The organism is Pedosphaera parvula Ellin514 (assembly GCF_000172555.1).
Taxonomy (GTDB): domain Bacteria; phylum Verrucomicrobiota; class Verrucomicrobiia; order Limisphaerales; family Pedosphaeraceae; genus Pedosphaera.
In genome coordinates this window covers 1-52,174 of record NZ_ABOX02000054.1, presented here as the reverse complement: position 1 = coordinate 52,174, position 52,174 = coordinate 1, and the positions used below count along the sequence as shown (strand labels likewise).

The window sequence follows — 52,174 nt, the reverse complement described above, 5'->3', positions numbered from 1 at the left end:
ATCCTGGATTTGTCCCGGGCTGACTCCGCGAATTTTATACGCCAATGGCAGTCCAGCATCCCCAGTTATCGTTTCAACTTTCAGCCCCATGGGATCGGTCGATTGATTCGCCAAATAAATCCAGGTTTCTCCAGTAGTACCAAAAACAACGGCCTGGCCACCGCCGAGCCTCGCCATGAGCGGTCCTTGATAATCCGAGCCACCATTGCAGTACACCCAATAAGCTTCGCCGGATTTCATGGTGGTGCGAAGCGGGTCGATGACCAGTGTCCACTGATCATTTACCAACCGATAAATCTTGTAGGGCTTGTGTGCGCTTGAGCCTGTAAAAAACTTGTCGAAAGTTGGAGGTGATTGATCGTCCAGGCAAAAACCAACCAAATTGAAAGAGTCGCTTTTCCACTTGGTCCGCTGGAAGCTTACCGTCCCCTGTATGGTCCAGGTAAAATCCTGCCCAGCATAAACCAGGTAAGCCCGGTTACCATGAATGGCAGCGAGGCTGGAAAGAAATGAATCAGGCCGGCCAGGAGCATACCAGGCGCCCCATCCATCTTTTTTCCATTTGATGGCACCGGGATTCTGAATGAATTCCACCGATGAATTGCCCCCGAAATAAGTCGTCACGATGGAAATCGGGGTGCCGCTGAAAACTGCTGCCGCATTGGTATTTAAAGGAGTGACCTGAAGAAAAACTGCATTCCAGCCTTTGTGAAGATTGATCGTCTGGGTGCGAACCAAGTCCGCCTTTACTGGTCCAACCATCGCCAGGGCGAGAATGAACACCGCTAACGTTGTCCAAAAAGTATACCTGCTGATTTTGTTCATAACAAAGCGCACTCTAAATACCGAAACCCAAACGAAAACGTCATTTGCCCAAGGCGCTCGCCTGGAGCAAAGCAGACAATGGCTGCTATTCTGAGTTTTCTAACCAGAGTTCAAAAGCCGTCCCAGCGTGAAGAAAAGTCTCGCGTCTACGGGACGTGACGCAAAAATTACCAACAACGCACCCGCCAAGAAAAATTTTGTCGTTAGGCTAGACGAAAAACGTTGGGTGTCAACATTATTGCCACCCGATCTTTTTCTCACTTTTCCAGCTGCCCAAAGAAATTTTTACGACTGACAAACTTGCAAGAACTCATTGCCTGACAGCGCAAAAGTCCCTTCCCCGTATCATCGTTTGCATATAAGCACGCAAACTGACGTGCCGCACAGACACATAATCTTAACAATCACATTTAAGCACAGGCACTTAGATGGAGTAAGTTAAGTCTGTTAACTAAAAACAATCTCCGAAGCCCGCTATTGATGTACTAGCTCATGCGGCTTGATCAACTTAAATCTCGCTTCCTTGCGCAACGAAGACCGTGGTTCATGCATCTCGGGATCGAGCAGCTAACAAACTTTAACGCTACATGTTGGAAAACTAGAGCCAAGACCCGCCAGTCGAGGTGAATTTCAATGCTTTCCACTCCTCACAGCATCATGTGAAATTGGGAAAGATTACTTTGAGGGATTCTTCATGGCCGGGAAATCAAGCCCAACTGATCCCCTTCCACCCAGCCTGCACCTCCTGTGGTTCGCACGAAAATAAACTTTCCACGCTGCTTTTCCAAGCGCGCACCCTCGCCGCCATGCAATCTGACTAAAACCTGCCCTTCACTGGTGGGAGTCAGTCGCAAGGGTGCTTCCTGGGAGAGAACAATTCCAAGCCTGGTTCGCGTATGCACGCCGATGATGCCGGGAATGGTGAGCAAAAAGAGGGCTAAAGCTGCGACTGCGAGTCCTTGATGCCAATCGGCCCGGCGCCAACGAAGTGCTCCCGGAAGCACCATCAGTGCCACAGCCAACCAAAAACTCACAAACGCAATCCAAATCCAGAGGTCCGGCGGCAGCCAGCTTGAACAGACTTCATACCAGGTCAGTTCTGGCGCATCCAATTGTGCCTCCCGGCGCGCAAACAGCAGGTTCTCGCGCGTCTGTTTGCTGAAAGGAGACAACCATTGCGCCTGCTCCCAGGCAAGAATTGCAGCGCCACCATGTCCGGCTTTCCATTCGGCGTTTCCAAGATTGTGCAATGCCCCGAAGGAAGGGGAAACCGTCGTGGCTTGACGAAAAAATTCCGCACTTTGGTCGAACTCACCACCAGCATATGCCTGCACTCCCTGCTTGAACAGCGCTTCGGTTGTTACCGGGTTTCCCGCAAACAGATTACTAACGCACAGCATGAGGAGCATGAACACGCAGCAAAAAACAGGTGACCATTCAAGCTTCTTGAACATTCTCATAAGCGCTCCCCGAGTTGTTCCAATAATTTTTCCAACTCTGATTGCTGCGCCAGCAAGCCGGTGACCTCGCGGGTCGTGCCACCAAAGAGGATCCCGTCGGCGGCCGCGAAAAAGTGTCTTACCAACTGACCGCTCTCACCTTCCCTTTGAGCCCTGGGCAAAACGTCCAGTACATCCGTGCACACCAAAGACTCCGGCCGGGCCGGCACATGGGGGGCACAGGCTTCGCGCAACGCGTTTATGCCGCTCAGCACAAAGCCATTGGTGTCTCCGCGTGCCGCAGCCCGGCGCGCTGCTTGAAGCTGCTTGCGAAGCCCGCGACGAGCTTTTCGCTTCAGAACCACCCCAGGGTTTTGTTCCAAATAACGTCGGCGCCTGTCCCAGGCCCAAAGCCCTCCTATTCCCGCGGCAGGCAATGCCTGCAACCCAAGAAACCACCACCTTTGCTGCAAAGGAGCCAGACTGGCTGCTCTCCCGGGCCTGGCGATAAGACCAGCCATCACAGGCGGTTTGTCCTCTTCAGCCAAATCCTGAGATTTGGAAGCATTGTCGGCTTCGCGTTCTTTGAGTGCCAGATCACCGCCGGGCGCGGGCTTTACTCGGATGGCTACAGTCGGGATGGTAAGATCGATGTAAATTTTCTTCCTGGGCTCAAAGTAGCTGAAAGGAATGGCGGTTGTGGCATCCACCTTATCTGAAAGCGGAACGAGGGTGTAGGTAAAACTGACAAACCCGCGTTGTTGCACAATGGCGGGTGGGAGTGAGTTATCGGCGACTGGCGGGAAACCCTCCCACTGTTTAAGCAAAGGCACTTGAGGAGGGCTTAAACGACCGAGATTACCGTCCCCGTGGAGATTGACAGTCATGGTAACCGGCTCACCCGCCCGCACTTCATCCTTCGAAAGTCTAGGTGGCTCCAATTGGTAATTACCTACTGCGCCGGTGAAGCCGGGCAGCTTGCCTTCTTCCGGCAACGCTTTCACGTTGAGCTTCACCGGATCGGAATCAACCAACAAACTGGTGCTTTGGAAGACCGGCGTCTGTCCAGGAACAATTCGGCTGGATACGCTATGCGCCTGACCAACAATCTCCTGTTCACCTTCACGCAGAGGCGTCACCATCACTTCCTGGATCAATGCCAGGATGTTGGTTCCGTTGCGTTGAATCGGTTCGCGACGCATGCCCAGCGAAAATGGTTCGGAGAAAATGAATTCACCCTTGATTTTAGCCTGGGCCAGACCGCCTACATTTCCATCACCGGTATCAGGCAGAACAAGGGATATTCTCAAAGCCTGGCCGACATAAACATCCTCCTTGGGTACTTGCAGGAACAGATGAGGCGGCTCGTAAGCGGCGATGCTTCCGGCGGACATTACTGTGAGCTTCGCTTCCGGCACTTTTACAGGCTTGCTGTAAGCGGTGATCTCGAAGGATGGAATCGTGAAAGTGCCAGTATTGGTAACGCTTAGGTGATATAAAATCGTAGTCTGCGGACGCAGCTTCAGGCCGCCCACGTTGTTATAAGATTGCCCCCGTCCCCCCTGATGCAATTCAAGTCCGGGAGGAACAGGCAGTTGATCAGGCACTTTTACTGATTCATCCAAAGCCGTCAGGACGACGCGATAAATAACCTTTCCTCCCACGGTTGCCACAGGAGGATCGAACTCAGCCTTGGCTTCTACTGGTGAGTCCATGTCGAAGGAAGCAGCCGAGGAAACGAGGCTGTCAAAAACATCAGGTCCACCCGGCGACGGCTGCAGATTACCCTGGACAACACGGAATGGACGCACGGTGGCTACGCGCGGACGGATTGAATTTGTAATTTGTCCGAAGCTGGAAATCCCGGTAAAGGACAGGCTGATGCCAAGGACTGTGCTTAAGGTTTTGCGCAACATCATTCGAGTTTTCACCAATCCTTGCGTTTACGGTCTTCCTTCTTCTCCCCGGTTTCCTTCATCCCCAGGGGAAGCTTGCGGTTTCCGTCCAGTTTCAACATGCCGAGCAACCGCTCCGCTTCTTCAGGTGTCAGCTGCCTTTCCTTGCCATCCTTTGACGGCCCCTCTTCCATTCCAGCTTTTGGTTCCTTGGGTTTCTTGTCATCTTCATCGTCATCATCTTCATCACCACCAGGACCTCCGGGCGGAGCCATCTCCTGTGGGAGTTTGCCTTTAAGCTTTTTCATTTTGTCACGCAGTTCCTGCTTCTGTTTATCCATCTGCCCCTGATTCTGCATCATCATTTGTTGAGTATCCACCAGCTTGGCGATACTCCGGTCCACCAACTCTGCATTCGTCTGCGCGTCCTTATCTGCAGAATTCATTTCGGCGGTACTTTTAAAATCTCCAGAGGCACGCTGCCACTTCGTCAGCACGCTGCCGTACGTCTGCATGGCGCGCTTTACCGCATCCGTGGCGCCTTTCAATTCCTTGCGCGCGCCGCGTCCCCGTTGATAGGCAGCGACCATCGCCTTGACATCGTCACTCACCAGGGCTTCATCCAAAGCTTTGATCGCCCCGCTTCCAGTATCCAAAGCCTGACTTGACCGAGGCCCTGCTGAACTCCCCTCCGGAGACTTCTTTAACTCTTCCAAACCCGTCTTGAATCGCACATGCCCCAAATTATAAAGAGCCGGACCTTGGACCTTTTCATTCTGACTGGCCACTGCGCTTTGCAGATAACTTTCGGCTTCACGCAACTTTCCATCGCGCAGCTTCTCCGTGCCGTTGTTATAAAGCTGGCGCGCTGTTTCCTGAGTATCTGAATCTCCGCCGCCAGTGGAAGCAGCCATGGTGGACAGTGCGAAAACCGCAATGATGAGCAGCGAGGCAAAGCTTGAACCCTGGATCCCCCGGCCTCTCCCTGTCTTTTGGTTGTGCTCGTTTGTCAGCATATATGTCATGGCGCGATATTGGAAACCTTGCGTCGCGTCCCAAGCAGGGATTCCACCACCAACAAGAGTATAACAGCCGCCACAAAAACATGGAACCGGTCCATTCCCATTTTTTTCTGTCGAGCCGCGATATTCGATTCGCTCGCACCTTCGAGCGCCCGCCGAATCCTGCCAAGTCCTTCTCCCAGCGGTCCAAGTGGTTGATAACTCCCATGTGTCATCTGGGCAATGGCGGTCAAGGTGGCTTCATCCAAGTGGCTCTCAACGACATTTCCCTGCTCGTCCTTAACATAGTCCAGCATGCCGCGTTCGTTCATAACTTTTATCGGGCTGCCGGCAGCCGTTCCCACACCGATGGTGTAAACCACGATTCCCTTTTCCGCGAGCGCTTGCGCCGTTTTGATGCCGGCTTTTTCCAAATCCTCACCATCGGTAATTAGGACCAGGATTTTATGGCGATCATTTTTTTCCATGGCTCGATAGGCTTCATCCAGCGCGCGACCGATATCCGTTCCACCGACCGGGATGGTTTGCTCATCGATGGCCAGCAAGGCATCGCGAAAAGCATCGTAGTCGAAAGTCAATGGACATTGCAAAAAGGCTTGTCCGGCAAAGGCGACCAGGCCCACACGACCTCGTCCATGCTGCTGAACAAAATCAAGAATGGCGTACTTGGAGCGCGACAAGCGGCTGGGCTGGACATCGGCTGCCAACATGCTCTTGGAACAATCGAGCAGGAACATGACATCTTCGCCCAACGCTTTTGACACCTCCGTAGTTTCACCCCACTGCGGCCGGGCCATGGCTATCCCGATTCCCGCAACGGCCACGACCAGAAGCAGGTTCTTCATCAATCGCCGGATGGGATTATGAGATTGCAACAGTCCTAAAATCAGTTCAGGAGCTGCGAATAATTTTAGTTGCCGGCTCCGGGCCCACGCCGCGTAGCGATGCAACAGGACCAGGCACAACGGCCCTAAAACAGCCAGCCAAAGCCAGCCTCGTTCTGCAAAATGTGGATGTCTGAAATCCATGCTAGTTTATCAAGGCACTCGCCTAAAACGGGTATTGGACAAAATCAATTCCAGCGCGAGCAACGCACCGGCGCCAATCAATGGCCACTGAAATAAAGGGGTGAAGGTGGTGAAACGCCGGAGCTTGACCTCGGTTTTTTCGAGTCGATCAATCTCGTTGTAAATGTTCTCCAGGTCACGGCGATTGGTGGCGCGATAAAACTTCCCGTGCGCCAACCGGGACATCTGGCCAAGCACAGAGTAGTTGGCAGGTTGGAGCATGATGGTTGGAATCAGTTCTCCACCGGGACCGTGTTTGAACTTTCCGGTGTCCACATCGAAGGCCGGCAGGTGGCTCGGCTCTTCAATTCCCAATCCAATGGTATAGATTTTCGCTCCGATGGCAGCCGCGAGTTGAGCGGCCGGAACCGGCTCGATCTCACCCTGATTATTATCTCCATCCGTCAGCAGAATAATGATGCGGCTTTTGCTGTCCTTGGACATCTGCAGCCTCTTGGTAGCTGCTGCCGTGGCGTCCCCGATGGCAGTCCCCAGTTCGCGGATAATACCTATATGCAACCGATGCAGGTTTTCAACGAGCCAATCGTGATTCAAGGTCAAGGGACTGGCCAGGTAAGGCACACCGGAGAAGACTATCAAACCAATGCGGTCATTGGGGCGCTTGTTGACGAAGTCCTCCAAAACCGCACTGGCGATGCCGAAGCGCGTACCCGTCTCATCATGCCCTCCCATATCCAGCACCATCATCGACCATGATAAATCGAACACCAGCATAATGTCCACGCCACTGGCCTGGGTTTCAGTGCGGTCATGCGCGAACCGTGGCCCGGCAAGTGCCACAACGAGCAAAGCCACCGTCATAATGCGCAGGAAGGCGAGCAGGCGTCCCGCTGCGGAACGAGCCGCACCACCCGCAGCCCGGGCAATTTCGGCACTTGAAAAACGCAGGGCGGAAAGCTTGCCTACGCGTCCGCGCAGAAAGGCATACACCGGCAGCAACGCCAGTAATGCCAGGAACCACGGATATTGAAATTGAAAATGGGAATTCATTTCGCCGGAGCGCTTACCGTTAACGGTGCGGTTTGGGACCGAATCTGCTTCAACTGGCTCTCAGTTTGATCGATTAATCCGGAGGCAGAAGTGATGATATCATTGTCGCTGCGAGAATGGGCGCCGGAAAACTTTTGCTCGTCGCATTCCCGGAGGAACCGGGCAAAATTTTGCTTCAAATCCTCGCCAAGGTCCGGTTGAGTTTGTAATGCCTTATTGATGTCCAAGGTCGTGTACTCACCAGGCGGCAAACATAACACCAGAACGAGGTAGTTTTTGATAATCTTAGAGACGCCAAAGGCATGCGCTTCACCCTTTGTTTGTCCCCGAAGTGCTTCCAACTCGCGTTTCGCCATCATCGCTGGCGCAGGCAGGATAGGTGGCTTTTTCCCTTTTCGCAACATGGCCCATGTCAGCGCCACTCCAAACAGAACGATCAAGCCCGCCGCCACCACCCAGCCAAACTGCTCCCAGAAACCTGGAGCCAACTCCCCTTTCGGCGGTCTTAAGGCGGTCAGGTCCTGTTGTGCAGACAGGGCATTGGGAGCAAATAGTGCAAAAACAGCGAACAGAATACATCCGCCGAATCGTGACTGTTTGCAGAAGAGACTCATCCCCTCCTCCTGCCGCGACGTGTTTCAAAGAATCTTTGCAGTATCTGCGCGTAGGGTTCTCCACTGCTGAATCGCAGTGTCTCCACCCCGGCCTGCGTCAATGCACGGTCCAAGTCGGATAACCTCGCTGCATTCTGCTCCGCGTAGGTTTGCCGGACACCGGCTCGTGCTGAATCCATTTCCAGAAGTTCCCCTGTCTCAGCATCTTCAATCGTCAATAAGCCAGCGTTGGGAATATGGCTCTCGCGTGGATCGTGCAAATGCACACAGATCAAGTCATGCCGCGCATTCGTCATCCCAATCTGCTGCACCATGTCCCGGCCATTTTTTGTGCCGACGGTGCCAGCACCAAAGCTGTGTAGAAAATCGGTGAGGAGGAAAACGATTGAGCGACGCCGAACGGCGTGGTTCAGAAAAGTCAGAGCCTGGGGAATGCTCGTTTTCCGGTTCTTTGGTTCGAAGAACAGCATTTCCTTGGTTAACCTGAGAATATGACTGCGTCCTTTGCGAGGGGGCAGGAACAATTCCACCTGGTCCGAAAAGAGCAACAATCCAACCTTATCGCTGCTTCGAGCGGCCGAGAATGCCAGGGTGGCAGCAATTTCCGTGGCGAACTCACGTTTGCTGCGCAGGTTGGAACCGAACGCTTCGGAAGCGGAAATATCCATGGCCAGGATGACACCCAGTTCGCGTTCCTCCCGAAATCGCTTCACGAATGGGCGGCCCATGCGATTGGTAACATTCCAATCAATGTCCCGCACATCATCACCCGGCATGTATTCACGCAGTTCCTCAAAATCCATGCCCCGACCTTTGAAATGACTCAGGTACGCACCGACCATCATGTCATTAACCAGCCGGTTGGTCCGGATTTCCACCCGGCGCACAGCTTCGAAGATTTCCTGAATGGTCATGGGCTACTGCAACTACTATGGCTGCAAGAGGTCATGTTGGACCGCAGTGAGGTTTTCAAGGCACGGGAATGGTATTGAGAATTTTTTTAATGATATCATCCGTTTTCACGGCCTGGGCTTCAGCTTCATACGTCAAAATAATTCTGTGCCGCAACACATCGGGAGCGATATTCTTTACGTCCTCCGGTGTCACGTAGGACCTGCCTTGCAACAGAGCCCATGCCTTGGCGGCGACGGTCAGAAAGATCGTCGCGCGTGGTGAAGCGCCAAATTGAATCAAATGCTTCACGTCCAGTTTGTATTTTTCCGGCGTGCGGGTGGCAAACACAAGATGGACTATATAATCGCGGATTTTTTCGTCCACATGAACGCCATCCACCAACTTACGGGTCTTGATGATTTCGTCCAACGAAATGACGGGCGTAATTTTGAAATCGGGCGAGGTAAACGCCATCTTGTCCAAAATCTTGCGTTCTTCTTCGAACGTAGGATAGCCGATCACCACCTTGAACATGAAGCGATCCACCTGCGCTTCGGGCAAGGGATACGTTCCCTCCTGATCGATGGGGTTCTCCGTAGCCAACACGAGGAAGGGCGATGGCAAGGGCATGGTTTCCCCGCCGAGGGTCACTTGTCGCTCCTGCATGGCCTCGAGCAAGGCCGACTGCACCTTGGCTGGGGCGCGGTTGATTTCGTCCGCCAGCACCAGATTGGCGAAGACAGGTCCGCGCGTGGCGTGGTACTTACCGTCCTGCGGACTGTAAATCAAAGTGCCAATGATATCGGCAGGCAGCAGGTCCGGGGTAAATTGGATACGATGGAACTGGGCCTGGATGGCGGCAGCCAACGTTCTCACCGAGAGCGTCTTAGCCAAGCCCGGTACACCTTCCAGAAGCACATGTCCGTTGGCCAGGAGGCCAACGAGAAGTCTGTCCACCAAGTATTCCTGGCCCACGATTACGTGGCCAATTTCCTTGCGCAAAGTATTCACCCAAGCCGAAGCTCTTTGCACATCCTCATTTATTTCGTTTAACGTAGCGGCCATTACGGGACAGTATAGGCGGTTTTTTGGGGTCGTGGGTAGTAAAAATCTTATTCGGATAAGAATTCAATCGCGCAACACGTTCAAAATTTTTTCAAAATTATCAAAGGATTTGTCGCCGACACCTGTCTTACCCATTAAAGAATAACGCCGCATGGCCGTAATAGATGAAGAAAAAGTATGGATTGGCAAAAGCCGTCAAGGCGACCATGAGGCATTTGAAGCACTCATCAAGTGTTATCAAAAAATGATTCACGCGCTGACATACCGGATGACTGGTTCTCTCACCGATGGTGAGGATCTGGCCCAGGACACTTTTATCCAGGCGTTTCGGCAGATCCATACCTACCGCGGAGACTCAAAGTTCTCGTCCTGGCTTTACCGCATCGGCATCAATTTATGTCTAAACTGGCGAAAAAGTCAGCAACGTCAGCAAAAAGCGCACGAGGAGTACGGTCAGAATTTGGATACGGAAACCACTCCCGATGGCAAACGTGCGCAACAAGTCCAGGAAGCGCTAATGAAACTGCGTCCAAAGCAACGAGCGGCGATTGTGCTTACCACCTATGACGGTCTGAATCACGCCGAAGCCGCCCAGGTTTTGGGTTGCTCCGAAACCACGGTCTCATGGCGCATTTTTGCCGCCCGCACGAAACTGAAAAAACTGCTTTCCAAAGCTCACACTAAAGAGGTGTCGCATGAATGATAAAGAGCTGGATGAAATACTGAAGTCCGCGCAAGTGCCTCAGCGTGATGAAGCCTATTGGAACAGTTTTGCAAAAGGCATTACGGCCAGACTCCATTGGCACAAGCCATCCATGGATCAAAGTGTTCACGCCAGCCCCCGACGGAGGCTCCTGGCAGCCTGGGGATTTGCCCTTGCCACCACCTGTATCGTTCTTGGTTTTACAGTCGGGTTCTGGCGTGGAAAGGAGTCGGGGTTCAATACTCAACAACTGGCTGATGCGAGAAAATATTATCATGAGATTGAAGGACTTTTTCCAAATCAAGTTAAGGCCATAGTATTTGATCAAAAAGGGACGCACCTGGTTCTTTCAGAGAACCCGAATGTGCCCAACTCCCCGCCCCTGCTGGTAAAAATTTGCGGACCGGAGGGTTGCAAGGGTTTCATCACCTTCAGCGGCCAAACCGTTCAAGCGAACGGTGAAACCTACCAGGTTTTGGCCACTCCCGAGGGCCAGGTGATGCTGGTTGGAAAAAGCTCATTCTGGGCTGGTAATGATAATGCCAATCTGGCGCAATCCCTGAAAATCGAAGCTAAACCTTTGGAAGCAGCCCTTTGAACCAAATGAACCTAATTTTTCGCCATGGAGATGGGAGTGCCAGCCTGCCGTTGGATGGAGATAACAGTCCATCCATCGGCAGGCCTTGGCTAACCAGCCAGTCCAATGTGACTCGACTCCACGGCACGGTTCCACTCCTGAGTGTGAAAGTTCAAAGGAATTACGGAACTCAATTATCCTATTGGTCAGAGAATTGGGCGGGAGGCAAACTTGCATCTACCATCAGGTGCCGATTGATGACACAAACATGAACTGGTTACGAAAATGGATTTTGTTGCTGCCATTCTGTGCGGCTCAGCCTCTCCTGGCACAACTGGAGGTTGTTCATTCTCGCGAGGTACAGTCTGTTTTTTCCGGTCCGGCCCGCTCGATCGAAGTGATCTTTCGCAATCCGGGAACCAGTGGCACAAACGTCTCCGTGCGCACCCGGATGTATCAGGTCAGTTCATCCACGGCAGCTCCTTTTGGAAAATCGGATCCCTGGAAGACCTTGCAGGTCCTTTCCAGTCAAACTGTGCTTGAATCAGGCACCTTCAATTTCCCGGAGGTGAAAAGCATGACTCGCTTTCTTATACAGTGGATTGATGACGCTGCCGGGGTCATCGGTAAAACGGAAGTTTTCGTCTTCCCCACCAATCTACTTACCGAACTGCATCCGCTGGCCAAAGGGCTTCCGGTGGGAGTTTATGATCCTGAAAACCATCTCAAACCGCTGCTCAAAGCTTACGCTCTCGATGTGGAAGACCTCGCGGATACCAAGGCGGAAAAGTTCTCGGGAAATCTGGCGATTGTTTGGTCACCCATTCACTTGAGCAGCAAATCTTCAGAGCTGAAACGCAAAGTTGCGATTCTGGCAAAAGCGGATAAAGCCGTAGTCTGGATTGTTCCTGATCAGGAACCAGGCGCCATGACAGAACCGCGGATGCTTCCCGTACAGGCAGTGAACGGCACTGTTGTAATCGTGCAATCCTCCCTTGTTTCTGATTTCCAATTAAACCCTCAATCACAATTGAATCTGCTCCGCGCAGTGGGATTGGCCACCATGCCGGAGCAACTTCATTTCTCCGAAAACAACCGATGAAAAGGTTTATCCACCATATGAAACTATCACTATCAACAATCGTAAGCCTGTTTTTGTTGCTCTGCGCCACCGCACGCGCGGCGGACCCGGATGTATTGACTGTGGCCATCTTCGATTTTGAATCGAAAGATGAAGCCGTGCACGATCTGGGTCCCAAAATCGCCACCCTGGTAAATGCCAATCTCTCCGCCGAACCGCAGATCATCACGGTTGAGCGGGCGGAACTGGAAAAGGTCCTGGGCGAACAGGAACTGGGACTTTCGGGAACCGTTTCCGCTGACACCGCTGCCAAGGTAGGACATCTTACCGGAGCGAAAGTGTTGGTTACCGGGCGTGTTTTCAAAGCGGACAAAGAATTGATCATGGTTGCCAAGATCATTGGCACGGAGACCAGCCGTGTTTATGGCGAACTGGTCAAGGGGACGGCGTCTGCCTCAATCTCCGATCTTTCCGCCGAGCTGGCAAAAAAAATTGGCAAAACCGTCTCGGAGAAAGGCGCAACGTTGGTTGCCAAATTCGAAAGCCCTGAGGAGAAAATTGATAAGCTTGTGAAATCGCTCAAAGAGGGCAAACGTCCCTCGGTATCGCTTAAGATTGCGGAACGCCACTTCGGTGGTGCTGTGATTGACCCCGCCGCAGAAACCGAACTTGCCATGATCCTGCAAAAGGCTGGATTTACTGTCCTGGATGACAAATCCACTGACAAGCCTGACATCGAAATCACCGGGGAAGCTTTCAGTGTTTATGGCATGCGCAAAGGCAATCTGATTTCGTGCCGTTCCCGTGTGGAAATCAAAGCTCAACAGCGGGAGGGTGGAAAGATCTTGACTCAGGATCGTCAAACCAGCGTGGCCGTGGATATTGCCGAGCAGACAGCGGCCAAAACCGCCCTGCAAAATGCCGCCCTGGAATTGGCTGAACGCCTGCTGCCGAAACTAACTGCGAAATAATCAATCCCCGGCATTGCATCCTGCATGTTAGCGAGTGGAAAAACCGGAGGCAGCCAGCGTGGTTTGCTCGAACTGATGTTGCCGATTATTCACTGTTGTCGAAATCCCGCCTTCATTCAGATTTTGGTTTTCTGCTGCGTGTTTAGCGGCGGAATTGCACAAGCTGACTTTCCGGGAAAATCGACCGATTCAAGTTCAATCAGGGTGGCGATGATGGATTTCAGCACGGATGATAACTCCTACCGGAATGCACAGGCTGCTGCAGATTTCGCAAGCATGTTGCAAACACGCCTTCAAGATGAGCCCGGAATTGAGTGGGTTGAGCGCACTCAACTGGAACTTGCCGGCCGCGAACTGGGGTTGGCTGAACTTGGGAACCTTGGTGAAACCGCTCCCGTCCGCCGCGGCAAGTGGGCCAAGGCAGAATGGCTGTTAACCGGTGAATTCTCCCACGACGATCAGAACCGGCGTACCTTGTCCTTTGAGGTGACTGATCTCCAGCACGCGGACACCTTGGTCACACAAACGTTGATACTTCCGGAAGCAGCCGGGGAGAATGCCTCGCCACAATCCCGCCAACTGGAAGCCGCTGCTGAAACCGTGCATCAAATTTTGGCCCTGTCGCGCTCGAAAGCGAAGGAAGCCTCCCATCAAGTCCTGGTCGCCCCACTCTTTTTTGCAGATCTTAGCACTTACGAACGGGGCACTGAAATTCTGCAGCGCGAGTTTTTTCAGGCTCTGCAGCAAGCGACGAAAACCAATTCGCAAATCCGGATCGTACGCTTTCCAAAGGCTTATCAATCCATGGATGAAGCAGAAATGGTTTTGGAAGGTTTTGCCGAAGCGGATCTCAATGCATGGCGACATTCTGCAGACCTCTACGTGTGGGGGTCCTATACCACTTCGAATATGCAGGAGTTGAAGGGAGCCAATCCGAAGTTGATGGTCACAGTCAATGTCTGGGACGGCGTTTTGCCGTTCAAAACATTCAAACAGGAAGTTGTTTTATCGAAGCAATGGACTGCTTCGCCCGAGCAGATCACCAGTCTTCTGCATAAAGCCACCCAACAAATCCTGTCGCAGGCTGGAAAGCACGGTCACCAAACGGACACGAGTCAGATGCGGCACGCCATCACGGAAGAAATTCTTAAAACCTACACCAGCCTTGAATCACAGGGACATCCAACGATGGGGCTGCATAACAAGGAAACTTTCATACAGGCTGTGCATATGCTGGAAACGGCCTGCTTTTTTGAACCAGGCAATTCCAAAGCCCACGCCCTGAGGATCAGTTGCCGCTGGGGATTTTGGGTGGATTTTGGATTTACAGTCAAAAGCGAGTTTTGGTCGAAGTGGCGAAGGAGCGTTGCCTGGGGCAAATATGTTGATCAATTTGGCTTGGGTGAAACCGTCACGTTGCCATTCCCGTACGGGTCACAGGGTATTTCCGCTCCATATCTTTCTTCGCTCGACGAGGTTTTGCGGATGTGGGCGACCCATAACAAAGCCCAAGCTTATGGTTTCCCGGCGGACATCCCCCCTGCCCTTGAAAAGGAATGGAAACAACAAATTGACGCAGAGCACTGGAAGAGGCTCTGCCGGGTTGCAGATTATTTCAAAACCAACTACGCCATCACCAATAATATTGATAAAAACCCGGCCTTCAAAATCTCTCCCTTGCGCATGGTGTTGGGAAGAATATTTGAGCAAGAGGATCATGTACCGGAACGATTACGATTGATCGAAGGGGTGTGGCCGCTTTGCATTGAGTTTTCCAAACATCTGGAAAGAACGCGGATTCTGCCAACGAACGAGGAACAAACCTTGAGAAAATGGTACACTCAGGTCGGCAAGCCCACGGAAGCAGACAAACTGCTGTCCTCACTTTTTGCTTTCCAAACATCAACGCCACCCTCACGGCCAGTGCAGAGGGATACCCGCCCGGCAGTACATCTACCAGCTCCGGCAATGGTGCAAAAGCCCTCTGCAACCGGGAACGACTGGTTGCGGCAGGTGCGCCCGATGTTTAACTTAAATCCGCCTCGTTTGCTTCCAACAGTTCTCAATCCTACTCTGCAGAGCATTTCCTTCCCCGAGCACGAGCAACTGCAAGTCATTAGACAACTGCTCTTCCACCAGGAAAAATTATGGATTCTGGCCGAAAGTGAAGCATCGGCCCAATCCAGTTCAGAAAAGCCCGAGATCTCGGCGGAGATGCACCGCAAAATGGGGAAACTGTGGTGTTACGATGTTGTCAAAAGCACACTGAGTCGCTGTGCCGACAGTTCCCTGCCGGAAAATATCCAATCGATGGCTCCGGGCGAGAATGGAATCTGGCTGGGAGGTTCCTCGCTTGGTTTCTATGGTTTAAATAATACAGGTGCGCGTTCCGTTGGATTGGCAGATGGGTTTAATCTGCACGAGACTGATGGTTTAACCGCTGCTTCCGATGGCGCAATATACGTAACCGGTGATTTCAAACTCCTGAGGTTGAAGACGCCGCACTCCAGATGGGAAAGCCTTCCTCTGCCACCAGCATCGTTTTCCCGTTCCAATGACCGTCATCCTTTCCTGGCAGCCAATGGAGAATGGTTATGCCTAAGCTCAGGTTCCACCCTGATTTACGATTTGACGCGAGGAAGTTGGAAAAACTTAAATGAGCTTCCCAACCTCCGATGCATGACTCCCGACGCTTCCGCTTTTTGGATGGGCACGGCTGAAAGTTTGGACCGCCTCACATTGGACAACTCTCATCTGGAGCATTGGAAAACACCGACCTCCGAACCGGGGATTTCCCTGCAGGAATCCCAGTTTTATTTCGCGAACACAAAAGACATTCCGGAAAGAAAAGTGGAGGAGGCAAGGCACAAAATATTTCAAGGATTGAAGAGCCTGCAGTCAAAGAGAAACAAACTGCATGGGAGTTCCTCGGAGCCATCTACATCGTCAAACGATCCCTTGCATCTGGATGCGCGCCTGCCGGACGGTGTCAGCGCCTTGGCGAATGACGGAGACTTCCTCTGGGTGGCCATCCGCAGTTATCCTTATTATGTCATGTTATTGCATAAACCCAGCCTCGCCTGGATAAGCTGCTTCAAGCTGGACCGCGAGGTTTCGAGTTTGGCGGTTTCCCGTGAATTTCTATGGGTGGGGACGCCTTATTCAGACTCGCCTCTTCAGCAGGTCAAAAAGCAAGACCTTCTTGCGGTCCCCAAGGAAAATTGGTTGAGCCTTGGGATTACACCCGGCGAACGAAACGAGTTGATTGAAAAAATGCCACTGCGAGCCAGGGCGCTCTTTGCCTTGTACGCGGGGAACGATTCCCAGGTGGCAGCCCTGCTAAAAAACAAGTCGGTCAGCGAGGCAAACCTGGAGGAATTATTCCTCCTGGCATTCAGCCACGACACCCTCGGTGTGAATGACCCGGAAACAGTGCGCGAGGCTTACGGGGAGATCATCAGGCGTTTTCCGGAAAGTCCATGGTCACAGTTTGCCGAAGAGGCAACGTTTGCCAACTATCAGGAGGCGAAACAAAAGGATCGGGAACGAACGCTGCTGGCAAAATATGATCGGAATAAAAACGGAATTCTTGATCCCAAGGAACGCGAGGCAATGGAAAAAGATCCCGATTATGTGAACGATGAAAGATCCTGGCACACGGATCAGCTTTCAGTCCAAATCAGGGAAATATTCAAGAGATCTGACCTCAATCATGATGGCAGGCTGGATGAGGAAGAGCTGAAGGTTCTGCGCCAACGAAGCTTGCTTTACGCAGAAGCTTCTCCAGAAATGATCAAGGGCAAAAAAATTGTATTTGCTCCGCTCATTTCCAGGGATTTCCCATCAGTCTCCCTTTTGCTCAAGCAATATGATGCGAATCACGACGGCTATCTGGATGAAAACGAGCTGAGAACATTCGCTGGTTCGTTCAAACAGGCAGAAACATTGCATCCCAAGTGAACTGATTATTCCTGAATGCCAAATCTGATGTTTTTAAAGCGCCATTTTCTCAAGTATGTGTTCTGCCCTCTGCTTTTGTTGGCGGGCAGTCTGTGCGCAGGCGCAGAGACGCCCCAACCTCACCTCGCGATACTGTCAGACCAGACATTCGGTCCAGCTGGCGATTTGCTTTCGGTGGAACTTTCGCATCAAACGAACATTGTGCTCCTGGAACGAAGTGAAATTGACAGGATTCTAAAGGAGCAGAACCTGGCGCTAAGCGAAACGAGCCTCAAGGATAATATTAAAGTGGGGCAAATTCTTGGCGCGGATGGATTGCTGACCTTGGGGTTGGTTCAAAGTGGTACAAACAGTCATTTGGCTGCCACGCTGATTGCGGTGAAACAAGGGGTGATTCTGGATGTGATGGAATCGCCCTGGCCAATAAAGGAGATCGGTGAGTGGCCCAGGCTGGTCAGGGCGCATTTTCAGGAATATCTCCCGAAACTGGGCGTACTGCCCAAGGATGCGTTGCCAATCTCAGTCCTAAATCTGCGGTCAGCGGCGAACTCGCAGGAAACCAAAAAACTGGAGCGTGAATTGACAGAACTGCTCTTAAACCGGCTCACACATGAGCGGGAATTATTTGTGCTTGAGCGTCGCAAATTGGACAAGCTCACCACAGAAAAGGAATTCAATAAGACTGAAGAATCGCCATTCTGGAATGGGAGTTATTTGCTGGAGGGAATCATTGATAAAAATGGTTATTCGAAGGAGGAAGCCACGATCAGCGCACGGTTGGTGCCTCCTGGTGGCGAAACGCCGGTGGAGATTGAAATCTTCGGGAAACGAAACCAGCCGGAGCAGATGATTGAGCAGTTGGCAAGGCGGATCATGGCATCGTTGAAGAAGAAAAGCTCAGCGCCGGAGTGGAAACCGGCAGCCGAGGCGATGCAATACTATGAGGAAGCGAAGTGGGCATTGAAATGGAACGTGAACCAGGAGGCACAAGCTGCGGCGGAATCGGCCTGGGCACTGGGCAAACGGGATATGGATTGCGCGCTGGTAAGGATAAATTCCTATCTGGCGGAGATTGTGCCTGATCCGGGTTACCAACGTGGGACGCTGAGTGGGTTTAAGGATGAACAAAGGATTATTTGGACTCTGGAACAAATTAAGACCAATGACAATGCCGCAGGATTGTTTTGGGAGCACCCAGTCGATAATGGTGATATCATTCGGTATCTCACCATCGCAAATTCACCTCAAGAAGGACAACTTGATGCTTCGATCCACATACTAAGTCTATATTACGAATTCGCTCAGACCACCTCACCGCAGGAACCCAGGATGGATTCAGCGTGGTATCGCTTGGGTGTCAATTCGCTGATCCGTGCATCACAGGTTTTACAGCACTATTATTTAATGCGCGAATCGCAAAAAGGGGTTAAAAATAAGCTCGCGGAACTTCGCAGGCTGGCGCGTGCTGTTTCGGAATACATTCTGAAATCACCTTCCGTGCGAGATGCATATTGGGTTGGAGAACGAGTTGCTACGCACGACGAACTGGCTCGCTTTTCGGCAGGTCAGAATATATTTCAATGCAAGCTGCTATGGGGCTCCGTATGGCAGGAAGCGCCAGAAGATTCAATTGCGCTCTACCGCGATTTGATGAGGAGCGATGTGTTTTGTTACATCCACAAAGATTTCTGGTTCCGGGGAATTGAATTCCCACGGTTGGCAGCGTGGAGACCAGAGGACAAGCAGAAGGTTCCACTGGTTTGGAATCAGTTCGTTCAAGGGATGGAGGCTTCGACTAATTTGATGCTGAGACTGGAGGCCAAAAGCCTTGAGCTGGCACGAACCGCTGATCCTCAGGAATCGGAGGTTGCCTTCACCAACCTATTCAAGCTGCTTTTCGATAATCGTGAAGCCATCGTCACTAATAATGTCGAAGTGTTATATCAAAACTGGGGACTGGGAGATCTGGTGGGCACCTGGCACCTGGGCTTAAAACCGGGCTTAGCTAAATTGGGCAAATTATATAATTCGGAATATGCGCCCAAACTTGCGGCCATGGATCAGGAATATTGGACGAGGAGTAGTGAGAGAAAGATACAACGCGAAAACCAGGTATTATTTGAACAACAGAAAGAAATCCTGAAGGGCACATCATACGAATTTTTTACCTTCGAGCATGCTTTCCAGTTCTTTCAGTACACACCCGCCCAAGCCTTGGAACTGAAACCATTATTAGCGAATTATAAGACAAATCTTTCAACGCAGACATCGAACCTGCCAGAAAGACAAAAGGCCCAATTAAGCAGTGCGATATTTCGAGTTGAAATAATTGAGAAGAGGGTGAATGAAATCCTGCGCACTTCCCAAAATCCAACTGCCAGGAAAGAGCCTGTCAATCAAACAAACGCCTTCCGTCTCAATTCCAAGGAAGCGCACGGGCCCGATTCCTCAGCCAAACCCTTGCTTGTGGAAAAATACTTTGAAATCCCTGAGAGGGATTTTCCGGCGGAAAAGATTGCTCACTTAAGAACACTTTCCCATGTTGTTCGCGAAGGAAAGTTGTTCGTCGATTTGCGCTATGATGAGAGACAACCGAATGCAGGGCCCTTGTTCCGCGCCGCCGTAGGCATTTGGAATCCACAAAACGAGGGGTGGCGGATAATTCCTTACCCTGCAAACGGTAATGCTGGTATTAATCAGCTTTCCGTTCCAATTGGCTTCATGGGCCAGGAGGAGCTGACCTCACAATTTGAGTTTTTCAACGGAGCGCTGTACATCAGCGATTGGGAGGGTATAAAGCGTTATGATTCGAGGACAATGGAGTGGGAGGATTTACACCTGCCCGAAGCAAGGCTTTGTCAGCTTTTTGCCATGGGCGGCCGCCTATATGCATCGAGTGACGATAGCATTTTTGAAATACTGGATCAAGGGCACAGCACACGACTGCTGGCCAGCATACGCAGAAGACCGGAGATAACATTATTGGATTCGCTGGAAAGCCTGGATAAGCCGGTTTTATTTCCGGGACCCGGCAAAACCGTTCGCACGTCCGTTAATGGCAGTATTTACAGCTGGGATGGACAGGCCTGGAACCGGAGTTTGAGCCTGAAGTTGAACAAAGGTCCGGAAGATTTCGCGGATGGGACGCTGCTGCGTTTTGTTCCTTTGAGTGGTGCGGCACAGATCTGGTTCCTGCCGCATGCTGAAACGAATGCAGTCTTTTGCTGGCAGGAGCGGGTAGGAAATCCATATTTGAGGCCAGCCACGACTGGGGAACCTCAAACCAATGTCGCTTCGGCACCGAAGCCGTTCTGGAAGCCAAAACCGGGCGTGCAAATAGCACAAGGCGCGTGCGTCGCCATAAACACCAATTTATATTTTTTCCAGGAGGATTGCGGCGTTACAAACCTCTCGGGACATATGACGGCGGTAGAAAGGAACGGCCATCATGGTTTCCTGTTTTGCCTGAATCCCGAAGTGCAGGACCCTTTGTCGATTCCCTTAAAGTTTGATACTGAGCACGGAGCGGTTCCGAGTTCCACTTTATTTAGAAGAGCGCCGCGGATGGGCCTTACCTTTCCCTGGATGGCTACGATTGCCGGCAAACTGGTAATTGGACATGGGAGTCTTCCTGGCATCTGGGTAATCCCTCAAACGCAAATCGATGCAGCCATTGCTCGCGACATGCAAGATAACCAGTCACGCCGTCGAGAGGCTGAGAAGAAGCCGGAGGATCTGCGGAAAGAGCTGATGGCTCGATACGATCATAATCATGACGGCACTCTTGATGCGGAAGAAAGTGAAGCGGCCGTATTGGATCCGGCCTGGTTGGAACTCAATTGGCCTTTAATCGATACCAACGGCAACGGGTTACTGGATGCGGAAGATAATCTGAATCTCTTTGATGCCAATGGTAATGACCAGGCGGAAGAGGCCGAGCTTTCCGCCATTGATAAAATTCAATCCGTTGTTGCAGCCAAACTCCTCGAACGTTGGGATCAGAACCGCGATGGGGTGTTGGATGAACAGGAACTGCGGGCGCTTGAGAGCGAAGACAGACGCACCCGCCCCAAAGCCCAATTTCATGTGAGTGTGTCTTTCTGTTTAGGTTTCGATGCTGATCGCGACCGATCGTTGGACCAAAAGGAACTTCAAGAAATGCTGGCTGTTTACACTCACAACAGCATTCTGACTGCGCGCCCCAGCTGGCCGGACATGCGCCCGCGCGTGCCGTTGTTTGCCTTCCAATGGAACGATCCCGGAACCCGGCAACTATACCAGAAAGTGGTGGAGCATCTTTGGCGGCAACAAAGAACTGCAGGTGTCGAAAAGATCAAATAGAGACCCAAACTAAGTCACAATTCATTTTCAAAATGCGAGAACATGTAAAAACGGTGGGTGGTTGCAGTGCCAATACTTATGAAGCGCAGGCTCGTTAATTATTTATTTTGCTGCCTTCTCTTGATTGGGTTTGGCCTGTCTGTTCGTGCGAATGAAAACCAGCCTCGCCTGGCCATACTTTCCGGTTCAGAATTCAGCCAGGCGGGCGACCTGCTTGCGGTGGAGCTTTCCGGGCAGACCAACGTTGTTCTCCTGGAACGAAATGAAATCGACAAAATTCTAAAGGAACAAAAGCTGGCGCAAAGCGGGATCAGCATCAAGGAAAGCATCGACGTGGGACACATTCTGGGGGCGGATGGGTTACTGACCTTGGGGTTGGTTCAAAGCGGCACAAACAGCCATTTGGCTGCCACGCTGATTGCGGTGAAACAAGGGGTGATTCTGGATGTGATGGAGTCCCCGTGGCCAATGAAGGATTCGGGTGAATGGGCAAAACTGGTCAGGGCACACTTCCAGCCGTTTCTGCCCAAACTGGGTGTGCTGACAAAGGATGCATTGCCGATCTCGGTTCTCAATCTCCGCTCTGCCGCCAGTTCGCCGGAGTCCAAACAATTCGAGCACCAATTAACCGAACTGCTCCTCAACCGCCTCACTCATGAGAAAGAATTGTTCGTCCTTGAACGTCGCAAACTGGACAAGCTGACCACGGAAAAGGAGTTTTCGAAAACGGAAGACTCCCCCTTCTGGAACGGGAGTTATTTGTTGGAAGGGATTGTGGATAAAAACGGTTATTCAAAGGAGGAAGCCACGATCAGCGCACGGTTGGTGCCTCCCGGCGGTGGAACGCCGGTGGAGATTGAGATCTCCGGGAAACGGAACCAGCCCGAGCAAATGATTGAGCAGTTGGCAAGGCAGATCATGGCATCCCTAAAGAAACAAAGCTCAGCGCCGGAATGGAAGCCGGCGGCGGAGGCGATACAATTCTATGAGGAAGCTAAATGGGCGTTGAAATGGCAAGTAAACAAGGAGGCACAGGCTGCGGCGGAAGCAGCTTGGGCTCTGGGCAAACGGGACTTGGACTGTGCCATGGTGCGAATTCAAGCACATTTGACAGACGCGCTTCCGGATCCGCATTTCGTGGAGAGTTCGCTTTCTGAAACCACCGCCACGGATGAGGAGGCTCGATCGACACTGGATGATGATAAGAGGACATATCATCCTGCTGCGATGATCTGGGAACGTGGTGGATTGGATGGCAAGTTCGTTCGCATACTGATGGTGTTGAATCAACCCGATCAGGAAAAGCTTGCCGGGGCCATTCACGTATTAGGCCTCTATCGCGAATTCAGCCAGAGCCTGCCAGCGGAAGAACCAAAAATGGACTCGGACTGGTATCGTTTGGGAGTCAGCACCCTGACGGGAGCATCGAAAGTGTTGCAGCATTTCTATCTCGTGCCAGAGGCACAGAAGGGGGTGGAAGATAAGCTCGCGGAACTGCGCCGCCTGGCGCGGGAGGTTTCAGATTACATTTTAAAATCGCCTTCAGTGCGGGACGCGTATTGGGTGGGAAACCAGTTCGCCACGCATGACACACTAGGCCGATTTTCGGAGGCGCCGAATATTTTTCAATGCAAGCTGCATTGGGGTCCCTTCTGGCAGGAAAAACCAGAAGATACCATAGCACTCTACCGCGGTTTAATGAGCAGCGAAGTGTTTTGCTACATCCACAAGGATCTTTGGTTCCGGGAGCTTGCAAGTCCACTGCTCCCCGCTTGGAATCAGCAAGACAAGGAAAGGGGACGACTGCTCTGGAGTCAGTTCAGGCAGGAGCTGGATAGTTCGACAAATTTGTTCCTCAAACTGGAGGCCAGTAGTCTGCAAGTGGCACAGGCAGCCAACGAGAAGGAACTGGCGAATTCATTTAACAGCCTGATCTCCCTCTTGTTTGACAATCACGATGCGATTGTCACAAACAATGTTGAATTGCTCTATCTTAACTGGAGACTCGGTGATCTGGTTGGTCGCAATGGCTTGGATCATTCAAGTGCAGTGAAGGAAAAATTAGAGCAGCAGCTTTATCATGAGTATTGGGCGAAGCTCGAGGCAATGGACAGCGAGTATTGGAACAATCTGCGTTTGCGCAAACAGCAACAGGAAAACGACGTTTTGTTCGAGAAGCAGAAGGAAATTCTGAAAGGCAACTCATATGAATTCTTCGCATTCAACCGCGCATTCAGTTTCTATCAATACTCACCCGCGCAAGCAGCGGAGCTGGAGCCGTTATGCGCCAGTTACAAATCAAATCTCCTGGCTCGAGCATCAAGCTTGACCGGTGTGGAAATGAGCAAATTACAAGGTGGCATTTCCCAAGTCACGATCGTTGAGGGCAGATTGGCGAGGATTCTTCATCCATCTTCTCAAACGGTGAAAAGCGCAAATACCAATGTGATCGTTGTCAGGCCCGTTGAGTTGAAAGCGCCGGAAATGTCTGCGCAGGCATTGTTGGTGGATAAGTTCTTTGCCATACCTGAAAAGCTGCTTCCTGGTGAAACCCCTTCCAACATCAAAGTTTTTTCCCATCGTGTGCGGGAAGGCAAATTATTACTTGATCTGCGCTATGATGAGACCGCGCATAATTCCTCGCCCATTTCCGATCGAGCTGCCATTGCCATTTTGGATCCAAAAAATGGAGCCTGGCAAATAATTCCGTATCCGCCCAGCGATGATCCATACGCAAGACCCACGGGGTTCAATGGCGCGAAGGACGAGAGCTTTTACTTTGAACTGTTCAAGTCGGCTGTGTACCTCAGCGCGGTGGGCGTAATGCGGTATGACCTGGAATCCAGGCATTGGGAGAAAGTCGAGATACCTGAGCCCAAGCTCTGTCAGCTGTATGCCATTGGGGATCATTTGTACGCAGCAAATGACGAGAGTATTTTCGAAATCCTGGATCGAGGGCATGGCACACGAATGCTGGCCAGCAACCGGCGACGTCCGGCGGTAACGGCGCTGGACTCCCTGAGTAGCCTCAATTCTCCCCTGCTCTTTCCAGGACCTGACCAGACCGTCCGGACCTGTATTGGGAACAAGCTCTATACCTGGAATGGAAAGGACTGGGAAGAAAGCATGAATCTAGCAGTGACCAGGCGTCCGGAAGTATTTGAGGAGGGCACCTTGTTACGCTCCAATCCCGTGAGAGGCGAGGCTCAGGTTTGGTTTCTGGCGCATACCGGAACCAATGCCAATCTTTATTGGGAAGAGCAAGTCTTTGAGCTTTACGGTGGCGGCATTCCAAGTACCGGGATGTTTAACAATAAACTGGCTACGAACAATTCGAAGCCCAAGCCCATTTGGAAACCAAACTCTCCCATGCAGACGGCAGGCGCGCCAGGTATTGCAACGCTAACAAACGTGCATTTTTTCCAGGAGGATTGTGCAGTTACCAATACGGCCAAGGAATGGTCGGCTGCTGAAAAGAACGGGCATCATGCGTTTCTCGTTTGCCTGGAAAGCGGGATGCCAAAGCCACTGTTCGTTCCTTTGAAATTCGATGTGGCTCGCGGTCCCGTTCCGAGCGCGAGTTTAGGCTCACAAAAGGGATTCTGGGGTCTTGGTTCTCCTTGGTTGGCTCATGCTGCGGATGGCCTGATGATCGGTTATCCTGGCACGCCCGGCGTTTGGCTCATTCCTGATGCACAACTTCAAGCGGCCATCAATCATGAAAGGGAACTTACGTTGCAGCAGGAGGCAGAGGAGGTTGCCAGAATAAAGCGTCTGCAACAGGAGTTGCTGTCTCAGTATGACCTGAACCACGACGGAAACTTGAATCCGGAAGAGAAGGAAGCGGCAGTGAAGGATCTACGCTGGCTGGAAGTGAACTGGCCTGCAATCGACACGAATAAAAATGGTTTCCTGGATGAGGAAGACAACCTCGCCCTATTCGATGCGAATGAAAATGGCCAAGTGGATGACTCGGAGTTGCAGGCAATGGACAAAGTTCAAACGCTGGTTGCAGCAGAACTGCTACGCCGATGGGATCAGGATCGCGATGGCGCGCTGAGCGAACAGGAATTGAGGACAGTCGTGATGGAGGAGAATCAACTGCACGCAACAGCCCGGACCTATTTTAATATGATGGCCTGGCTCAACTACGATAAAGACCATGACAGGAGATTGAACCAGCAAGAACTTGAAAGCTTGCTCATCTCCCTGACAAGACGCGCGATTGTGAATGCGCAGCCTCGTCCACGCGGATTTATGCCCACGCCCTTATACAATTGGAGTGACCCGGCCACTCTGGAAAAGTATAAAGGAATAATTGAGTATCTCTGGCAAAAGCAACGCGGCCAGACAGAGAAGATCGCGAAGCCATGAGCAAGGTTTGCCGCACCAGGTAAACAGAGATTTTAAAAGCAACTTCTATCCCTGCTCTCTTCAGAAATAAAACCTGACTTGCCTGGCTTGTCGTCCACTGCCCTGCCCTGTTATTGGGAGGTGCCGTTGAACTCAAATAATTTCCAAGGATTTCTGTCGGGAAATTGTCATGCCAAATTTACATTGCCGCAGAAATGGATTTGGAGACCTATTTCGGCGAGCATGGCGGCTTTGATGCGGCAGGCGCGATGGGCTTGCTTCTCGCTGGGAGCGTAGACGACCTGGATGTGATTTGATTTGTGACGGGCCATCATCTGGTCGCGGGTGATGCCATCGAACACGGCGTGCATGATGGGCCATTGCGGGGTGGTTTCGCGCCAGCGGCGGGCGGTTTCCTCCTCGGGCAGTTCGACAACGCTGGCGACGCCGAGGTCGCAATGGAGTTTGCCATCCATGACGAAGATGCGGCTCCAGACGATTTTGCCTGGTTTGCTGACACCTTTGAGACTGCCACCACCCAGGCGGAAGTACATGGGCGGCTGGCGTTCGCTGGAACTTCCTTTCCATCCGCCAACAAAATGCGCGGGCGGCGCCGCACCGGAAATTAAGAGCACCCAAACATAGTCGTTGATACCTTCACCAGTGAAGTGCTGGCCCCAGCGCAAATCGTGCAACGTGTTTTCAGGCGGAAGACCGAGTTCGCGCCAGAGTCGGTAGGTGACGAGGCCATCGAGACCGGCGCATTCATCGACTTCGTTGAAGTGGGGCAAGGCTTCGCGGGCGAAGAGGAGTCGGCCGGTGCGAGGACATTTTACCGGGGGACGTTCCACACTGTTGAGCGTGCCTTCCACGAGGTCGCTGGCGGGGGTAAGGTCTTTGAGACCTTGCTGATATTGTATGCCGATGGTGGAGCAGCCGAACTCATCGGCGAGGCGAACGGCGGCAATATACATTTTGCACTGTTGGAGGGTTTGCGATTCGGTGAGTTCAGTGGCCTCATCCCTGCCCCAGTGGAATTTCACTCCCTTCTTCAAATACCAGCGCACCACTTCGCGGGCTTCTGCGTCCGCGACTTGTTGCATGGCAGCATACAGGGAGGATTGGCTGAGTCGTTCCTTGAAGAGACCGGTGGGATGCAGCAGTTCGTCGGGGACGATTGCATTGAACATGCCCATGCAGCCTTCATCGAACACGCCCATGATGGCTTTTTGCGCCTTGAATTCGCGGCCCATACGGCGTCCGAGGCGTTCATCAGCAGCGGGAAGTTTGACGTGTTCCAAGTCGCGCACATGGCTTTGGTCGTGGGTAATGCTGCCTGTCTTGAGCCATTCGCGAAGGCCGTTCTTGAAATAATCGTCGGTAAAATCCTCGCTCCACAAACTGCTGTAGCGAATGCCGGCTTTGGTCATGGACCCGTTGAGATTGAGCAGGCCGACCAGACCGGGCCAGGTGCCGCTCCAATTGGCAACCGTGAGGATGGGTCCTTGATGAGTCAGGAGACCGTGCAGCAAATGATGGCTGTACTGCCAGACGCTCTCGGCAACGATTAAGGGAGCATTTGGGTCCAGCTTGCGAAATACTTCCATTCCCATTTTTTGAGAGTCGATAAAGCCGTGCTTTTTTGCACGGTCATACGGGTGGGCACGCATGACCGTCCAGCCTTCGGCTTTCAATGCACGGGTAAGGCTGGCTTCCATGTTAGCCTGCGCAGACCAGCATTGCTGATTGGCAGTGAGGCGAAGGTCGCCACTAGCCATGAGGTAAGCGTGCCTCGGGCTCAACCGTCTGATCGATTTCATAATCAAAGTTTAAAAGTATTTTTATGTGCCAATGCCTGGCTGTCCCACGAGCTTTTGAGCTGCTTATTTAGCAGTGGAGTCTGGTGGAGTCACTGCAGAATTGCAGAAATCCATTAAGTTTTTTTATCACGCCGGGTTGATGAGCCGTGTGACCAAGCCAAACCAGAATGCAATTTCACCACGGATTGACACGGACCAACACGGATTAAGAAGAGGTGAAACACACTTGAACCGGAATTGGAGAGAAGTCTTGCGGTGATGGCTGGGAAAAGCAGTGACAGGGTGCAAACCGACCTGATGTTTGGCTGCGTGGCTAATGAAACGATGCCTTCTCTGCTCCAGTCATGGTAGAGTTTGGGAACGGCGAATGCGGCGGTGGATTGGCGGACGGCTCTTCGGGAGCTTCAGGAATTTGCAAGGGCAGCCAAAGGGAGGTTTCGGCACCCGAGGTCAAACGCTGGCCAGCGAGGTAGCGAAAATGTTCCTGCAACTTCAAGCGGGCCCGGACGAAGCTGACCACTGGCCAGGCAAGGAACAAGGCGGCGCCGATGAAATACAGGACGAGCAGCAGCATGGGGCCGACGATGACATAAAAAGTTGTTTTAAAGGTGGCCTGGCTTTCATTTTTGGAGCAGAGCCCGAACCAAATCCCAGCCCAGGTGACCCCTTGAAAATCGAGCAGGAAGAAGAGAATGAACGCTGCCTCCACGAACAACACAGTGTCGCCAAAGCGATGCCCGAGCTCCCCGGTGGCCGCCTGGCCAAAAGCCTGGTAAAGCGCGGCATAGACACCGGTCACTTCAAAAGCGAGAAGCACCAGGATTGGTTTAAGAAAAGTCCGCTTGAGAGCAAGAACCTGACCTTGAAGGATGTCCTGCACTTTTATGGGGGTGGTTAAGAGGATTTCCAAAGTACTGTTGCGACGAGCCTCGGCATGGCAACGACAGGCTTGTGAAGCGACGAGCACTTTTACGGCGGCGTTGATGAGGATGAGCAAACCCACGAATCCAAACCCTGCCATGAACGACATGAATGTTTGGATCGGTGTGATTCGGACAGTATAGGTATTGCTTTGAGCCGTCGTCATGAGCTGAGGCTTTGTAAGGAGACTATAAAACAACGGGAAGGCGAAGATTAAGGCGATAATCAATCCTGCAAAAAAGACCAGTAACCAGACCAGGCGCGGCGTGCTGATATTGTGACTTGCAAGCCATGAGATGGGATTGTGGTCGAGCAGGAGGGCACGAATTTTTGCCCGTTGCTCAGAGTATTTGGGATTCGAGACCGAGGCGGACGAGGTTGCTTTAGGCGAAGTAGAAGCCGAGCCGAAGAGCTCACCCTCGCGAAAAAGTTTAATCGTCCTCGAGGCATCGGCGAGAAAGCACGCGATAAAGGCCTGGGTCAGCAACAAGGATTCCCAATAATAAAACGGATGGGCCGCGTAGCTGAAAATGGGGGCGGCAAAAAAAGCATATGCCGGGCTGAGCGGAGCGAAGTGACTGGCTTTGAACGGGACGGGTGCCAGCAAAAACAACATTACCAAAAAGAAGGTGCCACCCATGGCTGAACTGACAGAGTGGCTGCGGGAAGAAACCCAAACACCAACAGCCAGCGAAAAGAAAAGAACATTCACCAGGGCAAATCCCATGCGCCAGATTTCGCCCATCGTCATACCGCCGAGCAGAAGTGACCAGGAGAGAATCGGCAGAATGGCGAGGAGGCTGTAAATTGAGGCCAGGAGAGCGGCAGCCAGTTTTCCAAGCACGACATCATAGCCATTGAGGTCGGTAAGAAAGAGCAATCCGAGAGTGCCTTCGCGTTTCTCTCCACTCAATGAATCCGCGGTACTCCAAATACCTGAGAGCGCGCAGAGCACCAGCGCCAGGCAGGAGACTATAATATAGAGCGCTCTTCCCAATGAGACAGACGTGGTGACAAAGGGAAGCAACAAAATTTCAGCCAATACAATCACCGCGAGAAATGCCGCTACCAAAGCACGTTTGCGATAAGTGCCAGGTCGCCGTGCAACCACGCGCAATTCACGTTCCACTATGGGTAGAAAGGTCATTTAATCCTTGAGTATCCCTTCCAAGACTTCCGACAGATTAACATGGAGGATGGCCTTGGGGTAGAAAAATCGGGAGAACATTTGAAAAAGTCTCAGGATTATAGTTGGTCGCTTATTGAAGTAACCGTGGACGGCATAGTAACGTCCTTTTCAGCATGCCTGCCAAATTGAAAAAAATAGCCTTGCTCCTTTCGTTGTCCACCACCCTGCTCTGCGCATCAGAAAAGGCCGGAAGCATCAGTAATTTTGCAGGGAATGGGAAAAAGGGATTTTCGGGCGATGGCGCGGCAGCCAAGGGTGCGGAGTTGAATGGCCCGACTGGAATTGTGCGCGGCAGTGATGGTTCGCTCTATATTTGCGACACGGAGAATCATCGCATCCGCAAGGTGACAGCGGATGGCAACATCAGCACCGTGGCGGGAACGGGCGAACACGGTTGGAGTGGTGATGGAGGGCCAGCCACAGCGGCGAAGCTGAACGAGCCTTACGAAGTGCGGCTGGACCAGGCTGAAAATCTATTTTGGGTGGAGCGACTGAGCCACACGGTGAGGAAGTGCGATGCGAAGACAGGGATCGTGACGACAATCGCCGGAAATGGGACGGCGGGATTTTCCGGCGATGGCGGACCAGCGACTAAAGCACAGATGAACGAGCCGCATAGCATCGGGTTCGACAAGGCTGGGAATTTATATATTTGCGACGTGAGGAATCATCGCATCCGCAAAGTAGATATGAAGAGCGGGATGATCTCGACCTTTTGCGGAACGGGTGAAAGGAAACCGACGCCGGATGGGACGGCGATTGGAAATGCTCCGTTGAATGGACCGAGAGCCTTGGATTTTGGGCCGGATGGAAATCTTTGGGTGGCTTTGAGGGAAGGCAACGCGGTTTATAAAATCGATATGGAGAAAGGGAGGATTTTTCACGTCGCGGGAACTGGAAAAAATGGATTTACGGGTAATGGCGGCCCGGCGAAGGCGGCCACTTTCAAAGGGCCGAAGGGATTGAGCGTGGCGTCGAATGGGAATGTCTTTGTGGCGGATACTGAGAATCATGCAATACGGATGATTGAGGCAAAGAGCGGAAAGATTTTCCTGGTGACGGGCACGGGACTGCGGGGTGATGGGCCGGAGGGTGAGTTAGGGAAATGCCAACTGGCGAGGCCACACGGAGTTTTTGCGGACAAGGATGGGCGTATTTTATTGGTGATACCGAGAACAATCGGGTGCGGGTGATTCGGGCTGGAAGGTAAGGGCACGTAAGAATTGGGTTTGGGAAAACGTGCAAGTCGGTGGAATTGGATGGCGGACACTTGAGCGGATGGGCGCGCCGAAGTGGTTTGCATTTCCGCGTCTGAGGTCCTTCCAGACGGGACGTTTCGACGCGGGCACCAGGCGCGGTCCGAAGGCAGGGCATTTTCCGTTCCTGGCATTCCAAATGGGCTTGGGGATCGGTTCGAGGGATGGACGGGTGGCGAAATAGTGTTGACCAGCATTAGAACCAGTTGAAGTGGAAGCGGCGGCCAATGCGGAACAAGGCAGTCTTATACCTTCATGTGTATGGTTTTTTCTGTTGACGCATTTTCGACTTTTACCATACATTCGAGGTGCATGTTCAAAGGACTTTTAGCTACTGAGATTGGGCAGGTTTTGCTCCAAGAGCTTCCAATAAGCATTTTTGAGCCGACAAAAAATTCATTGGCTGTCATCAGCGGTCTGTTGAAGGGGCGGTTTCAGCCAATACGTGTGCATGAGTTCGGAAGGTATCGGAAGGTATCGGAAGGTATCGGAAGGTATCGGAAGGTATCGGAAGGTATCGGAAGGTATCGGAAGGTATCGGAAGGTATCGGAAGGTATCGGAAGGTTAAAAAAATATTTTGCATGCCGAATTGTCAGCGTAATGAAAACGAAAGTAGCAGCTTATCGGGTTGGCATTTGTTCCGCTGTGCGTTGGACGACGCGTGTGACCGGTGTTGGGAGTCAGCCCATCACCGTTTGGAGGGAACCGATGATGGGGAAGTCGCGCTATCTCGGCTTAACTCGCACTAACTCGGGTTAAAAAATATGAAAAAGGGCTTTCAGTTTCGAACATTCGGCTTTTGGAAGAAGCAGAAAAGAGTCCGTTTGGAGTTCCGTTCTAGGATTCATACGTGTATAGGGGTTCGGTCGGTAACGGTCGGTAATAGACGCCAATGGTCGGTAACGGTCGGTTAAAAAAAAATTTCTGGCGGATACCGATCGACGCGGAAGGCTTGAGCCGGATGAGAAAAAGAGTTGGATTTGCGTTTTTGCGACAATATGAGACCGTTGCAGTTCAGTTCGGATTCCAATAAGACGGAACATTACAAATTTAACATGATCAAGTTTTATTCATTGATGCAATGCGTGGCAATGGCCGCTGTCGCTTTGACCGTCAACACCGTGGTGAAGGCGGCTGATTTGAAGCCGAAAGTGCCCCGGTTCTCACCTGGATACATGGATCGCTCGGTCGATCCCGGGACAAATTTTTATCAGTATGCCTGTGGAACCTGGTTGAAGGAAAATCCCGTGCCGGCTGATAAATCGCGCTGGGGTGGCTTCATTGAGTTGCAGGAGAGGAATTGGGCGTTGCTCCACGAAATACTGGATTCAACCGCCAAGGCGAGCAACCAAAACAATTCTCCGGCGCAGAAGGTGGGTGATTTCTACAAATCGGCGATGGATACCAATCAACTGGAGGAACTGGGCTTCAGGCCATTGGAGCCTGATCTGAAGAAGATTGCAGAGTTGAAATCAAAAGCAGAGTTGTCGCCATTGCTCGCTGACTTTCATCAGCGGGGGGTGGAGGCGTTCTTCGGAGATTCGGTATCGCCGGACGCGAAGCAGAGTTCCATTTACGCATTTCATTTGCATCAAGGCGGGCTCGGTTTGCCGGACCGGGATTATTACCTGTCGGAAGGTTTTGCCAAACAGCGTGAAGCGTATGTCGAGCATATGACAAAGATGTTCGGGCTGGTTGGGGAAAAACCGGAGGAAGCAAAGGGACACGCGAAGACGGTGCTGGAACTGGAAACGGCGATGGCAAAGGCGAGCAAATCACGGGTGGATTTGCGTGATCCAATTGCCAACTATCACAAGGTGACGGTTTCCGATCTGGCAAAGGATTATCCAGACATGGAATTCAAAACCTTTCTGAAAGATTCCGGTCAGGAGAAGATGACCGACCTGATTGTGGGACAACCGGAGTTCTTTGCGGCATTAGACAAGCTGGTAACGGAGCGTTCGCTGGATGAATGGAAGGTTTATCTGCGATGGCATTTGATTCGCACGGCGGCACCGTTGTTGCACCATGCGGCGGAAGATGAGTCCTTCGCCTTCTACGGCACCGTATTGCGGGGACAACCGACCCAGGAACCACGCTGGCAACGTGCTGGAAGAGTCATCGATGGTGAAATCGGGGAAGCACTGGGACAGTTGTTTGTGGAAAAGCATTTTCCGTCGACTGCCCGCGCGCGCATGGCGGAGTTGGTGGAAAATTTGAAAGAGGTTTTTCGCGATGATTTGAAGACGGTGGATTGGATGACCGAGGCCACGCGGGCGAAGGCACTGGCGAAATTCGACCTGTTCACGCAGAAGATTGGACATCCTGACAAGTTCCGTGATTACTCCTCAGTGGAGATTCGACCGGATGATTTTTACGGCAACGTTCAGCGAGCCACGATATTTGAATCCAAGCGACAACTTGTGCGCGTGGGCAAGCCGGTTGACAAAACGGAGTGGCATATGACGCCGCCGACGGTCAATGCGTATTTCAATCCGTCGCAGAATGAGATTGTTTTTCCAGCGGGAATTTTGCAGCCGCCATTCTTTGACGTGGAGATGGATGATGCGGTGAACTATGGCGCAATCGGTGTGGTGATCGGCCATGAGATTACGCATGGTTACGATGATCAGGGACGGAAATACGATGGGCAGGGTAATTTGAACGATTGGTGGACGGAGGCGGACGCGAAGGCATTTGAGGCGCGCGCGCAGAAGGTTGTGGATCAATACAATGCTTACGAGGTGTTACCGGGCTTGCATGTCAATGGCAGGTTGACACTGGGCGAAAATATTGCCGATTTGGGCGGGACGAGAATTGCCTACAAGGCGCTGCAGAAGGCTTTGGCAAAAGACCCTTCGAAGCGGAAGACGATCGATGGCTTCACGCCGGAACAACGGTTCTTTTTGTCGCTGTCACAGATTTGGCGCATCAATTGCCGCGAAGCTGAAATGCGCCGGCTCATTACGGTGGATCCGCATAGCCCGGGGCAGTTTCGGGGAATCGGGCCGCATGTGAATGTGCAGGAGTTCTATGATGCATTTGGCATCAAAGAAGACGCGCCGATGTGGCGTCCGTTGGCACTGCGGGCAGTCATCTGGTAGTTAGCTTCTGAAGTTCGCAATTCATCCACTCCGGCAAATCCTTTTTGCTGGAGGGATGAGGCAGCATGAGTTATTGTCGGCGCACACACCATGAACCGCTATACAATTTTGTTTGCGAACGTGTTGGCTGCCTTTGCTACCTGCACCCTACCCGCTCAGCCCGTCGGCTCGATCGAAGTCAGGCGTGAGACAGTAGAAAAAGTTCCCCCCATCCAGATGTTGGCACCGGGATTTAGCGTGCGCGAGTTGCCGCTGAATCTGAAGAACATCAACAACCTGGTTTATGCGCCGGACGGACGGCTTTTCGCACTGGGATATAACGGGGTTGTTTATCAATTGAAAGATACGGATGGCGATGGGTTGGAAGATACAGCAACGCTTTTTTTTGCAAATAAGCCGGAGCAGATTCTTCCGAGCATCGGCATGTGTTGGGGACCGGGCGGGCTTTACATCGCGTCACGTGGACGGGTGATCCGGTTGAAAGACAAAGGGGACGGGACAGGTGAATTGGAAACAATCGCGAAGGATTGGGTTAAGCCAACCGGCATGGCGGGGTCGGGTCTGGACGCGATTGGAATAGCGGTGGATCAGCAAGGGAATGTTTTCTTCGGTCTTGGGTGCGATGATTGGCACGAGGCTTACCGGGTGAACAAGGAAACCGGCAAGTCGGATTATAACATTCACAGCGATCGTGGAACGGTTCAAAAACTTTCGTCGGACTTCAAGACGCACGAGGCCATCTGTACGGGTATACGGTTCACGATTTCGATGGCCTTCAACGCGAATGGAGATCTGTTTGCGACCGACCAGGAAGGGGCGACGTGGTTACCAAACGGAAATCCTTTTGATGAGCTTCTACACATCCAACCCGGAAGGCATTATGGATTTCCACCACGGCATCCGAAGTATTTGCCGAACGTGATTGATGAACCAAGCGTGTTTGATTATGCGCCGCAGCATCAGTCGACATGTGGTTTGCATTTCAATGAGCGGCTGGCAAATGGAAAAAACGTGTTTGGGCCATCGTGGTGGCAAGGCGATGCACTGGTTTCCGGTGAATCGCGCGGGAAGATTTGGCGGACGAAGCTGGTCAAGTCCGCAGCGGGTTACGTGGCGCAAACCGAGTTGATTGCATGTTTGAACATGCTGACCATCGATTCAATTCCTACGCCGCAAGGAGATTTGCTTGTCACGTGCCATTCGGGAAAGCCGGATTGGGGCACCGGGCCTGAAGGCGAAGGCAAGTTGTTCAAGATTTCGTATACTGATAAAATGGCGCCGCAACCGGTGTTCGCCTATGCTTCAAGTCCGACTGAAACACGCGTAATTTTTGATCGACCGCTGGACCCGGGGAAGTTGAAAAACCTGGCGAAACTGTCGAGCATTACAATGGGCCGATATGTAGGAGCGGGCGATCGGTTTGAATCATTTCAGCCGGGTTATCAAGCGGTGAAAGATCAAAATGAGGTTCCCCGTTTCAACCTGCCGGTTTTGACAGGAGGGCTGAGTTCCGATAATCGTTCTCTGGTACTTCTGACAGCTTCGCGCAAAGAGGCGGTGAACTATGGAGTTCAATTGCCTGAAGGCGAATCAGCGGAGCGCACGCACGATGGAAGTCGTCACGAGATGCCGCAACAATCGGCAATTGATGTACTGAGTGACCTCTCCGGCGTGGAGGTCGAGTGGCGGGCGGCATCAGGCAAAGAGAAGTGGTCAGGCTGGCTTCCGCATTTGGATTTGAGCGTGGCAAAAGGTTTTACCGAGGCGAGCGAGGAACATAAGCATTTGTTTGGACTTTTGAAGAGGCCGGGGAAATTGACACTTCGCAGTCAGTTGGATATGGGATTAATGCTACATCCAAAAACGCAGCCGGGCGCCAAACTGGATTACGAATATCCACCCGAAATGGTGACTGTAGTATTTAAAAGCGATGCCAAGTTGAAGTTGAAAAGTGGTGCCAATGTGAAAGTTCGCCGGATGAACGACAAGGAGTTGGAGATCACGACGATGCCGAAAGCGGATCAGTGGGTGCCCATCGAGATCAGCCTGATGACTGGGGAGTGCGAACCGAAAATTGATGTGAGCTGGTTTACGGCGGAAGATTCACGTCCACGTCCGCTTCAGTTGCGGCGCATGCTGATGCCTTGGGCCACGCCCCATGCGGAGGAATTGCAGCAGGTCACGGAACGAAGGATACCCGAGATTGTCGGGGGAGATTGGCAGCGCGGTAAAAAGGTTTTTTATGGGGAGCAGGCCGCCTGTTTCAAATGTCATCAGGTTGCCGGTGTAGGTGGCAAGATTGGACCTGATTTGTCGAATTTGCCGCAACGCGATTACGCGTCGGTTTATAAGGACATCACTGAACCGAGCGCGGCAATCAACCCGGATCATCTGGCTTACAATATTGAATTAAAAAGTGGCGAAGCGGTGACGGGAGTCATTTTGGAAGATACCGTGGATGGTTTGGTGATTGGGCAAGCCACAGGTCAGAGCATCACGGTTGCTAAAAATCAGATTGCCAGCAGAAAAGCATCGAGTATTTCACTGATGCCGGAAGGTTTGCTACAAGGGTTGAGCAACCAGCAACGGAAAGATCTGTTGACCTTTTTGCTCGTGGAAAGTGCGAAGCAGGCAAAGAATTAACCGTGGAGTTGAAATCAACACTCGATGAAAACCATCCTGTTTCTCTGGAGTTTATTGGTGGCTGCGCTGGTGACGGGTACGCTGCCGGCCGAGGAGGCCGCGGGCAAAATTAATGTGTTGGTCATCACCGGTGGACATGGATTTGAGGAGGAACCGTTCTTCCAGATTTTTAAGGAGAATTCTGAGATCACGTTTACCTCAGCGCAACACGGAAAGACGAATGCCTCTGCCTACGAACGCGACGACCTGCTTAACTATGATGTCGTGGTGTTGTATGACATGCCAAAGAACATCACTGAGGAGCAGAAGACGAAGTTCCTTTCGTTGTTCGAGAAGGGGGTTGGTTTAGTGGTGCTGCATCATGCCCTGGTTTCTTATCAACACTGGCCGGAGTATGAAAAAATTATTGGAGGCAGGTATCCGGAAGCGGATGGCAAGGGCGGCGCAGTGAGTGAGGAAGTTGGGTATCAACATGATGTGGAAGTGCCGGTGGTCGTGCTGGCGAAAGAGCATCCAGTCACAGCAGGAGTGAAGGATTTCATCATTCATGATGAAATTTATTGGGGATTTCGCACGGAACCGGATGTGGTGCCGCTGATCACAACGACACAACCGAAGAGCGGGAAGCCGCTCGCGTGGTATCGCACGCAAGGAAAATCGCGCGTGGTTTATTTACAATTGGGCCACGATCATTCGGCGTATGAGAATCAGAATTATCGCCGGTTGGTGGCGAATAGCATTCGTTGGGTGGGAAGGCAATGAGATACAGTGAACAGCAGCTTATTTTGGTAAAGTTGATGAAAAAGGCCATGCCATCGTATTCGACGAAACACATTTTGGATTGGTAAGGGAGGGATGATTTAGCTAAGTTGTCGCACCTTTGAGCCAGCTTGAACAAGTTACTGGTTTAAGGCAGGTGTGGAATTTGAGAACAGGAACTAATTGAACGCGATGGAACAGTCAGCTATTCCGGGTTTCCGGTTTGTCCCAAGAACGGGCGTGATTTACGTAATGCATGAGGCGGCGCAGCACGGTTTCAGCTATGATGATCCGGCATGGGCGAACCTCGGCCAGGGTTCACCTGAGACAGGTCCCCTCCCCGATGCGCCCGCGCGAGTTGAAAGCCTGACCATCCCAGCGACATCCCAGCAATACGGTCCGGTCGCGGGAAACAAGGATCTGCGCCAAGCCGTCGCCGATTTTTATAACATCACCTATCGGCGCGACAAAAAATCGAAGTATACACCTGACAATGTCAGCATCGCCAGTGGCGGACGTCTCGCACTAACCCGATTGGCGAGTGCCCTGGGCAACGTAAACATGGGGCATTTCATCCCGGATTATACGGCTTACGAGGAATTACTCAGCGTGTTCAAGGCCTTCACTGCGATTCCGATTTTGCTTGATGCTGAAGCGGGTTATAAAATTCCGCTGCCAGCATTGAAGAAGGAAATTCTTGGGCGCGGTTTGAGCGCGTTGTTGGTCAGCAATCCGTGCAATCCGACCGGCCAGTTGGTGGAAGATGGCGAGTTGCGGGCATGGTGCGCGCTCGCGCGGGAGTGCCATTGTTCCCTGATCATCGATGAATTCTACTCCCATTACATTTACGGTGCCGCCAAAGATGAGCCGGCCAAAATGGTTTCTGCCGCGGCCTACGTCGATGACGTTGAAGCTGACCCGGTGATCATCGTGGATGGTTTGACGAAAAATTGGCGTTACCCTGGCTGGCGCATCAGTTGGACGCTTGGTCCAAAAGCGGTGATTGAAACGATTGCGAGTGCCGGATCGTTTCTGGACGGCGGAGCCAACCATCCGTTTCAGAGCGTCGTCGCCAAGCTGCTGGATCCGCAACTTGCAATCCAGGAAACCGCCGCGATACAGAAACATTTTGCGGTAAAACGTGACTACGTCATGGGACGGCTGAAGAAAATGGGCATCACCATGGATGCTGAACCTGCAGGGGCATTTTATATCTGGGCGAACCTTTCACACCTGCCAAAGCCGCTCAATGACGGCATGAGTTTCTTTCGCGAAGGGTTGAAAGAGAAAGTTATCATTGTGCCGGGAGAATTTTTTGACGTGAATCCCGGCAATCGCCGTGTGCATGGTCGTTATGGAAATTATTGCCGGATCAGCTTCGGCCCGGAGATGAAGAAACTGGAGATTGGATTGGATGCACTGGATCGGGTAGTGAAAAAGTTCATTCGATAAATCAAGATCCCGGAAAAGCCGGTTTTCGTGGGCGAACTGTGCCGCCTCATGATCGCTACTTTGATTATTATGCTCCCAAAATTGTCCAACTCGAAAAACCAGCCAGCCCGGACCTCAGTTACTTTTCAGCCCCTTCCCTGAATGATTGAATCGCGTGCAGCATGACCTCGGTCGAACTTTTTAAATGCAGCTTGTCCTTTATGCGCGCACGAAAAGAGTTGATGGTGGCAATCGTTAGATTCATCTCTTCGGCAATTTGCCGCGTTCCCTTTCCCTGCCCCAGCATGCGAAACACTTCCAACTCCCGGTCACTGAGTATTTCCAGAGGTGACAGCGGCTCATCGGTCTTGCCTTTCATGAATTTCACGAGCATGGAACTTGCCATTCTCTCGCTGAGGTAAATGTCTCCCCCAAGTACTTTGTAAATTGCACCCCTGACCGTCTTGGCTGGCTCGTGTTTCATCACATAACCCATGGCGCCAGCGCGCAATGCACGTTCCGCATAGAGGGATTCATCGTGCATGGAAACCACCAGCACCGGAAGATCGTCGTGCTGATTTTTGATATTTTTTATCAGATCGATGCCGCTCGCATTTCCCAGCGAAATGTCGACCAACACCAGATTCGGTTTCAATGTATTGATGGCCTCCATCGCCTGGACGGCATCTGCCGCCTCGCCGCACACCACCAGAGAAGGATCGCGATCGATCATCTGCTGCAATCCCTCGCGGAACAATGGATGGTCATCAACGATGAGCACACGGCTTTTTTCTGTTGGTTGTTTGGTCATAACCGGCACGCCCAATTCTTATTTTTTGCGCTACTCCTGGATATTGTGCTGTTTTCCATTTTGCTGCAACTCTCGTGATACCGGGAAAAACAGACACGACACTTGCGTTCCCGAACCCGGCTTGCTCTTCAAGCTCAAGGTTGCTCCAATTACCCGTGCGCGATAATGCATAATTCGAATACCCATGCCCGGATGCGCCTTCTCCGGAATGGCCAACCCAACCCCGTCATCCTTCACTGTTAACTCATACCGTCCCCCTTTCACCGGCTCCAGAGTTATAAAAACATTTTGTGCCTTGGCATGTTTCGCCGCATTGGTGACGGCTTCTTGCGCAATGTAATAAAGGTGCAGCGCAATCCCGTTATCCACCGAGACCGGTGGCTCTTCGGAAACAAATCGGCAGGAAATCTTGAACAAATCCCCAGCGTTCGCTGCGAGTTCTTCCAAAGCTGAAACGAGTCCATTTTCCTCCAGCCTGACCGGGAACAAACCTCGCGCCACACTGCGCGTCTGATTGATCGCGGTGTTCAATAAACCACTGATCCGCTCAACCTGGGCTGATTCCGCCTCGCCCTTTTCCTGCAACTTCTCCGCCAGTGTCGAAGTCATGAAAGCAATGCCCGCCAGTTGTTGGCAAACCCCGTCATGCAGGTCGTGGCCGATTCTGCGTTGCTCGCGATTGCTGATCTCCAGAATTTCCCGCTCCAACCTCTTCCTCTCGGTAATATCCCGCGCCATCCCTTCCACCTCCACCTTCTTACCTTCCTGCTCAATCAGCCGGGTGCTGATCTCCAGTTTGATGCGCTGTCCGGAAGCGGATATGAAATCCCATTCTGCCGTCGGCGGGGCTTCACCTTTAATGACCTGCTCCATCCAGTTCGCAGCCGCGCCTTCCTGCTCCTCCGCTATATATTCCAACAGGGTCTTGCCCAAAATTTTCGATCGAGATCGTTGTAACAACTTTTCTCCAGTCGTATTAACGGAAGTGATCCGCCCCTTGAGGTCATGTGTATAGACCATGTCATTGGCATTCTCGAACAGATCTTCATAACGCTCTTTGAGCGTCGCTTCCGCCTGAAGTTTTTGCCGGATGATCTTCGTCTGCGCATTGACTCGACGCCTCAGGTTGGCCACCCAGGCAAAGGCCCCAAGCACTATGATCCCGAGCAGACCAACCATCCACAGCATTTTTCCCAACGTCCACCATGATGGACGTTGAAGCACGAAAATATCCCCCGGTGAACGCAGTAGAATACGAAACGATTTTGCGCGCCAATCCTCCCCAGCGCGCCAATCAGTGCCCGGTTCAATCAGGCAAACACCTGTAACCGTTACCTTGCTGCCATTTTGCAAGTAGGCAAAATCGGTTCCCCCTTCCTTCCGCGGCAGATACGCGTGAAAAATGAATCCTCCAGCCTGCAGCACCATGAACTGTTCCCGGCTATGCCGTGCTCTTTCAAGCAAGGTCGCCTCCATCTTTACCAACCGACAATCGTATGTTCCCTTCAACGCCTCGTTGGCGCTGATGAGCGGCGCTACGGGCAGCGGGTCAGCACCAATCTTCCGGTAAATCGCATCCTCCAACATCGGGGTATATTCACCCTTCGCGGGAAAACCCGAAACCTCCACCCGATCTCCCACCAACAACCGCCCCTGCTGCTGCGTCTGTACGTACAACCCCTCCTTGTCGTCCTGAATGTATAATGCGCTGTCCGGCTGACGATATACCACGGTCCCAATCACCTTCACCCGATGTCCAACCGTCCCTTGCGGATTGAATTGCAGCAGGCTGTCAATCGTCTGGGCCGGCAGGGAAAATGGATCTTCAGTCGCTGGTTTTTCTATGACGATATCCTCCGCGCTGGGTGCGACCACGCGAACATGGAACAACTGCCGCTGCCGATTGAACAAAGTCACGCACACCCCGCGCACCCTCACCGTGCTATCCACCAAATCCTGCAATGGAAGTTTCAAATCCTGAACGTTTGCCATCAATCGTCCGGAACCCGTGGCAATTTCAATCACTTGATGTTTGCTCTGCTCATCAATGGTAACAGCAGTTCGCACGATCCCATGAATCTCCACAAACTGGCTGTCCTCCTGCCCGCTCGCGAGTTGCTGAAAAGTCACCGGCTTCGCCACCGGCAGGGACGCTGTCCCGATCACTCGAATTTGTCTCGGCACCACGATCGGCGCATACTCGCCGGCACTGGTTTCTCCTTCGACCTCCACCAACTGCCCTGGACTCAGCGGCGGCCCTCCCGACAGTTCCAGAAAATAAATACCCGCCGTTTCATCCTGGAGAAAACGGGAGAAAAGACTCGGATCATACACCGTCACCACCCCCTTCAAATGAACCGGGTAATGCTTCGAAGCTTGCTCTGCCGAAAGTCGCCGAATCTCCTCCGCCGTCCGCAATTCCTTCAACGGCTGATCCTGAGCCAGACCGACGATTGCTGATAATAAGACTGTGAGTCCAATCAACACCGGACACGACCAGTCCTTTCCGGCAAGAAGGCCAACTCGATTGCGCCTGGTTTTCATGGTGAAGTCACTATGCATTTAACTTCAGTTTAGGCTTCGACTGCAAGGAATGGGTAAAGTGCAGGTCGAAAAACTTTCCCTCGTCATGGGCATATTTAGAAAGTAAATCCTGATCATTTCTCATTTCTTTCCATAACTTCTTACCCGGTCGGCATCCGTCAGAAATTTTTTAACCGTCCGTTACCGTCTATTGGCGTCCGATACCGACCAATACCGACCGAACCCCCATACACGTATTAAATTTTAACCGTCCATCACTGACCGATAACTTTCGCAGGTTGCCCGCCTCGTTATTCATTATCAACTGTCCATTTTCCATTCCTGAATCCATTCCCTAAATATTTTTTAACCGTTATGTACCGTTATCTGGCGTTATCTACCGTTATCAGGCGTTAGATTCTTCCATTCGAAAATCGAAATTCACCATTCGAAATTTCCTTGACCTTTCGATACCTTCCATTGGCTTCCGACATCCTCCGAACTCACACCCATCTGAATTAAAAACGGTCTCATCAACGGACCACCGACACCCGCCGCTGGACCTCCCATCCGCCACAAACTCGAAACTGAAAACCCGATTTTCATATTTTTTAACACGAGATAACCCGAGATAGCCCGACTTAACCCGAGATAATACGACCTTCCTCCACCCCGCTGATGCCTGGTTTTCTGGACCGGCTTTCAAGTTTTGATGGAATTGATCTCTCATAAAGCCTCGCTGCTCACCTCTCAATCGAGACGGTTCACCATTGGGTGCCCCCATAGCGAGCGGTCCAACTGAGCTGTAAGCTGTGGCTCTATTGGTGTTCATGGGTGTCGACTCGTGGTTGAACTGGAAGTTTTCCCGACTTAACGTGCAGTTGTTCATTATCTATTAGGCTTTCATTTCACATTCACCGCAAACCTTTTACTAACAAACATAGCTTATAATATAATAATGCTTACTATGTCAATATAATTTTATCATAATTAGAATCGTTTTAACCATACTCTTGCAATCTTTGGCATACACGCACCCTTCCTTGCCTCTTACTGCGCATAACCTTCCAAAAAGTCTTACATTTTCACTTATTTCGCCCTGCAAACAGAATGTGGAAAAAGCGCTTTGTGCTTTGCTGACCATGACGCGACCAGCGATTCCAATCCTCCGCGCCAGCTTCGCGGTAGGGAGAGCATTCCTGTGCGCGCCGCACTAATATTGCTAGGGATACTATTCCTCCCCTTGCCCCATCCGCGCACGCGCCCCACAATCCAATCCCACCGCCAGGCACGTTCTCTCCCGTAGGTGACGACGTGAGGAGTCTCTAACCTTGCTTCGCGATCCCCTTCGCGCACGCGACCAACGACTCCAATTCCCCGCGCCAGCTTCGTGGGTAGGAAGAGCACTCCTGTGCGCGCCGCACTGACATTGCCAAGGATACAATTCATCTTTTGCCTCCACCCGCGTACGCGCCCCGCAATCCCAATCCCACCGCCAGGCACGTTCTCTCCGGTAGGTGACGACGTGAGGAGCCTCTAACCTTGCTTCCGCGATCCCCCTTCGCGCACGCGACCAACGACTCCAATCCCACCATCAGCCCCGGAGCGTCAGTTTCCCAACCGGCTTACGATGGAGTCTTCACGAAAATGTCCAATGTGCTCCCTCATTTGGCCCAAGCTTGGGGGATGACTGCCGTGACTTGGAGATTGCTCATGCATGGCAGCCGGGCCGGCACAAGTTCAAAATAGGCACGGGCAAGGCAAACGCGACCACACCAACCGAACCGTTCCGGCCTCAACATAACTGGGAAGGTTTTTGCAAGAAAGGCCATTCAACCAGCTTGCTCATGGCTTTTTCCAACCGTCCTTCCTGCCCATCCTTTACTCCTTTCGCCTGGGGCCAAACCGGTGACCTCTTAAGGCCCGTTGGCGCGGCCCGGTTGCGCTCTAGCTAGGCGCTTCGCCGCGCGACCCCGGAGTGCGACGGGTTCGCGCTCTTTTCCTTTTCAGCCGCAACTTCGCTGATCCAAGAAAGCTAACTCAATACATGAGTATTAAAGTGAAGATCAGGGGGATATTTTAAAACAATTGCCCGCCTCGTGTTGCCGGTAAGAACCGGCTGAAAAAATAAATGAAGATTTTTGAAAGATTCGCCCGTTTTGGAACGTAGTAGTAGTAACTCAGGGCAGTAGAAACAAGCGCAGCAGAAATGAACATTGACTTGGAGCGGGAGATAATCAAAGTCTCCTGCTCAAAGTTGTAAATAGAAGTACCTAAAAGACCACCTGACGTTACTGGGGTGATTACCAGCTAAACGAAAGTCTTCGGCTACTGGGACCTGAGTTTTTGGGCGTTTAACCAGTAAATGTATGCTCGAACTTATCCATATAACCGCTGCTTATTCAAACGCTGTGCTGGTTGCGATTTTGCCACACGTTTCAGATTTCGCGAAGAAACTGGACTTGCCGATACCGCAGCCTATAGCTGCGAACCAAGTGATTTGGTTCAAGCAAGTGCCTTTCAAGGGGCAAATCGACGGGGCTTTGGTATTAAGCAACAACTGTTGGTTTCATTTCAGTTCGCACGGGTACGTATGGAGATAAAAAATCAAATGAATGGATGGTGCAATGGCCATCTGAGGATGGTGGCAAGACCCCCGTTAAAACGCACAGACTGAATGCAGAATGGCCATATAATAACATGCCCTACGTGTCATACGGTCCATTTAGAATTCTCTCCGACAAAGACCCAGTTCCAAGGTCCAATAAAGTCTACATATTCTTTTATAAGAACGTGGACTGATGGTATGAATCGGTAAGTTATGTTTCTTAAACGTGCCTTGAGAGTCGCGAGCAACCGAACTGTTGAAGTGGTCGGGATATGTACCTTGATTCTTTACGTTGGGAGCTACGCCTATCTGTACGCCCACAAGTCTCCTGCGGGCAATCTCAGGTATTTTGTTTATTCGAAGGGTGGTGTCGAAGTGGATGAACAGGAACATGTTTTATACTATTGCTACTACCCTATATACAAAATCCACAAATGGTTTGGTGGCGTTGAGCATAACATAGATCGGCCTAAAATGGTTTTCCCGAAGGACTTCAATGGTTGATGGTGATGAGACGTAAGCGTCCCATGAAAAACAAAATCATCTCCATAGTCTCACTTGTCAGCCTCACGATTGGTATGGCAATAGCCAGTGCTGGCTGTCATTCCACAACAACTACCGCTGACCAAAAATATAGTGCTTGGGAAGTCGAGACATTCAAGAAAGAGGCACGATCACATCAGGACGTTGTGTTGGTTTGCATTTACGAAAGCCAACTTCAAAGGATGCCATTGCCCCGCAAACACCGGGTTGACAGCAAGGCAACTGTCGTTCGCAGCTATAAGGGAGCTTGGCAGGTCGGAGAGCCAATCGCCTTTTACCGAGAATTGGAATCCGTTCCGCAGGACTGGAAGCCAAATGTTGGCTATCTCGTTTATCTGCTTTTCGATAAACATACGCCGGAGCCAGTCGGTATTGATACGGGAGAAGATTGGGCATACAAGCCGGAGTTTGAGCGTGCATTACGGTCCGTTCCGAGTTCTAGCAAAAGCGAAGGGCGATCCCGTTCCGGTAAGTGATAAGGTATATATTCTCTTATAACAACGTGCCCTGACGTCAGGTATGAGCGATGCGGTTCATTTGGCTAACACAAACTCTCCCGGCTTTCGGGCTGCAAACCGTCATGCTCACACAATGAAGAAACGAGTACGCATCGGGCTTGCCATCTTGGTGGCAGCCCTTGTTGCTGGATTTGGCTGGCAACTGCTGCATCAGAAAGAACCAAGCTATCAAGGACGGTATTTGAGTGATTGGTTGGAAGAAGTTTGGTATCTTGATGGGGGAGTTGATCCAGAGGCCGAGAAAGCTGTCCGGCAAATTGGAACGAATGCGATCCCGTACTTGTTAAAGCTGGCGATAACAAGAGACTCGGCGTTGAAAGCAAAAGTCACGGCGATCTTGCCTGAGAAGTGGTTTGTCAGTTACGCAACGCGGTCCGCTCACAACCACTTCTCCGCTGCTTTCGGATTTGACGCGCTCGGCTCTGCGGCGGAACCAGCGGTGCCAACATTGATTGGTTTGTTGGATGACAAAGACGACGATATTCGCAAAACCGCTACGCGTTCGCTTGGTTCAATCGGCCCGGAAGCACAGAATGCTATACCCGGTTTGATAAGGCACCTGAGCGACCCAAATCAGGACGTGCGTGTCTGTTCAGCCGAAGCTTTGAATAATATTCCACCAAAATCAGTTGAGGAGGTACCGGCTTTGCTACAGGTTTTGAACAGCCCGCCAACGGAGTTGTTCATAGCGGATCCGGGTGATTGATCGGCTCGGTGAATTTCAAAGCCAGGCAAAAGCAGCCGTTCCGGCCATTCTGCCATATCTACACAACCAAGACATCTCCACCCGTGATTGTGCTGCTAAAGCTATAAAACAAATTGACCCGGATGCCGCCGCGAGGGCTGGAATCCAATAGCTCTCTTTCCATGAACGGTCGAAGCGTCACAGCAGCGGGGATGTGCCTCTTGGCTTTTTACGTTGGGAGCTACGCTATCTGTACGCCCACAAATCTCCTGCGGGCAATCTCAGATATTTTGTTTATTTGAAGGGTGGTGTTGAGGTAGATAGACAGGAACATGTTTTACTTTGTTACAAAACAGCACTGTACTGTGATATAAGCATGACCTTTACAAAAGCGAGAGAGGAATTTGCCGTCCGATATTATGAATGGGGCACGTTGGAGTTTAAGCGCGAAATGGCAGACTCATTCCCCATCTTGCGCTCCTTTAAGTCAGGACGATTTTGGAAACTTCATCGATTCATGCAGCAACTCGGAAAATATGATCAGATTATTATGGCGAGTGCCCGTCTTAAGCATAATAATCCAGAGGCAATTGCGGCTTTAGGCGAGCATATTACGCCTAAAGAAGAGGCTTTGCTTACGCAGTTTCGCGAGTTTTGCCTGGACTTTCCCACCCGGCAAACCGAGGAGGCCGAAATACGGGCAAGGGTTGAGGCGGCAGGAAGGACCAGGTTTGCCAGCAAAGCAAAAATTCGTCGGGCTATTCTCAAGCAGTTCAGGGGGGCGTTTGAAACTGAGTGCTTTGATCTAGCAATTGTGGGGATTGATCCGGAATTGGATTTCAAAATGAAACGGAACGGATGGATTGTCACCACCCATTTCGATTTTGAGGTGAGAGGCAGGCAGTTTGATTACGGGCATGCCATCTGTAGTGAAGCAAGTATTCCGCCACATGGAATGCCTGCCGTGATATTGGGGTTTCCAAGCTTAACTGGCTGGCTTGGACTACGGGGTGATACCGGGTGGGAACACCTGATAGATGAAGATATTCAACCTGTTTGCGATTTCATCATTCAGCATTGCAGGATATTTTTCGATGTTCTACCAAAGCTGCTTAAGGGACTTGATTTTGAATCTCTCACTCCCGATTGAATAAAACACATGTTATGGGAGCGACTGGATGGAGTTATTTTGTACCTTACGAGGCGGACATCACAACCGCGTTGCAACGGTTGCGACAAGATGTTTTCGTCCGGGGTGATTACATTTATCGTGATGGTCTTACGCCAGAGGATCGACAGGCTTCGATAGAAAGGATACGTCCAGCATTAGGCCCATGGGTGCAAAGGTGCAGGGAAATCGCCGCTGATTTGCCGGAGCCGAAACGAGCCCAGTATATCGAAATGGCAGAGCAAGCTGAAAGAGAATTGCTCAAATCTGGCATGGACACATCTCAATCTGAACAGAAGCCACAATCAATAGAAGAGTTGTTGCAGCGGCAGGCAGCAAACGGGACTCATTCGGTCCTAGATATGGTTGGCCTTTCTCCGAAGCCCAAATTTGGCGCGATTAGTCCTTTCCCGCGCGCCAAGCTTATAGAGTTGTTTGACTCAGAGACTCCAAACCATGCCGAAATTGAGGAAGCGTATGAATCTGGTTCACTTGAGAAGTATGTCTCCCGCCGATGGCAAGGAATCTATATCATTGTTTACCGCGATGGTTCTCCAGACGAATTGTTTTTCGCCGGATGTTCTGGAGATTGACTGCGGAACCGACAGATTCAATTTGGTTGTGATGTCATGATTCAGAGTAGTCCCCATTTTGTTGAAGTCGCTCCAACCTTCTCTTATATATATCCTGACAAGCAAGGCTTCGTAAGCGCCGCGCGGAGCACCTCTATTCTGTGAAGTCATAATGGACGTAGCATTGGTGTTGAAATCAATTGGGGGTGATGGCAACCCTGGCTAGTGGTGGTAAGCAATTTTAGTGTCAGTTCCGACGCTTTGCGCGGCGTCGTGATGGCCGCTGGTAAAGCAGGTTCCAATTTATGCGTTGTTGTAAAAATGTTGAAAAAAAAGCCCGGACAGGGCGAGAACCTGCTGACCAAAGAACAGGCGGCGGAATGTTTGGGTGTCACCGTCCGTTGCCTTGAACTCGGAGGCACACGACGCTTTTATTGAACACTGCTCGCCCGGTCCTGCAGCCATTTGCAATCACCAGTTGGCGCGTCAGCCGCGATATCATTTCCCGGCTTGGTTAACAGGTTCGCATCACGCCAGCGCTTGATCTCAGCATGCCCGTCAGCAAACGAAATGCCCCCGGCATTATTGTGGTAGGTGGCCGGCGCATTGACCCAATGGTTGACCTGGTTCGGATCACTGACAAAAAAACTGTCGTCCACCGTGCTCGGATTTTCATCGATGAAGACAAAAGCTTGCGAGGTGCTGGGCGAATTAATCATCGCCTGCTTCGTAAAAACGTTGAGCGCATTGGCGCCGCTGTAACCCTTGATTGAATTCCAACTCCTGATCGGGTTCATCCAACAATTCATCGACATGCTGCGAACCCTTGGCTTTCCATAGCTGGTGTTATAAGGAAAAACACTGCGATCTGCTGGACATTTGTAGAGAGTAAAATTATTCACATAAGGGAATAGCAGCCCCACCTGTATCCAATTCGTATCCACCGCACTTGGCCCCGTCATATTCCCCGGGCACCATTGGGAATTGGCGCCCCCCGGCTGCAGGCTGTTATCGGTATAGGCGCCTGGCTGGTTGCTGAGTTCCCCGTTGGGAACGAGCTTATCACTATTGTCACCGGCATACATGATCCAGCCGAGCGTCAACTGCTTCTCGTTGTTGACACACTGAATGGCTTGGGCCTTGATCTTGGCCTTGGCCAGGGCGGGTAACAACAAGCCTGCCAAAATGGCGATGATGGCAATCACCACCAATAATTCTATCAAGGTAAAACCCTGTTGCTTCTTTTCCCTCCGCTCCGCAGGAGACCGGTCGTCCCGCAAATCATCTCCGCGGGAAAACTGATCGGTTATGACTTTTGTTTTCATTTTTCGCATCGTTAAAAGCCCGCCCGGCAGGCCGGGCGGGCTTCGGGATTCAGACCATTTATTGGGCGGACACCCGGTAGAACCGGTTGGTCCCCAGCGGATCACTCACGTTTTTCACCGAGCCATCGCCTGCAACAGTATTCAAGGTGCCCCAGGTGCCAGCATTCAGGTTATTTTTAAACTGGACCGTATAGTTGTGTCCCGCCTGCGTCGGGAACGAGAGCACCAGGTTCGACCCGCTGTGGGAGATTGAAACGGAGACTGGCAACGCTGACGGGGCTGCCGCTGGCACGAACATGAAAAAGTTCGCGTTGAAGCCGCCACCACTGGTTACTTTGAGCGTGTTGGTGCCACCAAGCGCCACCACGGCAGGAGTTCCGTTCGTGTTCATCAACGGTACCCACTGCCAACTTTGCCAACCGGTTCCGGTGGCACTGAAAGATCCCAACGGCTGCGTGACCTGGTTTGAAGTGCCTGCTCCGCTGGTGACCTGGCCAAGCGTAAGACTGTAAGCCCCGGAGCCGCCTGCGAGCCGGCCATAGACAATATAATTAGTGGCGGGGAACGTGCGTGTGTAGTTCAACCAGGTTCCGCCATTCCACCAACCGACATCGTAATCCACAGCACCAGGATCGGTCTGTTGCGCCGTGAGAAATTTCTGACGCACGAAATCCTGATTGGTTTCGCTTCCACACGATTCAAATGGTCGATACAGGAATTGCTCGCCGCTATCGTTAGCGGGAGTGGTCAGGTCAATTCCAATAATGGCTGCATTCGCAGGATCTCCACCGGGATAAACGAAATAACTGTCCGCCGCTGGAGAAGACCGTGGCACCGAATTGTCCACAAACTGACCGCCGTTGAAGTCAAAATCTTCCGCTTCAATCATCAGATTGGACTGGCTGAAAGTGTCGAATGTTGTCGTCAAATTCTGCACCCGGCTGTTCGCATCAGTTGCCGTGATAACCGCATTGTAAACTCCCTGGGCTAGAGGCAGAGTCACATTCCAACTGCTGGAATTGCCACTGAAGACCAGTTGAGAGGAGACATCGGCTCCGTTCAATGTCACATGGACATTGTTGGAACTGACGGTGCTGTTGGCCGAGGTGACAGTAAATGCCAGCTTGTTTGTATTCTGATACGGCTGTGCGCCATCCGGGAAGACATTAACAATGGCCGGAGGCAGATCCGTCCTTGCAGGAGCCAGCATGAAAAAGTTCATGTTCAAACCGCCACCGAGCGGGCCGGAGGTCATTCGCAATGTGGTTACCCCGCTGAGGTGTATGGTCTGAACGTTGCCATAAGAATCGGTCAAAGGTATCAGATCATAAGCATTCCAGCCTCGCGCGGTAAAAGAAAACGTACCTAGTTGCACGACCGTTTGAGTGGTCGTCCCCTGCCCCGCTGTCACCTTGGAAAGAAAACCATTGGCCGCCCCACCATTTCCATTAGCTAGCCGGGCATAGATGGTGTAATCGCCAGCGGGATAGGTCCTGGTGTAATTCACCCATTCACCAGTATTGAACCAGCCTACGGCATAATCCTGCGCACCGGCGGCAGCAAATTTGGACCTCGCGGTTTCGCTGGCCAGGTCGGTGGACATGATATCTCCCACGCGGTAGACTTCCGGACCATCCCCCGTTCCACCGTTACCAGTTTCATTTTCATCAATCCCTTGCATGCCAATACGCCCAAAGTAACTGGTTGCGCTGTTGGTGGCCGAAGGCGTTGAATTATCAATATATAGTCCGCCACCGTAGTCGAAGTCTTCTGCTTCCCAAACAAAATTGGTTGGCGCAAAGGTATCGAAACGCACCGCTGTGGTAAGGGTAAAACCGTTTGCATCCGTAACTTTAATCGTGCCGGTATAGTTTTGGTTCAGGGTCAGGTTCGCATAGCTCACGTTCCTGCTGGAAGCGTTGCCGCCAAAAACCAATTGCGAGGAAACGTCCACACCATTCAACACCACCTGAATGCCACTCGTCGGAATGGTGGTGCTCGGTGAATTTGCACTGAAACTGAAAGTTGTAGCTCCACTCAGGACAGTGGCGCTTCCGTCTGGGGAAATGTTATTGACGGTTGGAGGTAAAGCACCACCGGTTTGATCCAGGATCAGGTCATCAAAGAACAGCGAACCACCATCATTGGCGGGCTGTTGAAAAACAATCTGATAACGCACCTGCACTGTACCGGGAGGCGCAGTGAGACTGGTAACTGTATTAGTAAGCGTAAAGCTCCCCGGATCGAACTGGTTTGTGACCGCCAAGTCAATCCAGGTGTCCGTCGGAGTGGTGGTATCGACATTCCCCGATCGATAAAGTGCGAGGTTGTGACCGCCGGCGTCACGGAAAGCAACCTCCAGCCAGGCAATATTTCCACCAACGATGTGGTCACCTGAAGAAGAGTAAACCCAACCATCCGCCGAATAGACGGCTCCCGGACCCGAGGGTTTATCCTGGTAAATGCCAGAGTAGCTGTA

The 52,174-nt window shown here is 51.7% G+C and carries 34 protein-coding genes; 18 read left to right on the top strand and 16 right to left on the bottom strand.

What is annotated here, in order from left to right:
• The 9 genes from CFLAV_RS27075 to CFLAV_RS27035 all read right to left on the bottom strand — a co-directional run.
• On the bottom strand, window positions 1-825 hold an 825-nt coding region (locus CFLAV_RS27075; RefSeq protein ID WP_007418086.1), incomplete at its 3' end, for a hypothetical protein.
• Window positions 826-1,517: 692 nt separating this feature from the next.
• Window positions 1,518-2,285, bottom strand: coding sequence for a hypothetical protein (locus tag CFLAV_RS27070; protein ID WP_150107621.1), 768 nt, complete (start codon window positions 2,283-2,285; stop codon window positions 1,518-1,520).
• Window positions 2,282-4,183 (bottom strand): BatD family protein, encoded by a 1,902-nt coding sequence (locus CFLAV_RS27065; RefSeq protein WP_007418084.1) that lies wholly within the window; start codon window positions 4,181-4,183, stop codon window positions 2,282-2,284. Before CFLAV_RS27065 ends, CFLAV_RS27070 begins: the two co-directional genes overlap by 4 nt.
• 8 nt (window positions 4,184-4,191) lie before the next feature.
• Window positions 4,192-5,184, bottom strand: a complete 993-nt coding sequence (locus CFLAV_RS27060) for a hypothetical protein (RefSeq protein WP_007418083.1) — start codon at window positions 5,182-5,184, stop codon at window positions 4,192-4,194.
• Window positions 5,181-6,209 (bottom strand): vWA domain-containing protein, encoded by a 1,029-nt coding sequence (locus CFLAV_RS27055; RefSeq protein WP_007418082.1) that lies wholly within the window; start codon window positions 6,207-6,209, stop codon window positions 5,181-5,183. Before CFLAV_RS27055 ends, CFLAV_RS27060 begins: the two co-directional genes overlap by 4 nt.
• A 9-nt stretch (window positions 6,210-6,218) precedes the next feature.
• The gene (locus tag CFLAV_RS27050; RefSeq protein ID WP_007418081.1) at window positions 6,219-7,259 is read right to left on the bottom strand and encodes a vWA domain-containing protein; all 1,041 of its coding nucleotides are present in this window, start codon (window positions 7,257-7,259) and stop codon (window positions 6,219-6,221) included.
• On the bottom strand, window positions 7,256-7,873 hold the full coding sequence (locus tag CFLAV_RS27045) for a hypothetical protein (RefSeq protein WP_007418080.1): 618 nt from the start codon (window positions 7,871-7,873) through the stop codon (window positions 7,256-7,258). Before CFLAV_RS27045 ends, CFLAV_RS27050 begins: the two co-directional genes overlap by 4 nt.
• The gene (locus CFLAV_RS27040; RefSeq protein ID WP_007418079.1) at window positions 7,870-8,787 is read right to left on the bottom strand and encodes a DUF58 domain-containing protein; all 918 of its coding nucleotides are present in this window, start codon (window positions 8,785-8,787) and stop codon (window positions 7,870-7,872) included. The genes CFLAV_RS27045 and CFLAV_RS27040 overlap by 4 nt, the downstream gene beginning before the upstream one ends.
• A gap of 55 nt (window positions 8,788-8,842) precedes the next feature.
• Window positions 8,843-9,832: an AAA family ATPase gene (locus CFLAV_RS27035; protein WP_007418078.1), complete on the bottom strand. Its 990-nt coding sequence runs from the start codon at window positions 9,830-9,832 to the stop codon at window positions 8,843-8,845.
• Between the two features lie 151 nt (window positions 9,833-9,983).
• On the opposite strand from CFLAV_RS27035, the gene CFLAV_RS27030 reads away from it, so the two are divergent.
• The 7 genes from CFLAV_RS27030 (at window position 9,984) to CFLAV_RS27000 (ending at window position 25,839) form a co-directional block, all read left to right on the top strand.
• Window positions 9,984-10,535 (top strand): RNA polymerase sigma factor, encoded by a 552-nt coding sequence (locus tag CFLAV_RS27030; protein ID WP_007418077.1) that lies wholly within the window; start codon window positions 9,984-9,986, stop codon window positions 10,533-10,535.
• Entirely contained in the window at window positions 10,528-11,133 is a 606-nt protein-coding gene (locus tag CFLAV_RS27025; protein ID WP_007418076.1) for a hypothetical protein, read from the top strand. The genes CFLAV_RS27030 and CFLAV_RS27025 overlap by 8 nt, the downstream gene beginning before the upstream one ends.
• A 247-nt stretch (window positions 11,134-11,380) precedes the next feature.
• Window positions 11,381-12,214, top strand: coding sequence for a hypothetical protein (locus CFLAV_RS27020; protein WP_007418074.1), 834 nt, complete (start codon window positions 11,381-11,383; stop codon window positions 12,212-12,214).
• A 17-nt stretch (window positions 12,215-12,231) separates the two neighbouring features.
• Window positions 12,232-13,164 (top strand): CsgG/HfaB family protein, encoded by a 933-nt coding sequence (locus tag CFLAV_RS27015; RefSeq protein WP_050785967.1) that lies wholly within the window; start codon window positions 12,232-12,234, stop codon window positions 13,162-13,164.
• A 24-nt stretch (window positions 13,165-13,188) separates the two neighbouring features.
• Window positions 13,189-17,124, top strand: a complete 3,936-nt coding sequence (locus tag CFLAV_RS27010) for a ligand-binding sensor domain-containing protein (RefSeq protein WP_007418072.1) — start codon at window positions 13,189-13,191, stop codon at window positions 17,122-17,124.
• 15 nt (window positions 17,125-17,139) lie between these two features.
• Complete coding sequence (locus CFLAV_RS27005) at window positions 17,140-21,465, top strand: CsgG/HfaB family protein (protein WP_007418071.1); 4,326 nt, start codon at window positions 17,140-17,142, stop codon at window positions 21,463-21,465.
• A gap of 78 nt (window positions 21,466-21,543) precedes the next feature.
• Complete coding sequence (locus CFLAV_RS27000; RefSeq protein ID WP_007418070.1) at window positions 21,544-25,839, top strand: CsgG/HfaB family protein; 4,296 nt, start codon at window positions 21,544-21,546, stop codon at window positions 25,837-25,839.
• A gap of 167 nt (window positions 25,840-26,006) precedes the next feature.
• Here the strand turns inward: CFLAV_RS27000 and CFLAV_RS26995 are convergent, their stop codons facing one another.
• Entirely contained in the window at window positions 26,007-27,638 is a 1,632-nt protein-coding gene (locus CFLAV_RS26995; RefSeq protein WP_007418069.1) for a fucose isomerase, read from the bottom strand.
• A 313-nt stretch (window positions 27,639-27,951) separates the two neighbouring features.
• Entirely contained in the window at window positions 27,952-29,706 is a 1,755-nt protein-coding gene (locus CFLAV_RS26990) for a hypothetical protein (protein WP_007418068.1), read from the bottom strand.
• Between the two features lie 155 nt (window positions 29,707-29,861).
• Between CFLAV_RS26990 and CFLAV_RS26985 the strand changes: the two genes are divergently transcribed.
• The 6 genes from CFLAV_RS26985 to CFLAV_RS26960 all read left to right on the top strand — a co-directional run bounded on the left by CFLAV_RS26985 (window position 29,862) and on the right by CFLAV_RS26960 (window position 38,963).
• The gene (locus CFLAV_RS26985; protein WP_007418067.1) at window positions 29,862-30,941 is read left to right on the top strand and encodes an NHL domain-containing protein; all 1,080 of its coding nucleotides are present in this window, start codon (window positions 29,862-29,864) and stop codon (window positions 30,939-30,941) included.
• Window positions 30,942-31,605: 664 nt separating this feature from the next.
• Window positions 31,606-31,764, top strand: a complete 159-nt coding sequence (locus tag CFLAV_RS35795) for a hypothetical protein (protein ID WP_160164671.1) — start codon at window positions 31,606-31,608, stop codon at window positions 31,762-31,764.
• A gap of 239 nt (window positions 31,765-32,003) precedes the next feature.
• Window positions 32,004-34,109: a M13 family metallopeptidase gene (locus CFLAV_RS26975; RefSeq protein WP_007418064.1), complete on the top strand. Its 2,106-nt coding sequence runs from the start codon at window positions 32,004-32,006 to the stop codon at window positions 34,107-34,109.
• Window positions 34,110-34,199: 90 nt separating this feature from the next.
• Window positions 34,200-36,752: a c-type cytochrome gene (locus CFLAV_RS26970; RefSeq protein ID WP_007418063.1), complete on the top strand. Its 2,553-nt coding sequence runs from the start codon at window positions 34,200-34,202 to the stop codon at window positions 36,750-36,752.
• A gap of 24 nt (window positions 36,753-36,776) precedes the next feature.
• Window positions 36,777-37,514, top strand: coding sequence for a ThuA domain-containing protein (locus tag CFLAV_RS26965; protein ID WP_007418062.1), 738 nt, complete (start codon window positions 36,777-36,779; stop codon window positions 37,512-37,514).
• 189 nt (window positions 37,515-37,703) lie between these two features.
• The gene (locus tag CFLAV_RS26960; RefSeq protein ID WP_007418061.1) at window positions 37,704-38,963 is read left to right on the top strand and encodes a pyridoxal phosphate-dependent aminotransferase; all 1,260 of its coding nucleotides are present in this window, start codon (window positions 37,704-37,706) and stop codon (window positions 38,961-38,963) included.
• A gap of 118 nt (window positions 38,964-39,081) precedes the next feature.
• Here the strand turns inward: CFLAV_RS26960 and CFLAV_RS26955 are convergent, their stop codons facing one another.
• The 3 genes from CFLAV_RS26955 to CFLAV_RS34410 form a co-directional block, all read right to left on the bottom strand.
• On the bottom strand, window positions 39,082-39,753 hold the full coding sequence (locus CFLAV_RS26955) for a response regulator transcription factor (RefSeq protein ID WP_007418060.1): 672 nt from the start codon (window positions 39,751-39,753) through the stop codon (window positions 39,082-39,084).
• Between the two features lie 30 nt (window positions 39,754-39,783).
• On the bottom strand, window positions 39,784-42,297 hold the full coding sequence (locus CFLAV_RS33260; RefSeq protein WP_050785966.1) for a PAS domain S-box protein: 2,514 nt from the start codon (window positions 42,295-42,297) through the stop codon (window positions 39,784-39,786).
• A 1,068-nt stretch (window positions 42,298-43,365) separates the two neighbouring features.
• Window positions 43,366-43,725: a hypothetical protein gene (locus CFLAV_RS34410; RefSeq protein ID WP_007418055.1), complete on the bottom strand. Its 360-nt coding sequence runs from the start codon at window positions 43,723-43,725 to the stop codon at window positions 43,366-43,368.
• Between the two features lie 1,372 nt (window positions 43,726-45,097).
• Between CFLAV_RS34410 and CFLAV_RS26935 the strand changes: the two genes are divergently transcribed.
• The 5 genes from CFLAV_RS26935 to CFLAV_RS26915 all read left to right on the top strand — a co-directional run bounded on the left by CFLAV_RS26935 (window position 45,098) and on the right by CFLAV_RS26915 (window position 48,391).
• On the top strand, window positions 45,098-45,388 hold the full coding sequence (locus tag CFLAV_RS26935; protein ID WP_007418052.1) for a hypothetical protein: 291 nt from the start codon (window positions 45,098-45,100) through the stop codon (window positions 45,386-45,388).
• 23 nt (window positions 45,389-45,411) lie between these two features.
• Entirely contained in the window at window positions 45,412-45,903 is a 492-nt protein-coding gene (locus CFLAV_RS26930) for a hypothetical protein (protein ID WP_040550372.1), read from the top strand.
• A gap of 115 nt (window positions 45,904-46,018) precedes the next feature.
• Window positions 46,019-46,651, top strand: a complete 633-nt coding sequence (locus tag CFLAV_RS26925; RefSeq protein ID WP_040550370.1) for a HEAT repeat domain-containing protein — start codon at window positions 46,019-46,021, stop codon at window positions 46,649-46,651.
• Window positions 46,652-46,844: 193 nt separating this feature from the next.
• Complete coding sequence (locus CFLAV_RS26920; protein ID WP_007418049.1) at window positions 46,845-47,780, top strand: hypothetical protein; 936 nt, start codon at window positions 46,845-46,847, stop codon at window positions 47,778-47,780.
• Window positions 47,777-48,391, top strand: a complete 615-nt coding sequence (locus tag CFLAV_RS26915; RefSeq protein ID WP_150107619.1) for a hypothetical protein — start codon at window positions 47,777-47,779, stop codon at window positions 48,389-48,391. The genes CFLAV_RS26920 and CFLAV_RS26915 overlap by 4 nt, the downstream gene beginning before the upstream one ends.
• Before the next feature lie 410 nt (window positions 48,392-48,801).
• Here the strand turns inward: CFLAV_RS26915 and CFLAV_RS37035 are convergent, their stop codons facing one another.
• The gene (locus tag CFLAV_RS37035) at window positions 48,802-49,695 is read right to left on the bottom strand and encodes a type II secretion system protein (RefSeq protein WP_160164670.1); all 894 of its coding nucleotides are present in this window, start codon (window positions 49,693-49,695) and stop codon (window positions 48,802-48,804) included.
• A 58-nt stretch (window positions 49,696-49,753) separates the two neighbouring features.
• Window positions 49,754-52,174, bottom strand: a 2,421-nt coding sequence (locus tag CFLAV_RS35790; RefSeq protein ID WP_007418044.1) for a carbohydrate-binding protein, incomplete at its 5' end; no start/stop codon positions are given.

Excerpts from the sequence above, each read along its gene's own strand:
- CFLAV_RS27010 (WP_007418072.1), top strand. The coding sequence starts at position 13,189 with ATGTTAGCGAGTGGAAAAACCGGAGGCAGCCAGCGTGGTTTGCTCGAA.
- CFLAV_RS27015 (WP_050785967.1), top strand. The coding sequence starts at position 12,232 with ATGAAACTATCACTATCAACAATCGTAAGCCTGTTTTTGTTGCTCTGC.
- CFLAV_RS26985 (WP_007418067.1), top strand. The coding sequence starts at position 29,862 with ATGCCTGCCAAATTGAAAAAAATAGCCTTGCTCCTTTCGTTGTCCACC.
- CFLAV_RS35795 (WP_160164671.1), top strand. The coding sequence starts at position 31,606 with ATGAAAACGAAAGTAGCAGCTTATCGGGTTGGCATTTGTTCCGCTGTG.
- CFLAV_RS26975 (WP_007418064.1), top strand. The coding sequence starts at position 32,004 with ATGAGACCGTTGCAGTTCAGTTCGGATTCCAATAAGACGGAACATTAC.
- CFLAV_RS27070 (WP_150107621.1), bottom strand. The coding sequence starts at position 2,285 with ATGAGAATGTTCAAGAAGCTTGAATGGTCACCTGTTTTTTGCTGCGTG.
- CFLAV_RS26965 (WP_007418062.1), top strand. The coding sequence starts at position 36,777 with ATGAAAACCATCCTGTTTCTCTGGAGTTTATTGGTGGCTGCGCTGGTG.
- CFLAV_RS27050 (WP_007418081.1), bottom strand. The coding sequence starts at position 7,259 with ATGAATTCCCATTTTCAATTTCAATATCCGTGGTTCCTGGCATTACTG.
- CFLAV_RS26955 (WP_007418060.1), bottom strand. The coding sequence starts at position 39,753 with ATGACCAAACAACCAACAGAAAAAAGCCGTGTGCTCATCGTTGATGAC.
- CFLAV_RS27005 (WP_007418071.1), top strand. The coding sequence starts at position 17,140 with ATGCCAAATCTGATGTTTTTAAAGCGCCATTTTCTCAAGTATGTGTTC.
- CFLAV_RS27045 (WP_007418080.1), bottom strand. The coding sequence starts at position 7,873 with ATGAGTCTCTTCTGCAAACAGTCACGATTCGGCGGATGTATTCTGTTC.
- CFLAV_RS27055 (WP_007418082.1), bottom strand. The coding sequence starts at position 6,209 with ATGGATTTCAGACATCCACATTTTGCAGAACGAGGCTGGCTTTGGCTG.
- CFLAV_RS34410 (WP_007418055.1), bottom strand. The coding sequence starts at position 43,725 with ATGAATTGTATCCTTGGCAATGTCAGTGCGGCGCGCACAGGAGTGCTC.
- CFLAV_RS26935 (WP_007418052.1), top strand. The coding sequence starts at position 45,098 with ATGTTTCTTAAACGTGCCTTGAGAGTCGCGAGCAACCGAACTGTTGAA.
- CFLAV_RS37035 (WP_160164670.1), bottom strand. The coding sequence starts at position 49,695 with ATGAAAACAAAAGTCATAACCGATCAGTTTTCCCGCGGAGATGATTTG.
- CFLAV_RS26960 (WP_007418061.1), top strand. The coding sequence starts at position 37,704 with ATGGAACAGTCAGCTATTCCGGGTTTCCGGTTTGTCCCAAGAACGGGC.
- CFLAV_RS27000 (WP_007418070.1), top strand. The coding sequence starts at position 21,544 with ATGAAGCGCAGGCTCGTTAATTATTTATTTTGCTGCCTTCTCTTGATT.
- CFLAV_RS26990 (WP_007418068.1), bottom strand. The coding sequence starts at position 29,706 with ATGACCTTTCTACCCATAGTGGAACGTGAATTGCGCGTGGTTGCACGG.
- CFLAV_RS27020 (WP_007418074.1), top strand. The coding sequence starts at position 11,381 with ATGAACTGGTTACGAAAATGGATTTTGTTGCTGCCATTCTGTGCGGCT.
- CFLAV_RS27030 (WP_007418077.1), top strand. The coding sequence starts at position 9,984 with ATGGCCGTAATAGATGAAGAAAAAGTATGGATTGGCAAAAGCCGTCAA.
- CFLAV_RS27040 (WP_007418079.1), bottom strand. The coding sequence starts at position 8,787 with ATGACCATTCAGGAAATCTTCGAAGCTGTGCGCCGGGTGGAAATCCGG.
- CFLAV_RS27025 (WP_007418076.1), top strand. The coding sequence starts at position 10,528 with ATGAATGATAAAGAGCTGGATGAAATACTGAAGTCCGCGCAAGTGCCT.
- CFLAV_RS26995 (WP_007418069.1), bottom strand. The coding sequence starts at position 27,638 with ATGAAATCGATCAGACGGTTGAGCCCGAGGCACGCTTACCTCATGGCT.
- CFLAV_RS27035 (WP_007418078.1), bottom strand. The coding sequence starts at position 9,832 with ATGGCCGCTACGTTAAACGAAATAAATGAGGATGTGCAAAGAGCTTCG.
- CFLAV_RS27065 (WP_007418084.1), bottom strand. The coding sequence starts at position 4,183 with ATGATGTTGCGCAAAACCTTAAGCACAGTCCTTGGCATCAGCCTGTCC.
- CFLAV_RS26930 (WP_040550372.1), top strand. The coding sequence starts at position 45,412 with ATGAAAAACAAAATCATCTCCATAGTCTCACTTGTCAGCCTCACGATT.
- CFLAV_RS26925 (WP_040550370.1), top strand. The coding sequence starts at position 46,019 with ATGAAGAAACGAGTACGCATCGGGCTTGCCATCTTGGTGGCAGCCCTT.
- CFLAV_RS27060 (WP_007418083.1), bottom strand. The coding sequence starts at position 5,184 with ATGACATATATGCTGACAAACGAGCACAACCAAAAGACAGGGAGAGGC.
- CFLAV_RS26970 (WP_007418063.1), top strand. The coding sequence starts at position 34,200 with ATGAACCGCTATACAATTTTGTTTGCGAACGTGTTGGCTGCCTTTGCT.
- CFLAV_RS33260 (WP_050785966.1), bottom strand. The coding sequence starts at position 42,297 with ATGAAAACCAGGCGCAATCGAGTTGGCCTTCTTGCCGGAAAGGACTGG.